This window comes from Kribbella pittospori (genome assembly GCF_004331465.1).
In the GTDB taxonomy this organism is placed as follows: Bacteria; Actinomycetota; Actinomycetes; order Propionibacteriales; family Kribbellaceae; genus Kribbella; species Kribbella pittospori.
The window spans coordinates 1-42,606 of sequence record NZ_SJKB01000033.1; the positions used below are offsets into that span (position 1 = coordinate 1).

The following is a 42,606-nucleotide window of genomic DNA, read 5'->3' on the forward strand; positions in this document are numbered from 1 at the left end:
CACCGGCTGAACACCCGCCCACGACAGACCCTGGGATGGAAGACTCCAGCCCAAGCCCTCGACGAGGCGCTGCGTGCAACAACTGGTTGAAACCGCCCGCCGTGCCGTACGGATCTGGTGCACAAAGTCGAACCAGGGTTGGGTCACGGTCCGGCCTCGGCGCCGCGTGGTTGCGGTGGGCAAGTGATCGGATGCCCTCGGCTACCAGTCGGGCCCGCAGCCCTGGATCTTAACGGTTTCTGCTCTTCCCTTGCCGAGCCGGCGGTGTTTACAGTCACGGCTGGGGGTGGTGGACTCGGCGTACGAGTGAGGATGATCATGAACTGGAGCAGGCCGATCGGAGTCATCGCGCTGGCCGTGATGGCACTTGTGGGTACGACGGTGACACAGGCCCAGGCGGCCGGTCCGGGGAACGAGTGGTTCGCGCCGTCCACTCCTGCCGCGTCGGCGGCCCGTAGCTAGCCGAGTACCTGACCACCGGCCACCTGAGTACCTGAGCTGGCCGAGTACCTGAGCCGCGGCTGCCTGACTACTTGACCGAGGGCTTTCGGCGACCTAGTGTCGGGCTTGTAAACGATTACAAGAACGATTACAGGAGGCGGGCGTGAGCCGTCCGACGATCGCTGCGGTGGCCCAGGCGGCCGGCGTCTCGGTGGCGTCGGTGTCGCGCGTGCTGAACGGTCTGCCGGCCACCGAGGAGATGGCCGAGCGGGTGCAGCGTGCCGTCGAGCAGTTGGGGTATGTGCCTGACTCCCGCGCGCGGTCGCTGAAGGTGGGGCGGACGTTCCAGCTGACCCTGGCGGTCGCGGACGTCGGCAACCCGGTCTATGTGACGATGATGCGCGCGGTCGAGGAGGTTGTGTCCGCGGCCGGGTATCGGTTGGTGGTGACCACGACCGGGGCTGATGTCGTGGACGAGGTCGCGCTGGTGCGGGGGATGGCGCGCGGGTACGCCGATGGGCTGTTGATCAGCCCGATCCGGGTCGACGAGGACCTGGTCAAGTCGATCCGCGAGTGCGAGGTCCCGGTGGTCGTCGCCGGTAACGTCCCCGCCAAGGCCGGGGTCGACACGGTACGGGCGAATTCCCCCAAAGGCATGCTGCTCGCCGTCGACCACCTGGTCGCCCGAGGCCGCCGCCGCATCGCCTTCCTGAACGGCCCAGCCGACACGGTCCCCGGCACAGCCCGAGCCAAGGGCTTCGCAGACGCTCTCCGCAAGCATGATCTCGAGCCCGTTGCTGTAGCAGAAGCCACGGACTTCACCTTCGCCGCCGGCCGCGCCGCCGCCCCCGACCTGTTGGCCGCCGCCGGGCTGGCTTCCAGCCAGTCCCAGCGGCGGCGCGGTGTTGCCAGCCCGACTCCCACCCCCTTCCGTCCGGAGGGCGGCACCGGCGCGTTGGACGGCACCGTCGTTGCGGGTCTGGAGTCAACCGACGCGGGTGGGCCGGAGGGTGGTGCCGCGGGGCTGGGTCGCACTGGTGTTGCGGGTCTGGAGTCAACCGACTCGCGCGGTCCGGACGGTGGCGGTGCGACGGCATCAACGTCCATCACCTCCCGTCCTGAGGGCGGCGGTGGGGGTGTTGGCGGGGTGGGGTCGGCGGGCTCCGGCGACGTGCGGGGGAGGGTCTCAGCGGCTCCGTTTGATGCGGTGATTGCGGCTAATGATCTGCTTGCGGTGGGGCTTATGCATGAGTTGGCGGCGGCGGGCTTGCGGGTGCCGGGGGACGTGGCCGTGGTGGGGATGGACGACAGTGAGCTGGCGGAGCAGTCGTTTCCGCCGTTGACGAGTGTGAATCTGGGGTCGGCGGAGCGGGGGCGGCGAGCGGCTGAGTTGCTGTTGGCAAGGATCGAGGACAACGACCGGAGGCCGCGGCGGATCGTCGTACAGCCGTCGTTGAGTGTGCGGAGGTCCACCCCATGACCGCGACCGTGACCGCGCCGGCGCCGACTCCGGTGCGCAAGACCGGGAAGCCGAAGCAGAACCGGGAGGCGATCTTCCTGTTCCTGCCGGCGCTGCTGCCGGTGTTGCTGCTCAGCGTCTACCCGCTGATCCGCGGCATCGCGCTCGGCTTCACCGACGCGCGCGCCGGGCTGAACGTCGACACGAGTTTCATCGGCTTCGAGAACTTCTCCAAGCTGCTGCACAACGGCCTGTTCTGGGACTCGTTCCGGATCGGAATCATCTGGACCTTGTCGGTGACGATCCTCCAGTTCGTCGCCGCACTCGGCCTCGCGCTGCTGCTGAACACGACCATCCGATTCCGCGGCGTGGCCCGCACCATCGCGCTGATTCCCTGGGCGATGCCACCGGTGGTGGTCGCGATCATGTGGCGCCTGTTGCTGCACCCGACCAATGGCCCGGTCAACGAGATCCTGCAGAAGCTGCACCTGACCGACCACCCGATCAACTTCCTCGGCGACTTCAGTACGGCGCTGCCGGCCGTGATCGTGGTCGGGATCTGGGTCGGCATGCCGATGACGACGATCACATTGCTTGCCGGCCTCCAAGGCATCGACCGGTCGCTGTACGAGGCGGCCGCGGTCGACGGCGCGAGCGCATGGAGCCAGTTCTGGAACATCACGCTGCCGCAGCTGCGCACCGTGATCGTCGCGATCACCAGCCTGGACATGATCTGGAACTTCAACTCGTTCGGCCTGGTCTACGTGCTGACCGCCGGCGGTCCGGGCGGCAAGACCATGCTGCCGATGCTGTTCGCCTACAACGAGGCGTTCCGGTACGGGAACTTCGGGATGGCCGCGGCGATGGGTGACGTGATGGTGGTCATCATCATCGTGTTCCTCGCCTTCTACCTGCGGAACCGGCTGAGGAGCGAGGCATGAGAACACGTCCGGCCGCCCGGTTTCTGCAGTACGTCGCTGTCGTCTGCTACCTGGTGTTCCTCGGCTTCCCGCTGTTGTGGCTGATCTCGAGCTCGCTGAAGTCGCCGCGCGAGTTCGCCAGCATCACGCCGAGCCTGCTGCCCGAGCACCTCGACTTCTCCAACTACAGCGACGCGATGAACGAGCAAGGCCTGGTCCGGGGCCTCGGCAACAGCCTGCAGATCTCGATCGCCACCACGATCCTGGTGCTGATCGTGTCGCTGCCGGTGGCGTACGCGCTGGCCCGGTTCCGCACCCGGCTGCGGCCGGTGACGAACGGCTGGATCCTGGTCAGCCAGGTGTTCCCGGTGATCCTGATCGTGATCCCGCTGTTCATGATCCTGCGGCCGCTGCACCTGACCAACACGATCCCGGGCGTGGTGATCGTCTACATGGTCTGGTCGCTGCCGTTCGCGTTGTGGATGCTGCAGGGGTACGTCGCCGCCGTACCGCGCGAGCTCGAGGAAGCGGCCTCGGTCGACGGGGCGTCCAGGTTGCGGACGATCGTGTCGATCGTGATGCCGCTGCTGCGGCCCGGGTTGATCGCGACCGCGATGTTCACGTTCATCTCGGCGTGGAACGAGTTCTTCTTCGCTCTGGTCCTGCTGCAGGACCCGGAGCTCAAGACACTGCCGCTGGTCCTCGCGCGCTTCGTCGGCGCCGAAGGTCAGGTCCAGTTCGGCCCACTGGCAGCAGCGTCCGTGCTCGCCACGGTCCCCAGTCTCATCTTTTTCGCCTTCCTCCAACGCCGGCTGACTTCCGGTTTGTTGAGCGGCGCAGTCAAGGGTTAGGAGATGCAATGAAGAAGGTCATGACCGCGTTGCTCGCGGCGGGTGCTCTGGTGGCGCTCGCGGCCTGTGGGAGCAACAGCGACGACGGCGGATCTGGGTCGTCCAACGAGAAAGTGACGCTGAAGTTCCAGAGTCTCGCCTTCCAGAAGACGACCGTCGCTGCGACCAAGAAGATCGTCGCGGACTGGAACGCCGCGAACCCGAACATCCAGGTCGAGTACGTCCAGGGCAGCTGGGACTCGGTGCACGACCAGTTGGTCACCCAGTTCCAGGGCGGGACCGCGCCGGACATCATCCACGACGAATCCGCCGACATCACCGGTTTCGCGAACCAGGGGTTCCTGGCCGACCTGTCGCCGTACCTGAGCCAGGAGACCAAGGACGCCGTACCGCAGGGGGTCTGGGACACCGTCTCCAGCGACGGCAAGACGTTCGCCGCGCCGACGCTGCTCCAGTCGTACGTCGTGTTCGGCAACGCCGCGCTGCTCAAGCAGGCCGGGATCACCGCGACCGGTGACTCGCTCAGCTGGGACGACCTGGCCGCCGACGCGAAGAAGCTGACGGCAGGCGGCAAGTACGGCCTGGGCTGGGGCCTGAAGAGCCCGACCGCGACCGTGCTGAACCTCGGCATGAACTTCGACGCGCAGTTCTTCGAGGGCTCCGGCCGGGACGCCAAGGCGAAGATCGGCGACCCCGAGCTCGAGGTCCCGAAGCGGATCAACGCGATGGCCTACACGGACAAGTCGATCGACCCGACCTCGCTGACCCAGAGCGGTTCCGATGTGCTGCCGGGCTTCTTCGCCGGCAAGTACGCGATGGTTGTCGCGGGCAACTACACCGCCCAGCAGATGGTCGAGCAGGCGCCGAAGGGCTTCCAGTGGGAGGTGCTGCCGCCGCTGAAGGGCACCAGCACCAAGCAGGCCGCGAACCCGCAGACGCTGTCGGCGCCGGCCGAGGGCAAGCACATCGAGCAGTCGGCGAAGTTCATCGACTACTTCATGAAGGCCGAGAACCTGGCCGCGGTCGGTCAGGGTGACTGGCTGATCCCGACCACGCAGGCGGCCCGGGACGCGATCCTGAAGACGACCGGCGGCAAGGACGGCTGGCAGCAGACGCTGGCCAGTGGCGCCGAGCTGACCAAGGCGCCGTTCCAGAGCGTGGAGAACTACCCGAAGTGGAAGGACCAGATCGCGACGCCGGCGCTGCAGGAGTTCCTGGCGAACAAGACCGACCTGGCGACGCTGGGCAAGAAACTGAATGACGGATGGGGTCAGGTCAACCAGTGATGTCCTTGCTGGAACAGAAATCTACGGGTGCCCTCGTCGGCTCCGCGGTCGGTGACGCGATCGGTGGAGCCGTCGAGGGATGGACCCCGGAGGCGATCCGGGAGCGGCACGGCGGCTGGGTGACCGGCATCGTCGGTCCGTGGTACGACGAATGGCGGACCGCCCGTCCGATCGCGCCGTACCACAAGGGCGACGGGCACATCACCGACGACACCTTGATGACGCACGCGCTGGTCGAGGTGTACGACGAACGCCGGACGCACCTGGACGCGTACGCGATCGCCGAGTCGCTGGTGCCGAAGATGCTGACGGGGACGCGCTGGGTGCCTGAGCTGGAGGCCGACGCGTTGCTGCTCCAGCGGGTCTTCCTGGCCGAGAAGTGGCTGGTCGCCCGGTTGCACTACGGCCACGTGGATCCGCGCGAGGCCGGCGTCGGCAACATCGTCAACTGCGGTGCGGCGATGTACATGGCGCCGGTCGGGATCGCCAACGCAGGTGATCCCGAGGGGGCGTACGCAGAGGCGATCGATCTCGCGGGTGCGCACCAGTCGAGCTACGGGCGGGAGGCGGCCGGCGTGTTCGCGGCCGCCGTCGCCGCGGCGATGACACCCGGCGCGACGGCCGCGTCGGCGGTGGAAGCGGCGATGGCGCTGGCTAAGGACGGCACTCGAGGGGCCGTCGAGGCAGTGGCTGCGGCCGCGGACGGCCTGACGGACTGGGAGCAGGCGATTCCCGTTCTGCGTAAGGCGATCGAGCCCTTTGACACGGTCGGTCCGGACTACCGCGACCAGTCTCTGGACGCCCGGCGGCCGAGCCGGACGAAGGCGATCGAGGAGTTGCCGGTGGCCCTCGGCTTCGTGCTCGTCTCCGAGGGAGATGTACGCCGGGCAGTCCTCGGCGGCACGAACTACGGCCGGGACGCGGACTCGATCGCGTCGATGGCCGGTGCGATCACGGGTGCACTCAGCGGACTGAGCGGCGTACCGGCGGACTGGGCGGCGGACATCGCCGCGGCGAGCAAGATCGACCTCGAGCAGCCGGGCCGGGTGATGGCCGCGGTGGCGGCGGACATCCGTGCGGCCGACGCCGAGCGGTGGGCCCGGCGGTCGGCTGCATTGGATGCCCTGGTCTGAATGTCAGTTGCCGTAGGCCTCGAGTTCGATGATCCGGGAGTAGCCGTGGTCGTTGGAGTCGTGGATGACGAGTTGGACGGCGTCGACCGCCACCGGGGCGAAGGTCACGGTGAGAAGACCCTGCACGTTGTCGCGGAACTCGCCGACGGTCGTCCAGGTGCTGCCGGTGCGGACCTGGACGTCGAAGTCGCGGATCCCCATCACAGCCGCCGGGTACTTGGCCGAGTCGAGGGTCTGTACGACGATGCGGCTGACCGTGGTCGGCTGGACGAAGTCGACGCCGTACGTGTCGGGGAAGACTCCCTTGGTGGCGTCGTGCCAGCCGCTGGCGCCCCACTGCGCGGAGTCGGTGTTGCCGTCGACTCCGCCACACAGCTTCATGTCGCCGTTGGTGGAGGACGCGACGGCCTGCTCACCGAGCAGCAGGTTGTCGCGCGCGGGGACGGGCTTGATCGTGACGGGCACGGACAGGTGTTCGCGGCCGACACTGAGGTCAACGTTGTGCGTCGCCGGAGCCGTGCCGCGCGGCACTGTGATCTCGAGCGGAGCCTTCACCAGTTGGTCGACGGGCAGATAGCTCGAGAACTGGTGCCGGGACAGTGTCAACGAGGAATCGCCGGTGATGCGCATGTCGGCGACGGTGGGCTTGCGGCCGGTGTTGGTCATACCAAGGGTCAGCTTGCCGGACGGGAAGCAGGGCAGCGGGACGACCTCGACCGGCTGCGGGGTGGCGCTGATCTCGACCTGGTTGTTGCTGCTGGCAACTGCGACGGTCGGGACCAGGAGGGCGAGCGGGACGGCGAGCAGAGCGGTGCGTGCGCGTTTCATATGCGGATCCGTTCAGACCAGGTGGGTTCCGGGACGGCCGTCCTCGACGACCAGGGTGGCGCGGGTGGACGCCGTACCACCGGGGGTGACGACCCGGTCGACGACGCGGTACTCCGACGTCCACTGGGAGCTGTCGAGGCGGCAGCTGAGGTAGCCGCGCTGGACGCTCTGGAACTTCACGTGCGGATTCTCGGCGAGCAGCGCCTTGCCGGTGGCGTCCGAGTCGACACCGTCCTTGCCGGACGAGATCGACGTGGTGACGAACTCGGTGCCGACGGCCGGCGTCGACGGGTCGGCGAAGTTGACCCGCAGGTCGGACGCGACGGCGCGGTGCAGGTCACCGGTGAGTACGACGAAGTTGCGCACGTGGCGATCGCGGACGCCGGACAGCACCCGGTCGCGCGAGCCGACGTACCCGTTCCAGGTGTCCATCGGGAGCTCGAGGTCGGGTCCGGTCTTGCGGTCGAGTTGGGCCATCGCGACCTGCTGGGCGACGACGTTCCAGCGGCTGCTGGAGCGGTGCAGGGTGTCGAGCAGCCAGCGTTCCTGCGCGTCGCCGGTGATGGTGCGGGCCGGGTCCTGCGACACCTCATCGGGCGGCAGCCAGCCGCCGGTGCTGGTCTGGTCGTCGCGGAACTGCCGCGTGTCGAGCACGCTGAGGCCGGCGGTGCGGCCGTAGCGGAGGTGCCGGTGCAGCCGGATCGACGGACCGTCGGGGGACTGGTCCAGGCGCAACGGCATGTGTTCCCAGTACGCCCGGAAGCCGTTGGCCCGACGTACGACGAAGTCGTCGTACGGGATGCCGTCCTCGGAGATGTACCCCGCCCAGTTCCCCTCGACCTCGTGGTCGTCGAGCGTGACGATCCACGGCGCGGCAGCGTGCGCGGCCTGCAGGTCGGGGTCGGTCTTGTGCAGCGCGTACCGCGCCCGGTACTCGTCCAGCGTGAAGATCTCGCCGGCGAAGTCGACCGGGACCGGCTGGTTGCGAACGCCGGCCGTCGGCCCGACGCCGACCTCGTAGATGTAGTCGCCGAGGAACAGCACGACGTCGTGGTCCCGGCGTACGACGTCCTGGTACGCCGTGTAGAAGCCGTCGTAGTAGGCCTGGCAGGACGCGACCGCGATCGACACCGCGGGCTGGTCGGCCGGCGCCGGCGCGGTCCGGGTGCGGCCGACCGGGCTGACCTGACCGTTCGCGCGGAAGCGGTAGAAGTAGTGCCGCCACGAGCGCAGACCGCGGACGTCGACGTGCACGGTGTGGGCGTACTCCGGGCGAGCGTGGGCCGTGCCCCGGCGTACGACGCGGCTGAAGTGCTCGTCCTCGGAGACCTCCCACTCGACGTTCACCGTGCGGTCGTCCATCCCACCGAACGGCTCGAGCGGACCGGGCGCGAGGCGGGTCCAGATGACCACGGCGTCGGGCAGCGGATCACCCGAGGCGACGCCGAGAGTGAACAGCGGGCGTTTGTCGGTGCGGTGCGGTATTCCTACTGCATCAAGTCCAGGGAGGGTGCCGGTGAGGGCAAGAGCGGCGGCGGCGCCGGTCGCGGAGAGAAAGCTGCGGCGGGTGGGCATGGGACGGAGTATCTGTCCGCGGTGACACAACGTTCCAGGCACACGTTTCGCGTGATGCAACAGGGGAAGGAAGAAGCCCGATGAGACTGACCTGGGTGCAGCCGGAGGATCTGCTGCCGCACCAACTGGTCCAATCGCGATCCGAGGGTGTCGACGTCGCCGACGTCGAATCGCGCTGGCTAGCAGCCGGCGGTACGACGGACGCGCCGGCGTCGGGTGCATCGGATGAGCCAGCCCCTCCTGAACTGCGGACGCTCGCGCGGGAACTGCTCGCGGAGCTGGACGCACGCGCGGAGGAGTGGCACGAGCCGGCGATCCCCGACCTGCCGTCGCTGGGGCAACCGGTCGACCTCGAGAAGCGGACTCTGAACGCCTGGCTCGGACGAGCCGCCGGGAACCTGCTCGGCAAACCGGTCGAGAAGATCCCGCGCGAGGGCATCCGGGAGATCTTGCAGTCGTCGGGTCAGTGGCCGTTGTCGCAGTACATCACTGCGGTCGGCGTACCGGACGAGGTGCAGAAGCGGTGGCCGTGGAACAAGCGGTCGAAGCCGACCAGCCTGCGCGAGGTCATCGACGGGATGCCGGAGGACGACGACCTCAACTTCGCCATCCTGGCGCTGCAACTGCTGGAGCGGCACGGCTCCGGGCTGACCACTGAGGACGTGGCGCAGGCGTGGCTGAACGACCTTCCGGCCGGTCGGGTGTTCACCGCCGAGCGTGTTGCTTACCGCAACCTTCTGGAAGGTGTGGAGCCGTCCAGAGCAGCCTTGGTCGGCAATCCGTTCCGGGAGTGGATCGGTGCTCAGATCCGGACCGACGCGTACGGCTGGGCCCATCCGGGCGACCGCACCGCGGCCGCCCGAGTCGCGCTGGTCGATGCCCGCCTGAGTCACACCGGCGCAGGTGTCGACGGCGCACTCTGGGTCGCGGCAATGTCCGCCGCCGCTCTGGTGATGGACTCGCCGAGTGAAGTGGCCCTCGCCGGACTCGACGTGATAGCTGCGGACGGGGCGATCGCGCGAGCAGTCCGCTTCGGGCTGGATCTCGCGGAGCGTCCGTTGGACGACGCGCTCGACGCCCTGCATGCGGAGTACGGCGACCTGCACTGGGTGCACGCGGTGAACAACAGCGCGCTGACGGCGTACGCGCTGACCGCTCCGGATTTCGCCACCGCGATCGGCCACTCGGTGATGGGCGGGTGGGACACCGACTCGGCCGGGGCGACGGTGGGTGCTGTGTTTGGTGCTGTGCGTGGGGTTCCGGCAGAGTGGTCCACACCACTGGACAACCGGGTGGCCACGAGCCTGCCGGGGATGAACCAGGTCGCGATCGGCGAGCTGGCACTGAGGACTGTGGAGGTGGCCCGGGGTGGAGTCTGAGGTTGTCCCAGAAGTTGTCCCTGAAGTTGTCGTCGTAGGCAGCGCGAACGTGGATCTGGTGCTGCCGGTCCAGCGGATCCCGCGCCCCGGCGAGACTGTGCTTGCGGGGGTGATGACCCGCGGTCCGGGCGGCAAGGGCGCCAACCAGGCTGTCGCGTCCGCGCGGGCGGGTGCACGGACGGCGATGGTCGCTTCGCTCGGTGACGACGACGGTGGTGCACTGATGCGCGACGCCCTCGGCAGCTCGGGCGTCGACCTCTCGCTGGTCTCGGCGACCTCCGCCCCGACCGGTACGGCGATCATCACGGTTGACGAGAGTGGTGAGAACTCGATCGTGGTCGCCCCCGGTGCGAACGGCGAGCTGACGTTGTCCGAGGCCGCGGCCGCTGCGGTCCGGGCAGCGAAGGTCGTTCTGGCCCAGCTGGAGATCCCGTTTCCGACCGTCCAGGACGCGGCGGCGGCGAGCTCTTACTTCATCCTGAACGCGGCGCCGGCGGCCGAGCTCCCGGACGAGTTGCTCGCCGAGGTCGACCTGCTGGTGGTCAACGAGACCGAGGCCGAGGCGATCGCCGGCACGGACCGGTCCGCGCTGCTGAAGAAGGTGCCGGCCGCCGTCGTCACGCTCGGTGCCGCTGGCGCGGTGATTCTGACTCGCGGCGACGACGAGATCGCGGTTCCCGGCCTGCCGGTCGACGTGGTCGACACCACGGCTGCGGGGGACACATTCTGTGGCGTGCTGGCGGCAGCATTGTCTGCCGTGTCAGATACCGACGCGATCACGTCGAGCGACCTGACGAATGCGGTCCGACGCGCTACGGTGGCAGCGTCATTGAGTGTTCAGGCGGCGGGGGCGATTCCCTCGGTGCCTCACGGGGATGCAATCGACGCGCGCTACGCGGAGGTATACCTGTGAATCCGCTCGAGCCGCGGCCCATCGATCTACCCGCCCGGGTGGATCTGGGGCTTCGGGCCGACCTGTCGTTCCTCGACGACGCCAAGATCCTCGGCGCCCCGGAGGACCCGGCCGACCTGCCGCGGTGGCGCGCCAAGCTGGCCGAGTGGCTGATCGGTGCCTACGACCGGACGCCGTACGACGGCTCCCACTACGAGGTCCCCGGTCGCGAGTGGACCCAGACGGCGTACTCGGTGGCGCTGGTCTGGCTCTGGGACGACCAGTTGTACGACGTCGAGACCGGCAGGTTCACGCCGGAGAAGTTCGTCCAGCACGGTGTCGCCGACTTCGGTGGGTACGACGCGGTCGTGCTCTGGCACGCCTATCCGGTGATCGGGATCGACTCGCGCAACCAGTTCGACTTCTACCGGGACGCGCCCGGTCTTCGGCAGCTGATCGACGACCTGCACCGGCTCGGGCTGAAGGTGTTCTTCGACTACAACCCGTGGGACGTCGGCACCCGCCGCGCGGCCCGTTCGGACGCCGAGGAGTTCGCGGCGCTGGTCACGGAGTACGACGTCGACGGCGTCTTCCTGGACACGTTGAAGGAAGGCGACCCGGCCTTCACTCGCGCGCTGCGCAAGGCGAATCCGGCGATCGCACTCGAGGGCGAGTCACGGTTGCCGATGGCAAGGATCGGCGACCACGCGCTGTCCTGGGCGCAGTGGTTCGCCGACACTCACGCGCCCGGCATCCTGCGTGCGCACCTGTTCGAGCGCCGGCACATGATGCACCACACCCGCCGGTGGAACCGCGACCACAGTGACGAGTTGCAGTCCGCGTGGATCAACGGCGTCGGCATGCTGGTCTGGGAGTCCGTGTTCTCCGCGTGGGTCGGCTGGAACGCGCGCGACCGCGCCACGCTGCGGCGGATGGTCGCGGCGCAGCGGGCGTTCGCGCCGGTGCTGCTGAACGGCGACTGGATCCAGTTGACCCCGGAGATCCCGGACAAGGCGCGCACGCACGGCGTCTACGGTTCGCGGTTCGACCTGGCCGACATCACCTTCTGGACGCTGATCAACCGCGACGAGGAGGACTTCGACGGCATCGTGCTGCGCTCGGAGGACCAGGTCGGCGACTGGTACGACGTGACCTCCGGCGTGCCGATCACCTCGGACGACGACGGTGTCCACCTGGTCGTGCCGGGTCGTGGCGTCGCCGGGATCATCCGGGTGGGCGCGACCGCCGGCTCGTCCTGCCGGACGACCGCTCGCAAGCTGGGCACGATGCCGCGTCCGCATCTGAAGGACTCCGCGTTCCCGATGGCGCCGGCCCGCCGGCTTCCCGTTCCCGAGGTTTCCGGTGCCGCGTCGCTCGGCCCGGTGGTCGACGTACCGGCGGGGGAGCAGGTGCTGAAGGTGCGGCACCGGCGACGCGAGACCGGGTTGTACGACCAAGCGCCGTACGTGGAGGAGTGGAAGCCGCTGCCGCCACGCCTGCACGACATGCGGACGGAGACGCGCGAGGTTTCGCTCACCGGTGTGTCGGTGGCGATCACCGAGGTGACCAACGCGCAGTACGCCGAGTTCCTCGCCACGACCAGGTATCGGCCGCTGGTGCCGAACCGTTTCCTCGCGCACTGGGTCGACGGCGCGCCGGCTCCGGGGACCGAGGACCAGCCGGTGACGTACGTCGACCTGCCGGACGCGCGGGCGTATGCGGCCTGGCGTGGTGGGCGGTTGCCGACCGAGGACGAGTGGCAGGTCGCCGCCGGGCTGGACGGGTTCACCCGCGCCGAGCCCCTGGTGTGGAACCTGACCGAGAGCGAGCACCGGGACGGACGCAGCCGGTTCTGCATCCTCAAGGGCGGTTCGCACTATGCGGCCGAGGGCTCCGACTGGTACGCCGACGGCGGTCCGCAGGAGCCGGACGTGAGCTTCAAGTTGGTGCTGACCGGTGGTGGTCTCGATCGCTCCGAGACCATCGGATTCAGGTGTGCGGGATGAGAGCAGCGCCACTTGACGGCGTGAAGGTGCTCGAGGCGGCGACGCTGTTCGCGGGACCGCTCGCAGCGACGTTCCTGGGTGACTTCGGGGCCGACGTCACCAAGATCGAGCACCCGGCGCGGCCCGATGCCGCCCGGACGCACGGCGCGTCGAAGGATGGCGTCGGACTGTGGTTCAAGACTCTGGGGCGGAACAAGCGGATCGCGACACTCGACCTGTCCCGCGGTCGTGACGTCTTCCTCGACCTGGTGCGCACGCAGGACGTCCTGGTCGAGAACTTCCGGCCGGGCACGCTGGAGCGGTGGGGACTCGGTCCCGACGTGTTGCTGGCGGCGAATCCGCGGCTGGTCATCGCCAGGGTGACTGCGTTCGGCCAGGTCGGGCCGTGGTCCAACCGGCCCGGGTTCGGGTCGCTGGCCGAGGCGATGAGCGGGTTCGCGGCCGTCACGGGTGAGCCGGACGGGCCGCCGACGCTGCCGCCGTTCGGGCTGGCGGACGGCATCACCGCTCTGGCCACGGCGTACGCCGTGATGGTCGCGCTGCGCGAGCGGGATCGGTCCGGGGCCGGTCAGGTGATCGACATGGCGATCATCGAGCCGATCCTGATGATGCTCGGTGGCGGGATCACGGCGTACCAGCAGACCGGGTACGTCCAGCCGCGGCTTGGGAACCGGTCGTCGAACAACGCTCCGCGCAATGTGTACAAGACCGCGGACGGACGCTGGGTTGCCGTGTCGACCAGCTCGCAGAGCATCGCCGAGCGGGTGGTGACGCTGGTCGGTCGTGCGGACCTCGTGGCGCAGCCGTGGTTCGCCACCGGGCGCGAGCGGGCGCAGCACGCCGACGAACTGGACGACGCCGTCGGGTCGTGGATCGCCGAGCGGCCGCTGGACGAGGTGATGGCGGAGTTCGAGAAGGCCGAGGCCGCCGTCGGTCCGGTGCACGACATCCGCGGCATCATGACCGACCCGCAGTACGCCGCGCTGAACACGATCGTCGCCGTGGACGACGACGAACTCGGCGGACCGGTGCAGATGCAGAACGTGCTGTTCCGGCTGTCCGAATCGCCGGGATCGATCCGCTGGGCAGGCCGGCCGCACGGCGCGAACACCGACGAGGTGCTCGCCGAGATCGGGGTCAGTCCGGAGCAACTCGCTGCGCTGCGCGCGGCCGGCGTGGTTTGACGCTGATGCCTGAGGGGGCTTGACGTGCTGACGGCACTGTACGTACCGGCCAACCGGCCGGATCGGTTCGCGAAGGCTGTTGCCGCAGGCCCCGATCTGGTCGTGTTCGACCTGGAGGACGCGGTCCCGGTCGACGACAAGGTGGACGCGCGCGGCTGGGCAGTCGCCTGGATCGCAGCGAACGCGGCCGGTTCGGTGGAGGTCAGGGTGAACGCGCCGGGTTCGCCGTGGATCGAGGACGACCTGGCCGCGGTGGCCGCCCTGCCGGTGATCCGGATCCGGGTGCCGAAGGTGGAGAGCGCGGGCGACGTCCACTCGATCCTGGAACAGGTGCCGACGGCAAGGATCACCGCGCTGATCGAGTCGCCGCTGGGTCTGGAGCGCGCGTTCGAGATCGCGTCCGCGGATCCGCGGGTGGTGGCGATCGCGCTCGGCGAGGCTGATCTGTCGAGTGCATTGGGTGTGGACGGATCGGCCGGATTGGCGTGGGCGCGCGGGCGGCTGGTGTCGGCGTCGCGGGCGGCCGGACTGGGCGCTCCGATGATGTCGGTGTATCCCCGGGTGAACGACCTCGACGGCTTGCGGCAGACCAGTCTGGAGGGCCGTGCCCTCGGATTCGTCGGACGTACGGCGATCCATCCGCGGCAGTTGGCCACGATCGTCGAGTCCTTCACGCCGACCGCCGTACAGCTCGCCGAAGCGGAGGCTTTGCTGGCCGCAGTCGACAAGGCTGGGGTCTCCGACGGCGGCGTCATCGTCCTTCCGGACGGCCGGATGGTCGATCCCGCCATGGTGGGGCGCGCCCGCGAGCTCAGCACCCTGATGCGGGAGATCGAGTCCAGGTCAAGTTAGGCTCGACCTATGCTGCCGCGCAGTGTTGATGCCGTGGTGATCGGCTCGGGGCCGAACGGCCTGGTGAGCGCGATCGCCCTTGCCGACGCGGGCTGGGACGTCCTGGTGCTGGAGGCCGCCGAAACCTTCGGGGGTGCGGTCCGGTCGACCGAGGACGACGGTTGGATCAGTGATCGTTTCAGTTCGAACTATCCGTTGGGCGTGGCGTCACCGGTCATGCGCGCACTGGAGTTGGAGAAGTTCGGCCTGAAGTGGGCGCACGCGCCGCTTCCGCTGGTGCATCTGCTCGATGCCGAGGAAGGCACCTCGGTCGCGATCCACCCCGATCCCGAGGACACCGCGAAGTCGATCGGCTCCGACCACCCGGGCGACGGCGAAGCCTGGCTTCGGCTCTACCAGCAGTACGTCGCGATCCGCGAGCCGCTGCTGAAGTCACTGCTCACCTCGTGGCCTCCGGTCGTGCCTGGCATCAAGCTGGCGCGCAAGCTCGGGTCGGCGGGGGAGTTGCTGCGGTTCGCGCGGTTCATGGCGATGCCGATGCACCGGATGGGCAAGGAACTGTTCGCCGGCCCGCGCGGAGCGGCGTTGCTGGCGGGCAACGCGCTGCACGCCGATTCGCCGCTGTCCGGCAGCGTCAGCGGCACGATGGGCTGGCTGCTCGCGATGTTGGCGCAGGACGTCGGCTATCCGGTGGCCACTGGCGGATCGAGCGCATTCTCGGGTGCTCTGGTGCGCCGTGCCGAGCGCGCGGGCGCTTTGCTCATCTCGGGTACGCCGGTCTCCGCGATCGACGTGTCATCCGGCCGAGTGACCGGCGTACGGACCGCGTCCGGGGAGACCGTCGCGGTGAGCCGGGCGGTGATCGCGGACACGTCTGCCCCGGTGCTCTACAACAACTTGTTGCCTGGTGCAACGATTCCGGCGGGGCTCCGGCGGGATCTGGACGAGCGGTTCGAGTGGGATTACCCGACGGTGAAGCTGAACTTCCGGCTGAGCGGGCCGATCCCGTGGAGGTCGGCCGAGGCACGGTCCGCCGGGGTGGTCCATCTCGGAGGTATGGCGGACGAGCTCGTGCACCTGTCCGCGGACCTCGACACCGGCCGGGTGCCGTCGCAGCCGTTCCTGCTGATCGGGCAGTCCACGAAGTCGGATCCGTCCCGGTCGCCGGACGGGACCGAGGCGGTCTGGGCGTACTCGCACCTGCCGCGCGGGATCGCGGACGACGAGTCCGCCGGCAAGCTGGCCGGCCGGATGGAACGCGCGATCGAACGCTTCGCACCGGGGTTCGGTGAGCTGATCATCTCGCGCGATCTGCAACGGCCGAGTGCCCTCGAGTCCGGCAACGCGGCCCTCGGCCTCGGCGCTGTCGGCGGCGGCACCATGCAGCTCCACCAGCAACTCGTGTTCCGCCCGACCATCGGTCTGGGCAGTCCGCGCACGTTCGTCGCCGGTCTCTACCTGGGCAGCTCCGCCATCCACCCCGGTGGCGGCGTCCACGGAGCCTGCGGCCACCTCGCCGCGCGCACCGCCCTCCGCGACGCCTCGATCATCGGGCCGCTCACCCGCACCCTCCCGACCGCAACCCTCCGCCACCTCCAGCGTTGACGTGAGACTCGACGAATCCACCTGCAGAGCCCGTGTGGCGGCGGCGCGGGTGGGGCGGTTGGCGACGACCGGCGGTGACCAGCGGCCGCACGTCGTACCGGTGACCTATGCGGTGCGCGGGGACGAGTTGTTCATCGGGATCGATCAGAAGCCGAAGACGACGACCGATCTGAAGCGGTTGCGGAACATCGCGGAGAACGACCGCGTGGCGGTCCTGGTCGACCAGTACGACGAGGACTGGACGCATCTGTGGTGGGTGCGCGTCGACGGCGTCGCGCGGGTGGTGGAGGCTCGGTCTGCCGCGCTGGAGTTGCTGGCGGCGAAGTATCCGCAGTACGAGGCGGATCCGCCGCGTGGACCGGTGATCGGGATCCGGGTCGACCGATGGTCCGGGTGGTCGTACTCCTGACGCGTAGGGTGCTGGGAGGGAGGTGCGGATGGCACAAGTGGAGGGGTTGCTGCGTGAGCTCGCGCCGCAGGTGCTGGGTTTTCTGGCCCGGCGGCACGGGCAGTTCGATCTGTGTGAGGACGCCGTCCAGGAGGCGTTGCTCGCGGCCGCGACGCAATGGCCGGCGGACGGCGTACCGGCGAACCCGCGCGGCTGGCTGATCACGGTCGCGACTCGGCGGCTGACCGACCAGTTCCGCAGCGAGGCTGCGCGCCGACGCCGTGAGGACAGCGTCGCGTCGATGGCCGGGCCGGAAGAGTTGGTTGCCCCCGGCGCCGATGTCGACTCGGCGCCGGACGAGGACGACACGTTGACGCTGCTGTTCCTGTGCTGCCATCCGGCCGTCACGCCGGCGTCGCAGGTCGCGCTCACGCTGCGTGCGGTCGGCGGTCTGACCACGGGCGAGATCGCCCGGGCGTTCATGGTGCCCGAGGCAACGATGGCCCCGCGGATCAGCCGGGCGAAGAAGAGCATCAAGGCGGCCGGCAGCAGGTTCGAGATGCCGCCGGAGGAGGAGCGCGCGGACCGGCTGCGGGTCGTCCTGCAGGTGCTGTACCTGATTTTCAACGAGGGTTACACCGCCAGTTCCGGCGAGGAACTGCAGCGGCTCGACCTGACCTCCGAGGCGATCCGGCTGACCCGGATGCTGCGTTCGGCCTTGCCCGACGACGGTGAGGCTGCGGGCCTGCTGGCGTTGATGCTGCTGACGGACTCCCGCCGTACGGCGCGGACGACCGCCGATGGCGGCCTGATCCCGATCGACGAGCAGGACCGCACGCTCTGGGATCGCGAGCAGATCGAGGAAGGAACCACGCTGATCCTGGCCACACTGGCCGAGAGCGCGGTCGGTCCGTATCAGGTGCAGGCCGCGATCGCCGCGGTGCATTCCGAGGCGCCGAGCGCCGACAAGACCGACTGGAACCAGATTCTCTCGCTGTATGTACTGCTGGAGCGGCTCACGCCGAACCCGATGGTCACGCTCAACCGCGCGGTCGCGCTCGCGCAGGTGGAGGGTCCGCAGGCCGGTCTCGACCTGCTCACCACGCTCGACGGCAACAAGAACATCACCGAGACCCACCGCCTGGACGCCGTACGGGCGCATCTGTACGAGCGGGCGGGGGAGCCGGCCAAGGCGCACGAGCATTACCTGGCCGCGGCCCGGCGTACGACCAGCCTGCCGGAGCAGCGGTACCTCCAGGCGAAGGCGGCGGCGATCTCCGTGTGACTGCGGTCACGTGACCCGGGTTGTAACTTCGGTTTACAGTGGCGGTATGAGCCTTGAGGAGCGGACACGCGCGCGCCGGGACGCCATCGGTGTCGGGGTTGCGCTGCTGAACCGGCTCGCTCGCTGGCGGACGATCGATCGGTTCGGGCTGCGGAAGCAGACCGAGCGGGTGGTGTTCGAGGCGACCAAGACCGGGTTCCGGACGGCCGGAGCGCTGTCGCGGAGTTTCTCAGCGGCGTCGAAGCTCGGCAAGCCGTCCCGGTTGCCGGCGGCGCGGGGGACCGGGCGGTTCGACCTGACGCCGACCGAGGACCAGCAGATGGTGGTCGAGGTCGTGAAGGAGTTCGCCGCCGAGGTGCTGCGCCCGGCGGCTTCAGCGGCGGACACCGCGTGTACGACGGATCCGAAGGTGCTGTCGTCATCGGCCGAGCTCGGGCTGAGTCTGATCGAGGTGCCGGAGGAGCTCGGTGGCATCGTCACCGAGCGGTCCGCAATGACCGGCGTACTGGTTGCCGAGGCGATGGCGCACGGAGACATGGGGCAGGCGGTCGCGTGCCTCGCGCCGGCGGCGGTGAGTACGGCGATCTCGCTGTGGGGTGACGAGACGCAGCAGGCGACGTACCTTCCTGCGTTCACCGGGCCGTCGGTCCCGGCGGCGGCGTTGGCGATCTTGGAGCCACGGGCGTTGTTCGATCCGTTCGACTTGCGGACCACGGCTGTTGGCGAGCGGTTGAACGGCGTGAAGTCTCTGGTGCCGCGTGGTGCGGAGGCTGAGTTGTTCGTGATCGCCGCTCAGTTGGAGGGCCAGGGGCCGGGGCTCTTCCTGGTCGAGTCCGATCATCCTGGCGTGACGATCGAGGCCGAGCCGTCGATGGGGTTGCGGGCGGCGTCGCTCAGCCGGGTGATCCTCGAGGATGTGCCGGCGGTGCAGCTGGGCACGCTCGACGACTACGCCGAGTGCGTGCGGTTGTCGCGGCTGGGGTGGTGTGCGTTGTCCGTGGGTACGGCGAAGGCGGTGCTGGACTACGTCACGCCGTACGTGAACGAGCGGACCGCGTTCGGTGAGCCGATCAGCCATCGGCAGTCGGTGGCGTTCATGGTCGCGAACATCGGGATCGAGCTGGAGGGCATGCGGCTCGTCACGTATCGGGCCGGATCGCGTGCGGAACAAGGGCTTCCGTTCGCCCGGGAGGTCGCGCTGGCGCGGCGGTTGTGCACTGACAAGGGCATGCAGATCGGGACGGACGGGGTGCAGTTGCTCGGCGGGCACGGGTACGTGAAGGAGCATCCGGTCGAGCGCTGGTACCGCGACCTGCGGGCGATCGGCGTGATGGAAGGTGCGGTACTGGTCTGATGATCAACCTCGAGACACCCCGGAAGTTCCGCGCCTTCGTGAACCAGGCGCACCAGGTCGCCGCGGAGATGCTGCGGCCCAACTCGCGGCGGTACGACCTGGCCGAGCACGAGTACCCGGTCGAGCTGGACATGCTCGCGGCGCTGGTCGACGGATTAGGTGCCTCGGGCACCAGTTCCGGAGCGGGTGCGGCCGGCGTACGACGTACTGCCGCCGGTGAAGGTGTTGTGAACGGGGCGAACCTGTCGTCGGTGCTGTCGATCATGGAGATGTGCTGGGGCGATGTCGGACTGCTGCTGTCGATGCCGCGGCAGGGGCTCGGGAACTCAGCGATCGCATCGGTTGCCTCAGACGAGCAGTTGCGGCGGTTCGACGGCGTGTGGGCCGGGATGGCGATCACCGAACCGGGGTGTGGGTCGGACTCGGCGAACATCCAGACGACGGCGCGCCGTGACGGTGACGACTACATCATCGACGGCGAGAAGATCTTCGTCACCGCTGGCGGTCGCTGTGACGCGGTGGTGGTGTGGGCGACGCTGGACAAGTCGCTGGGCCGGGCCGCGATCAAGTCGTTCGTCGTACCGAAGGACACGCCAGGTATGACGGTCGAACGGCTCGACCACAAGCTCGGCATCCGCGCCTCCGACACCGCCACCCTCCGCTTCGACAACTGCCGTGTGCCCGCCGCCAACCTGCTCGGCTCACCCGAGATCGACGCCGACAAAGGCTTTGCGGGCGTTATGCAGACCTTCGACAACACGCGTCCGTTGGTCGCGTCCATGGCCGTCGGGTGCGCCCGGGCGTCGCTCGAACTCACGCGTGAACTGCTGGCGGACGCTGGGGTCGAGGTCGACTACGACCGCTCCGTCCACCTCCAGCCCGCGGCCGCGGCGACGTACCTCCAACTCGAATCCGACTGGGAAGCCGCCTACCTCCTCACCCTGCAAGCCGCCTGGATGGCCGACAACGGCCAACCCAACTCCCTCCAGGCCTCCATGGCCAAAGCCAAAGCCGGCCGCAGCGCCAACGACATCACCCTGCGCTGCATAGAACTCACCAGCACCCTCGGCTACTCAGAACACGAACTCCTCGAAAAATGGGCCCGAGACTCGAAAATCCTCGACATCTTCGAAGGCACCCAACAAATCCAGCAACTCATCGTCGCGCGGAGACTCTTGGGGAAGAGCTCGGCCGAACTCAAATAGCCTTGTAGACAAGAGCTTCCTGCGTGCTGGGATTGGCCACTCAGAGCAGATCGGGACCTCTGTCGATGTTCTCGATATCCGGGCTCTGATCGGCCCTGCTCCGTGACTGCTCCGTCAGCCGCAGAGCAAGTCGCTCGAGTCGCCGGTCGACTGCCTGCCAGGCTCGGTCGTAGGACGACGGCAGCATGTGCGTGTACATCTGCAGTGTGAACCCGGGGTCGTGATGGCCCAGATACTTAGACAGTTCCTTGATGTTGACCCCGTCCGCGAGGGTGATGCTCGCGAAGTAGTGGCGCAGTGCGTGCAGACCGGTCGTACGGTCGGTCTTGAAGCGCCGACGACCGCGGTTGTCTTTAGTGGGGGTGGGATGATCCCGGCCGCTGCGAGCGCCGGCTTCCACACCATCTCGTCGTACAGGCGCGGCCGGAGCGGCTTGCCATCAGATCAAACGAAGATCAGCGCGTGGTCCTGGACCTCGCCGTCGAGCCGCTCCCACGGAAGCGAGATCGTGGTCGTGCCACCGCGGCCAGATCTCGTCCAACCGCACCTTGCCTGCGTCCGGATCGAGATAGTCTCCCCGATCCCGGTCGGTCTCCATCGCCGAGGCGTAGCGGGTCGCCTGGACCTTCGTCTCGAAAGCTTTCGACCGTTCCTCACCATGCAGGTCGGTCCAGACCCCGAGCCACCTCTTCCCCCGCCCCCACCTCTTCTCGTTCCGCACCCGATCCACAGACCCATCGGCCTGCTTGACCGCCTTCGTCCACTGATCCTTCGCGAACGCCACCTGCAATCTCCCTGCTCGTTGAGCCGCCAACCGTGCTCAACGCTTGGGCAGAGAAGACTTTCGATCAGCTGGCCTGTTGCCAACCCGGACAGCCTTCGTTCAAGTCGACCGCTCCAACCGCACAACCGCCTCGAACCCCGAACCCGCTAGTTCGGAGGCGAAGTGGGCGTACGCGACGAACAGCCCAAGCTCGACCGCCAGGAGTCCTCTGCGTGCGGCCAGAGCAGTCTGTCGCTGTCACGGCAATCCTTCGACTCGCGCGGCGGCCTGGTCGTGCGGCACCCGAATGTCCAAGTGAATGCGGTCTGGCCGGGAGTGGCGCATCGAGCTGTTCGAAGCAGACGACGGGCTTGCGCCGCTCTGGATCGTTCAGATCGTCATCGCGGTCGACGTATGCGAGCGCGGCGCTGTGACACCTGGTCCTGGTGACGAGGAAGCGGCGATGGGGTAAGGATCAGCGGCAAGCGAGAGCATGCAGCTGGTGCGGGTCCGCGGGGTTTAGGTACCGGTAGCTCTGTGGAGGCTGGAATGGGGCCTCCCTGCGGAGTGATCTGCACCTTGTTGCCACGCGGGCAGCCCGGGTCAGTGATGGATGGAGTGAGCACTGTCAATGGCAGGTGAGCAGTCGCGGGCACCTTCTGGCTCGCTCGCATGAGACGCTCCTCGCGTTCCACTTTGTCAGCCCTTATTTCTCGAGGCGGTCAGCAGGCGCGGTGAGGATCTAGGCTGGCACCTTGCTGCCCGCCCACCATGCCGACGATGGTTGCTCGCATTCGGCCGGGTGGGGTCAGGAGGTTCGAGACGTTGATCTGCTATTGGTCGCCGCCGCCCTGGTACGCCGGCCGGTACTGGCGGCGTGTCAGCCCATTCAGTCGAACAGTTCGCCGCAGGTGACGTTGGTGACTTCCGCCGTGATCGCGGTGGCATGGTCGGACGCAAGAAGGACAGCCGCGTTCGCCACGTCTGCCAGCATCGGCAATCGCCGCAGCGCGGTCTTGCCGGCCATCGTGGCCCACCATTCCTCTTTCCGCACACCTGCGTTCGCAGCGTGCCGGGCCCATGCTTCCTCGACCCCGGGCGTGTCGGGAGAGCCGCCGGATCGCAGGCAGGCGACTCGGACGCCGTGCGGGCCGAGCTCGGCGGCCAGCTGACGACACAACCCTTCGATCGCCGCATTGATCACGCCGAAGCTTCCAGTATTGACGTATGGGATCCGGCCGGCCTGGGCGGTGAGAGCCAGGATCACACCCGACCTGGCCGCAGCCATGTACCGCCCGGCGGCCGTCGCGGTGATGAAGTGCGCCTGCATCGCTGTGCTGATCGGCTCGACAAATCGTTCTCGGTTCATCTCCAGCAACGGTGCGCCCTGAGCGTCTCCGTAGCCGACCAGGGTGAACGACACGTCCAGCCGCCCCGCCTTCTCGACCACCCGCGCGGCGTGTCGAGCGACGGCATCTGCGTCCAGCGCATCGACCTGGGCCACGTCCACCGAACCGCCGGCCCCCGCCACATCACCGGCCACGGCCTCCAGGTGCATCAGCGTGCGCCCGGCAAGGAACAGTCGTGCACCTTCCCGAGCGAACGCGCGGGCTACGGCCCCGCCCACGGCTCCGCCTCCGCCGTAGATCACGGCCACCTTGTTCGCCAGCAGCATGTCAAGGTTCCTCTCACATCGGTACTATGAGGCTAATAGTGAATGCTATGATCGAGCAAGTACGAGAGGTAGGTGTTCGATGCCAGTCCAGCGGGGTTATCGGCAGGCCTGCGGCGTCGCCCGCGGGCTCGACATCGTGGGGGAGCGATGGGCGCTCCTCGTGGTGCGTGAGCTGCTGCTCGGGGCGAAACGGTTCACCGACCTCCAGGGGGCACTTCCGACCGCTAGCCCGAACGCGCTGTCCGATCGGCTCCGCGAGTTGACCGACGAGGGAGTCGTACGCCGTCGACAGCTTCTGCCGGCCGGCGTGCGGGTCTATGAGCTGACCGCGTGGGGTCGCGGCCTCGAGCCGATCGTGGTTGCCTTGGGCACCTGGGCGCTGGCCACCCCGCCTACCACGGAACAGCTCTTCGTCAGCGCCGACAGCGCCATGCTGAGCATCCGCACGTTCTTCGTGCCGACGCCTGAGCGGCCCGAGGTCACACTGCGGATCGAACTAGCTGACCACGGTTCTGCCGGGGTATTCGGTGTCCGCATCACCTCGGCCGGCGCCGAGGTCACACATGAGCCGCCCGAAGAGCCAGACGCCGTCCTGGTCACCCCGACCGACGCCCTTCTCGCGGCCTTCGGCAGCGAGGACCTGGCCGAGCTCGTAGCTGCCGGCGCTGTCATCGACGGCGACCCCGAGGCAGTACGCCGCCTCATCGCCGGCACGCGCGTCCCGGCTCCGACGGATCCGGCACCCGAACAGCGCCCCCGTGCAGGACGCTAGCTGCCCAAACACGAAGTGGAACCCCACCTGGGCGCAAGCCTTGAGCGGGTGGCGATGCGCGCCCGAATACGCCCTTCGCCGTCCGATGGTTCGTCGCCATGGCGCTGAACCGAACCGTCCTCAAACGCGTACATCATTCACAGGACAACGAACCACTACGGACACATCCCACCGCGCGGACCAGGTTGAGATCGCCGTTGTTGGGCCTCGCCCCCACCCCTTACACGCCCAGCAACGGTTCAACCACAGATTCATCGGGCGGTCAGTGAGGCCGGCGATTGCCTGCAGGCAAGGTGAGCTCCTCGTCGTCCTTGCTTGCGGGACAAGCCGAGTCTGGCGCTCGGGCGACGGAGCAGTGCTGGGCTACAGCAACGCATCTGTCATGTCTGCAATGTGAGATGTCGACGCTCCGTGATGAACCGATTCCGCGCTGTGCGCGTAGTCGTGGGAGCCCCGATCACGAACGAAGTGGATTTCGGATGTCGCAGAAGTCGACGTATTCGGACAACTCGGCTGTATCTGCCTCGGAGCGGACCCCGGTGTCCGTTCTTCTCGTCTGGCCTTTGGAAGGCCGTCCCCTCGAGTCACTGTGGCGCCTGGTCGCCGCGTGCGGTGCGATCGCGGAGGCGATCTCCCATCTCCCGCTACTGATGCAGGCGTTGGGAGAAACGCCATACATCGGTGTCGGATTCCTGCTGCTCTCCATCGCCGGTTTCTTGCTGGCAGTCTTGCTCGTCGTCAAAGACACGAAGGTGGTGTGGTTGGGCAGCGTCGTTGTAGCTGCGCTGGCGATTGTCGGCTATGTGCTCAGTCGCACGACCGGGCTGCCGCAATTCAGCGAACATGTCGGGCAGTGGATGTATCCCCTCGGCGTCGTCTCGCTGGTCGGTGAGGCCCTGATGCTCGGGCCTGGAGTTTTCATCGTGGCCAAGAGTCGGTAGGCCAGCGTTGTCGTGCCTCGGCAACCAAGGAAGCTGAGTGTTGGTCCCGATTTGGCGAGAGGGCCACCGGTCTATTGCTGGGCGCTGATCGGCCAGCCTCATCCGCCGGTCCCGAACTGTGCGGGCCGGCGTTGACCGCGACTGTGGTGGAGGTGTGTAACTCTTTCTGGAGGGTCGAGGCAGCAACCGGTGTCCCAATGCGTCCAGGGTTCACGGCTGTGCACCTCGAGCCACTAGCTGCCGGATGCTGTACAGACGAAGCCGTCGACGTTGCGGCGCGCGTGCAGTCATGGCGACGCTTCGGCGATGCTTCTCGGCTTGCCGGTCGCAATAGATGTGGTTGTACGGGTGTACGGGTGTGCGGGTATCGGCAGCACCACTGAGTGCGGAATGGGTTCGATGGGGAGTGTGACGTGACTGGCATACCGGAGATGAAGGGGATCGTGGCCACGGACGACTCACGCCGGGTGAGGCCTCGCATACGTTGGTGCGGCTGACAGATCCGGGGCTGGATGAGGTCGGCAAGGTCGAGAGGCTGGTCATCGACGAGGAGGGGGGCGGCGAGTCCGGTTCCTGGAAGTCGGCTCGGACGGTTTCTTCGGCCTCGGAGAGAGGATGCAGCTGGTACCGGTCGAGGCGATCAGCCGCGTTACGGAGGACGTCTCGCCGGAGCGAGCGCAGGTGGCTCATGGGCCAATGTCTCGTTGTGCAGAGCAACTACTACGAGGACGTGTACGGGCATTAGGACTGGGGTCCCTTCGGCCGGTGAGATCGGCCTTAGGCAGCTTGTTTGTATGGATGTCTGCGCGGGTGAACCGAATCCTGCCTGACTGCGTATGAGAACTAGTGCTCGTATCTCATGGATTTGCGCGATGGGAGAGAACCCGGCGAGCGCATCGTACGAGGAGGCGAATGCTGACGTGACTACTCAGACGCAACGTAAGGCGCTGTGGATCGCCGTCGTCGTGGCGATCGTGATTGTGGTGGTTGTCCTGCTGGCCCTGGCCGGGGGTGGCGGCAGTGGTGGCGGTGGGGGCTACTAAACGGCACCTCCTGCGACGATGGCCGATCAGGCCAAGGTCGTAACGACCTGTCGAGAAGCTTGAAGGGTCGTGGAGTCGGGTACCGGTTTGTCGTCATCGGCCCGTGGTTGCTCGCACAGTGCTGTCGGCCGGTGGCCGGGGTTCGCAGCCCGGGGAGCGTGAGCCATAGCGCCGTACGTGTCCCGCCGTCGCGTTGCCCGATACTGTTACTGTTCGAGGGACCGGAGTGTTAGTCGGCGGGCCGGCCAGTCGGGTGGTTCGATCGGGTGCGGTGATCTCCTTTGGTGACGTCCTGTTGGCTTGGTGGGTGTCGTACGTCGCCTTCTCGGCGAGGAGCCGCCTGCTGTGGTCGGCGTCCTGCGACATCCGCATGAAGCCGATGACCTGGAACAGTTCGTCGGATGGGTGCCGGTGTGAGCGCATGATCACCTCCAGCTCGACTGATGCTCAGTACTGAGGTGTGACGTCACGCGAGGTGGTAGGGCAGCGGCGTCGCTCCGGTTCGGTTCACGAGGAGGTTGGCCAGGACGTAGCTGCGGAAGCTGGGCTTGGTGAGCTGATGCAGCAGCAGTCGCGGTACGCCGTAGTCCCAGCGCGTGATTTACGAATACATAGTCGGACTTTGTCGAGCGGCTGCAGCAGCGTCGAGTTGTCCAGCCCGGTCTGCTTCTTGAATCAGCTGGCCATGTGCTCCCACAAAGCCAGCGCGACGTCGGTGTCCTCGGCGACGTAGTAGTGAACAAGAACGGCGCTGGACGTAACTTGTCCACGTCGCCCACCGATCTAGTACAGAGTGCCGGCATCACATGCAGGTGGGTCGAGGCGGCTATCAGGGCATCGTGCAGGACTCGGAACTCCTCGGACCCGTGAACCTGCCCGATCACCTCGGGCAGCGTTGTCTCAATCAGCACTACGAGGTCGTACCGCGCGTGATGCACACCGTGCCGTCTCGCGTACCCCCGTCGGGGGCGATACGACCGCTGCGTCGTACACCGTGACCTTGTCCACGTCCTGCCGCTCGCCGAGGTCGGTCGCCATCGCTTTCAGCTGCTTGAGCAAGCGCGCTTTGTCCTCGCTGGTGCGCGTGAACGGCGCCCGTCCAGGTGGCAGCTCGATGACCGCGGCGAGGTGGCTGTATCCGCTCGCGGGCGGGTTCACCAGAGTCGCCCGCGGGTACTTCTCGGTTGGGCCGATCAGTTCGAGGTCCATGGTGATTCGCCTCCTGAATCGCGGCGACCGATTGGTACCCGTTGGCGGTCGATCCATGCGCGAATCGGGCGGCCATGGTGGGTTGTTGTTTGACTGTCGTCCGCAGGGAACCCGGTGCAATGGATCGCCTCAAGGCGACCGGGGGCTACGAGGCAAGGCCGCGATTGCCAAATGCCCGGCTGGTGTTCGAGACGTACGAGGACGTGTTCGGATCGGGCTGGCGGGGGCAGCTCGCGGCGGCCTCGGCCAAGCGACAGCGCCGTCCTCGACCGGGTACCCGACGCTCCGGCGTATTCCGACACGGGTGTACGTCGACCAATTGGTGACCGCCAGAGTTGTCAATACGAGGCCTCAGGCAACCATCGAGGTAGGGTCGTGGACGGAGCTCTTCAAGACCGCGTCATCGCCACGGCCGTCGCTGACTCGGTTGCCTCGGAGCCCAGGCGCGGGAGCCTTGATCGTGGCGGCTCGGTGATGCGCTGGAAGAGTTGTGTGCTGGGTGCAGGCGACAGGCATTCAGGCGTCCCTGGCTGTCTGCTTTCCCTGCAGTTCCTCCAGGTCGGTCATCAGCGTTTCGAGGACGTTAAGGGCGCGCCAGGTCCGGGTCATCCCGTACGGCGCGGTGGCGCTGACGGCGGCGCGGGCCTCGTCGGGCGTCACTCCCGCCCTCAATGCGCGGCCGACGTGGGCATGGAAGCTCTCGTGGAGGGTCTGATAGAGGACGTCCACCGTCATTGTCGCGAAGGCCCGCTCGCGGACACTGATCCGGGACATGTCGGCGCGCATCCGCGACTGCAGGTCCATGTAGTCGGCGAAACCCGGGTCGAGGGCACGCACCTCAGCGCGCATCGCCGGGGGGATGGGGCTGCCGGTGCCGTCGGCGTTGAGTTGGTGGCCCTGGCCAGTCGGCCCGGGCAGGCCGTGTTTGTGCTCGACCTCAGCCAGCCGCTCCAGGGCGGCCAGCGCCGCCGGGTAACCGCTGTCGTAGGAGATGAAACGGAGCAACTCGCGTAGGTCGTCGGCATCGAGGCCGTTGGCCAGGGCAGCCCGCACATGCAGTTCGAACGGCATACCGAGGACCTGCTCGCACACGTCGGCAACCAGACTCAGCAGCGTGAGCTCGCGCGGCGTGAGCTGCGTTCCGGACTCGGTGAGTTGGAAGCTTGCGGCGGCCATTTCCGCGAACACCGGGTCCAGTTCCTTGACCGCTGTCTGGGTCGGCAACGTCATGATGACACTCCTTAAGTGAATGCTTGTAGGGCTACGACTGTAGCCTTATGTGCGTTCTAATACAATCGTTGATCATGGATGCGACCACTCCAGCCCGAGCCACCGCCAGCACTGCGCCGCGTGGCCGCAACCCGCGTGGCCAGGGCGAGCGGCTGCGGACCGAGATCGTTGACGCGACGCTGCGACTGCTGGACGAACTCGCCGACGACCAGGCGCTGTCGCTGCGAGCGGTCGCGCGCGAGGTAGGCATCGCCACGACGTCCATCTACATCCATTTCGCCGATCGCGACGCGTTGGTGCTGGCCGCGCTGGAGCATTGCTATGCGGACTTGCTTCGCGCGGTGGACGACGCGGAGTCGGGCGCCGCCGACCCGGTGGCCGCGCTGCGCGCGCGAACGGCGCTGCTCGGCGTGTGGTCCCGAGAGCACCCGGGGCTGTACAAGGTGCTGCATGAGAGCACGCTCAACCGGCGCAGGGATATGTCCTTCAAGGAAGAAATGGCCAAGCGCACGACCACTGCGATCCGTCGCTGCATGGACGCCGGGCTGGCGACGCGCGGCGACGCGGAGATCGTGTCCCTCGATCTGCGCACGGCCGTACACGGTGCGGTCTCGCTGCGCGTCAATGAACCCGAGCTTCCCTGGCCCCCGCTGGACGAACAGGTGGACCGGTTCCTGGTGAAACTGGTCGGCGTTCCGCGTGCAGAAGGGTGACGGCCGGTGCCGACGTGCGGCGAGACCGCTCAGTGTCGCGCCACGGCAGCCGATTCCGGACGGCTGGGCTCCATGCTCCGGACCCGGCGCAGGACTTGATCGCGTCCTGGGCGAGATGCCGGCCTAGACGGCCGGGACTCGCCGGGGTCGATACTGGGTCGTGCGGTCATCGCAGTGCTCTTCTCTTCGAGTGGGTTGTGAGAGATTCCTCGAAGAATCACGCGGTGACCGCACCCACGTCCACACCCAGGCCGGCCATCCCGCCGTACACCACTCTGATGGACGCAACTCCACGTTTTTACTCCACGTTGTGTTCGCCCGTCCGTGCGGTACCCGCGGGTGTGCTGCCACCGCCGTTGCGGCCCTGGGGCGCCGAGGTCGACACGCAGCAGCCTTCCTTCGAGCGGTACGACGATGCTTCCGCCAGGAGCCAGCGCAGCCACGGCCAGGCATGCCACCCTGATCGGTGGCTTGACTCGCGAGCGTGGATGAAGATCTCGGCTGGCGCGGTGATGTCCCGGAGGCTGTGATGCCAGACGTCCACCGCGCGGCGGCGGTCGACGTCGCCGCGGCGAATGTAGTGACCGAGCGTGTCGTACATCGCCAGGGACCTGTTGATCATCTGATAGCTCGTGGAGTCACGTTTTGGCACGTCGTCGTCCGATTGGATCTGGAACAGTAGCCTGCGTCCTTCTTGGATTTCAGGTTGGAGAAGAACCTCGTGGATCCGCATGAACGCGTCCCTGCGTTGCGCAGTTCGCGCGATGAGCACGGTGTAGGCGGTGACGACGAGGCCGAGCAATGCGAGGGCGATGCCGATGATGTCTTTGTTGTTAGTCAGCCATGCGCCCATCTCCCCCGGCTCCCCCTCGAGATTCGACATCGTGGAGTGCGACGCCCTCGCTGGGGCAATCGGCCAGCTCACACGCCCCGTTACACGACTGGATAGTGCCGCGCGTCGAGAAGGGCAGACTGTAGGAGTCCGTACTGGGCTAGCCGGCGAGGACAGATTTGAGGATATTCAAAAGCGACGCGCGGTTCAGGACACCGATGCGACCGACGAGCATGCTCTCCTTCAGGTGTACCGCACCATCGGGAGTTCGACCAGTTTGACTCCAGACGCCTCTGATTGACGTCCCTTCGTTCCCACAGTGTTCCCGAGCTGACTGGTGAGCGTGGCGGCCGACTGGACAAGCCTCGCGAGAGTCAAGTCTGAATGCGCGCGTGACTGGTCAGTGGGCCCGGCTCCGGTGGCATTGGGGCTGCTTAGCCCGCGTCGGCCAGGGGGGCTGCCCATCGGGTGTGTAGCAAAACGCCGATAAGCGCAGCGATCTCCGCGAACGGAGTCGTCCGGCGGCCCGCTCGATCGGATCCTCGCCGCTCTTCCACCGATCGTCGAGTGGCCGATGTTGGAGCAAGGCGACCAGTGCCGGCGCGTGCTGACCAGCCGCGACTACGAGGACGGCGCCCTTCCTCGGCGTGGGCCGCTGGTGGAGGCAGCGCGCAGGCTGCTCTAGGTGGGGCGGTCAGGATGAACAGCCGACCGCAGGTGGGAACTCTCCCCATGACGGCCATACAGGCTCAACACCTCGGCTGGTTCGTCGCCGGTGCTGCCGAACCAGTGTGGGATCTGGGTGTCGAAGTCGGCGACCTCGCCGGCGCCCAGGACCATGTCGCGGTCGCCGAGGATGAGCCGCATGCGTCCCGACAGCACGTAGAGCCACTCATACCCCTCGTGCGTTCGTAGCTCGGGGTCGACCTTGGAGGTGGGGATGACGATCTTCCACGCCTGCATGCCGCCGGGGCGGCGGGTCAGCGGGATGACGGTGCGGCCCTTGACGCGTCGGGGCTTGAGCCGCGTCCGTGGGTCGCCGAAGTCCGGCGCGCCCACGAGGTCATCGAGCGCCACGCGGTAGCTGTGGGCCAGGGGCAGCAGAAGCTCGAGGGTGGGACGGCGTTGGCCGCTCTCGAGCCTGGACAGGGTGCTTTTGGAGATGCCGGTCGCCTCGGCGACTGCCGTGAGGGTCGCCCCGCGCAGGCGCCGCAGCCGCCGAAGCCGCGGCCCGACTTCATCGAGCGCGGCCGCGATCAGGGCCGCAGTGTCATCCACACCTCTCATTGCAGCCGCTGATTCCCAGAAACGGCAACTTCGATTGGAATCGCCCGGTCGCGCGCGGAACGTTGCGGACATGAACACCTACGAGGTAGCAGTCATCGGCGGTAGCGCCGCCGGCCTCTCCGCGGCCCTGGTGCTGTCGCGAGCCCGACGCCGGGTCGTGGTGCTGGACTCCGGCTCACCACGTAATCAGCCGGCGCGGCACATGCACGGCTTCCTGTCCCGCGACGGGGTCCCGCCGGCCGACCTGGTCGCCGCCGGCCGCGACGAGGTCGCCCGGTACGGAAGCGAACTCGTCGATGCCGTTGTGACCGACGTGATCCCTAACGGCACGAACGGCTTCTGGGTCATCACTGTGGACGGGCGCCGATTCGCGGCGCGCCGGCTGCTCGTGGCCACCGGGCTGCGCGACGAGCTCCCCGCGATCGACGGTCTGGCCGACCGGTGGGCCCGCGATGTCCTGCACTGCCCCTACTGCCACGGGTGGGAGGTCCGTGACCAGCAGCTCGGAGTCATCGGCGGCACCCCGAATGCGGTCCGCTACGCCCAGATCGTGCGGCAGTGGAGTCACGACGTCGTCTACTTCACCCCGACAGGCTCGCTCACGGCCATCGAGCGGGCCGAATTGGTGGCGCGCGCCATCGGCATCGTCGAAGGCGACGTCCGCCGTGTTGTCATCGAGCACGACCGCCTTCATGGGCTGGAGATGACCGACGGCCGCGCTGTGCCACGAGACGCGCTGTTCGTGCCGCCGCGGTTCGTTCCGAACTCCGGCTTGCTGGCTCGGCTCGGGTGCGAGCTCGACGACGACGGCTGGCCGGCGGCCGACAGCACGGGGCTGACCAGCGTCGCGGGTGTGTGGGTGGCTGGCAACGTCGCCAATCCTCGCGCCCAGGTCATCACCGCCGCAGGCGAGGGATCCACCGCCGCCATCGCCATCAACGCCGACCTCGTCGCCGAAGACGTCCGCGACGCCCTCCACCACCGCGCCATCGCCCGGGCCAGTAACTGACCCCCAGACCACGACCCGGCATCCCTGCGTGGCGCGCCATAGAGCACGCCACGGTCCCGACGCACGCCTCCAGGAGAAACCGATGAACAACATCGACCCCACCAGCGACCGCATCTCACCCGTGAGACCGCCGACCAAGCATCAGCTTGCCCTGATGATCTGGGTCGCGGTCTTCCCGACGCTTACCGTCCTCAACCTGGTCCTCGGCGACTGGCTAAGCGGCCTAGGCCCGGTCCTGCGCACGTTCGTCCTCGCCACCGTCGCCGTACCGATCGTCATCTACGGCCTCATGCCGCAGCTGCACCGGCTCCGCGCCCGCCTTCTCACCCGGGCCCATTGAGCCTCGATCCCCGCGCCGGCCCAGATCCGGTGCCCGGCCTCCAGCCCTCAGCACCTGAATGCCTGAACACCATCGAGGGATTCCTCATACACCGACTCACCGAGGACGTGACCCATGATGCGCTCGCTCGGTTGTCCCCCGCTCGTCTCACTGCAGCTGGACGGCGTGGGCCTGACGGCCGCATACGTCAACAATCAGGCTGCCTCAGCCTTGATCGAGGGTTCTTTCCAGGCCGTCGAGGATCAGGTCGAGACCGAGTTCGAAGTCCTCCGCCCGGCCGTGTTGCATGACGTGGCTGATGACCTCGATGACGTGCGGGTAGTCGTCGATCGGGATCGCGTCGAGCACGTCGGCCGACATCTGCGGGGCCTCGTCCGCGCCGAACGGCAGATTGAGCTGCTGGAGGGTGAATCCGAAGAGGTGGCTGTCCAGGGTGTGCCACGCGTCGAGCGCGCCGGTGACCGAGAAGCCTCCGGCGCGCAGCCGCCCCAGTGTCGCGTCGAGGTAGCGGGTCATGCCTGGCCCGATGTTGAACCGCGACATGATCAGCATTGCCGCCCACGGATGTTCCAGCAGCACCTCGTGCGCGGAGATCGATCGTTGCCGCATGGCGGTCTTCCAGTGCGTTCCGGCCGGCGGAACGTCGATGTCGCCGAGGACGAGATCGACGATGCCGTCGAGGATGTCGTCCTTGTTCCGGACGTGGTTGTACAGCGCCATCGCCTTCACTCCGAGCGCCAGACCGAGTTTCCGCATCGTCAGCGACTCGATCCCGTCCCGGTCGGCCAGGGCGACGGCCGCACGAAGTACCAGCTCCCTGTTGAGCGGGACTCGGCGTTCGGTCTTCGATCCGGTCTCGGTCGACATCGGGCTCCTCTGGCGGTCCAGGCGTGATTCCTGGAGGTCGGATCTGGACGGACTCTTCGATCAAGCGTAGTTTACAAAGTAAACGTACAACATAAATACTTTTCGTGGTCGGTTGTAACCGGCATGTCGGTAGGGGGAAGCACAATGTTGGCCATCACTCAGGACAAGTACGGCTCGGCGGATGTTCTCGAGGTCCGCGACATCGACACACCCGCGATCACCGACAGCGAGGTGCTGGTCCGGGTCCGCGCGGCCGGCGTGGATCGCGGGGTGTGGCATCTCATGGCTGGGCTGCCCTATCCGATCCGGCTGGCTGGGTACGGCGTCCGGGCGCCGAAGAACCGCGTGCTTGGTATGGATGTCGCCGGTGTCGTGGAGGCGGTCGGCAGGAACGTGACCAGGTTCCAGCCCGGCGACGAGGTGTTCGGCGTCGGCCAGGGCACCTTCGCGGAGTACACCCGCGCCGCCGAGGCCAAGCTCGCCGCCAAGCCGGCGAACCTGACCTTCGACCAGGCCGCGGTGGTTCCCATCTAATCGACGGCCACGCCAGGGGAAAGCTCGTGATCACCATCCCAGAGCAACCCGCTGCCTCCGCGACGGATCCGACTCAGACGAGCGGTGTGTGAGACGCCACTGTCGATGAGCCACAGCACCAGCGATGTAGATGAGGGTGTCAAGCCGGTGGGTTCAGTGGGCCGGCGGTCTCGGTGAGCCCAGGCCATGAGGGCCGGGCCGACCGAGTGCAGGCCGCCTCCGAGAACGCCCGGTCGAGTACGGACAAAGGAGCACGATCGTGGAAAACGAAGTGGCAGGCGACTGGACGAGTACCGCGCGCCGGATGTGGCTGTGGCCGGTGGCGATTTTGGTCAGCTTCCCGATCGGGGGGTACATCGCAGACCTGGCGGTGGACGGCGTCGATTCCGTGGGTGCAGCGCTCGCTGGGGGCCTCATCGTGGGCGCAGTTATCGGAACGGCGGAGTGGTTCGCTTTGCGGCAGCGGATCTCGTGGCTGTGGATTTTGGCGACGATGGTGGGGATGGCCGCCGGCCTGGTCGCGGGAGCTGCCTTGGTCGACTACGGGATCGGCCGGGCAGATGTCGCGCTGTTGGGTGCGGTGACCGGTGCCGGGGTGGGTGTGATGCAGGCGCTGGTGCTCGCACGACATCGGGTCCCGGGAGCGTTTTGGTGGGCCGTTGCGAACCCGCCGGCCTGGGCGCTGGGCTGGTTCGTCACCTCGTACGTGATCACGAGGAACATCGATGAGAGGTTCCCCATCTTCGGTGCAAGCGGAGCGCTGGTCTTCGGGCTGCTGACCTGGCTCCTTCTCGCAGTCCTGTTCCGGGAGGGTCCCGAAGTCCGCGGGCCGGCAGCCGGGCCTACTCCGTGAACGTAGTTCGCACCGCGGGCATCGTTCTCATCATCGCGCCGCTCTGGTTCAACGCCAACTTCGCCCTGCTCGGCAAGCGGTTCGACTACCCCGACATCCTGCGCCGACCCACAGCCGAAATCCTCCACCGCTTCCGAGCCGGTGGCTCGTCGCTGATCCTTCTGTGGTGGACGTTCATGCTGTCGGGACTGCTGCTGATCGCCGGGGCGGTGCTGCTGGGACAGGTCCTCGGCTTCGGCGGCATCATGCCACTGGCCACGACCATCGGAGTCCTGGCCGGCCTCGTCCAGATGCTCGGCCTCCTGCGGTGGGTCTACCTCGTCCCCGCACTCGCCCGCGCCTACGCAGACCCCACCCTTGAGCCCGCGCAGCGCGACGTCCATGCCGCAATCTTCCGGGCCCTGCACCAGTACCTCGGAGTCGGTGTCGGCGAACACCTCGGCTACCTGTTCACCGGCATCTGGTCCGCGCTGCTCGGCGTCGGCGTAATCCAAGGAACCGCGCTGCCCACCTGGCTTGGCTGGCCGGGCGTCGTCATCGGCGCCGGACTGGCGGTCGGCTCGGCGGAGTTCCTCGGTCCCAACGAAGAAGGGGGATGGGGCCTCGCCGGGCCGGCGATCCCAGTCCTCTACATCGCATGGTCGGTCTGGCTGCTTGCGATGGGTATCGCGTTGATCACCTGATCAACGTCTACGACATATCGGGTGTCTCGGAATTCGTCTTCATGCCGCTCTGGCTGATCGTCAAGGGGTTCGGGCCACCACTACCGGTACGCGAGGCCGAGTCGCCGACGATGGCGACAACCGGCTGAACCCACCCGCGTCATCATCGGGCCGTTCCTCTGCGGTTGTCGGACCAGCGGTCTTCAGCGGTGACCGGCGAATGCCGCTGAGGATTCATCAGCCGCTCCGGACGCGCGGTAGGCCCAGCTCCACTCGGCCGGCCGGCACGAGTTTGGCCGCTGCGGATTTCTTCTCCACCAGCTGCTGACGCCGATCGAACGCCACACCAAGTCCCTTCCCCCGGAAACGGCACCCCTGGAGAGGAGTACATAGTGCAGTTAACTGGTAACGCGAAGGGCTGTTTGAGGGGCTTCTTGGTCTTGTCGCTGATCTGGTCGGTCTCGAACCACTCGTAGAAGGCATCGACCGGGATCAGGCACCGCCGCGACTTGAACGCGGCCCGGAACGCAGGCTTGTCGTGCACGGTCTCGCTCCTGGCGTTGACCAGCCGGTTCCCGATCTTGACGTCCTTGGCCCAAAACGGCACCAGCCCCCACTTGAACAGCCGCAGTTGCCGGACGGCGTCGGGGTCCTTGGCGCCGTCGGCCGGCGGGCGCGCGATCACGATCGGGGCGAGCTTGGTCGGGGCCACGTTGTAGTCCGGTTCCTTCAGCATGTCGGCGCGGTCGTCGTCGACCTGGAACTGTTCGCGCAGGTCTGTCCGGCGGGCTGTTGACGCGTAGCGACCACACATGTGTCCCAGACTGCCACTGCAGTGCCATCTGCACAGCTGACCCGGGTTGTTCGGTGCGCGCTGGCTGGGTACCGGGGCTTGAGGCAACAACCACTCGGAGAGGAGCAGGCCATGGCGGACACCAGTGCCAACAGCGGCCGGGAATGGACCGACGACCAGGTGCAACAACTGCGGGACCTGGCACAGGGGAACGCACCGGTTGGTGTCATGACGATGAAGCTGGGCCGCACCGAGGACGCGATCCGGTCGAAGGCCAAGGCCGAGGGGATCGCTCTGGCGCCGCCGAATCGGTCGCCGTACGGCGACATGAGCTGAGATTTACCGCATTCTGGCTTCATGGCCAGGGTCTGGCGGTGCGGGAAATGCGACGGGGCGAACGTCTCGGAGCATCACCGGTTCTGCCCGCACCGCGACCCCAGGCTCACGGTCCGGCAGGTAACGATCATCGTGTGGCCGCCGCTCCGTCCACCTGAGGACGGGAGCGGGAATGACTTCGGCCAGGCGACGCACTGAGCCGAGCGACATCCGAGTTCCGGCCGATCTGGCCGGACCGGTCGACCTGGCACTGGCCAAGTCGGTCGACCAGATCCCCGCACCGCACGCTTTGCCGGGCGGCTCGCGCTACGAGGTGAAGTGGGACGGCTACCTTCACTGAACTCTTCAGAGAGTGGCCTGTGCTGCTGGTCGTTATGATTCACCCGATGGACGTCAAGGGCTGGTACGAGGTCGCGGATCAGGTCTGGTTTCGCCGGTATGACTACGGCGACGAGAACGTAGGACTCATCGGTAGTGACGCTGGTTTGCTCGTGGTCGATACCCGGGCTACCGAGATACACGCCGAGGAATTGGTCGCCGACATCCGCCACCTCTCGAACAAGCCGATTGTCGGCGTGGTCAACACCCACGGTCATTGGGATCATGTCTTCGGCAACGCCGTGTTCGACGATGTGCCTATCTGGGGCCATCGCTCGTGCCCCGGTTTCATGGCGGCGACGGCCGAGGTGATGAGACAACGATTGATGACGACCGATCCGTTCAAGGCCATGGCGGCAGCACTTGGCGCGGTGCGGATAACGCCACCCACTCGCCTGGTTGACACGGAGGAAGTGGTGTCGGTCGGTGGTCGAGATGTCCGCCTTCACCACCTGGGCAGGGGCCATACCGGTGGCGACCTGATCGTCGAGATTCCCGATTGTTCGGTCGCGTTCGTGGGCGATCTGGTGAAGGAGAACGGGCCGCCAGGGTACCGCGACAGCTACCCAATGGAGTGGCCGCAGACCATGCAGCGGGTCATCGGCCTAGTCGATGGCCCGATCGTTCCAGGCCACGGTGACGTCATCGATCGATCGTTCGTCGAGTCATTCACCGACCGGCTCGGGGCGGTAGCCCAACTCGTTCTCGCGGTTATCAGCGGGGCACTGTCACCCGACCAAGCCGCGGCGCAGTCCCCGGTCCACCCCCGGGCGTTCCATCAGGCGCTGGACCGCGCGGCTGCCGCTGATTAGCCACGTCCCAGCCGGCCCGGGCAGGCCTTCGATGAGACCAACCAATGCTCGGCCGTCAGCCAGAGCCGCGCGAACTCACGCACCGGTATCCGCAGGTTCCCCTGCGGTATCCGCTCGAAATCCCGGGCAGTCAGCTCCATGCCACACCACGATCCCAGCCGACCCCGACAATTTCCACAGCCGCACTCGAGACTGACCTACCTGCAGAAGTTTTGCTGTAGCCGCAGAACGGCGGCGTTCGGTTGTGGAGCGCCTGCGTCGCCCGTTGACTGCAGGAGTTGGCGTGATAAAGCGGGCCCCGGCGCACAGGTCGGGGCCGCTTGTGGGATCTGACCGCGTTGGCTCAGGCTTTGAGGTCATCCAGGGTTCGGGCGTGTGGTGTGGCCTCGAGTGCTGCGGCTGTGGCTGCGATTCGGCGGGCTCGGATGACGAGCCAGAGTGCCAGCAGGAATTCGCCGAGGAATGTGAATGCGCTGATGTCGGCCCAGGGGCTCTGGGACAGCACGGCTCCGAGGCTGTCAGTTGCGTAGCCGAGACCGGCGATCACGAGAAGGACGCCCAACAGCCTGGGGATGTAGCCAGATCGGTAGGCCAGGAAGCCGATGAGAAGCAGGTGGGCACCAAAGAGGAACTGGCCTAGGTACCAGATGTCCTTGAAGGCAGCAACGCCCATCATGGCTTGGGTTTGTACCTGGTCGGCACCGAGCGCCGCACGGCTGCCGTCGTCTCCGAGCAGGCGGATCACGCCGAGGAGCTGGCCGATCGCGACCATGAAGACTCCTGAATACACGAGCCGCATCGCGGCCGCGAGCATCGACAGGCTCGCGTTCACGGGACTGAAGACGCGGTAGAGGGCCCAGGCCACCACGACATCGAGGAGGATCACGACGATGAGGCTGGTGATTCCGAGCCGGAATAGGCCCTGGTTGGCAAGGATGTCGGCGGTCGTTTGTCCCGCGTCCCCCTCCGTCACCAGTCCGTCGATGACCACGATGTTGCCGAAGATGGCGACGACAGACATGAGCAGCAGTGCGACACCTGCGGTCAGGCTCGCCCGACGGATCGACCACTGAGCCGGCAGGGCCGGGTCCGGCGGCGCCGAGTGCGGACGTTGGAGGTGCGGGTTCTGGATGCGACTGGTCATGGTGGTTCCCTCCCAGGAAAGTGCTGGGTGCGAGAGCCGATTGCCACTCGTCCAGTCACTACGTACGATGTACGCGTACGGTGTACGTTACACGTACGGTGTACGTGTGTCCAGGGATCCACATCATGCAAACGTCGCGAAGGAGAGCCGTATGGCCGAGCAGCAGGAGTCCAGCACCGAAGCGCGGGCCCCGTGGACCAGGACGCAGTTGCTGCGCGCCGCAATCGACCTCGCTGACAGGCGCGGGATCGAATCACTCAGCATGCGAAAGCTCAGCCAAGAACTCGGCGGCGGAACGATGTCGCTGTACAACCACGTGTCCAACAAGGACGACCTGCTCGACGGCATGATCGACGAGGTGTTCAGCGAAATCGAAATGCCCGCCCATGAACGCAGCTGGCAGGTCGCCATGCGAGGACGGGCGATGTCGATGCGCGCCGCCATGACGCGTCACCCCTGGGCGATCGGACTGATGGAGTCACGCCGAACCCCCGGGCCCGCCACACTCAGACACCACGACGCCGTCATCGGATGCCTCCTGGACGCCGGATTTCCCCTCTCAGTGACCGCACATGCGTTCGCGGCCCTCGACAGCTACATCTATGGATTCGCATTGCAGGAACGCAGTCTCGCGTTCGGCACTCCCGAGGAAACCGCAAAGCTCGCCCAGGCCTTCGTGGTCCAATTCCCGGCCAAGGAGTACCCGCACCTGGCCCGACTGACCATCGAGCACGTCCTCCAGCCCGGCTACGACTACGCCGACGAATACGAGATCGGACTCAATCTCATCCTCGACGGCCTCGCGAAGCTTGTTCCCCAGCGATGACCCACGAGGCTAGTGGCGGTCCGGCGCGCCGAAGCGAGATCGGGATCCGGCAGCCCCGGGACGACCGAGCCTCGCGGTCCGCCGCTGGTCAGGTCTGAGTCCTCTCGAGGCGGCGTCGTTCGCTCCAGAAGCACACCTCTGTGGGACCGGTTGAACAGGAGCCCGACTGAGATCGCCGAGGGCAGGCACCGTCTCACGATCCGCGACGCAGCTGGATCGGGACGAGTATGTGACCCGCCGGCCGCGGTCCGACGACGGCCGACAGCCAGCGGGCAGGCCACCAGACGCGCAGCGGCGCACCTGGCCCAGGGGCCTGCATGTCATTCGAAAAGGTGTTCTAGTTTGATGGCATGGGGACCAATAGGCGCTACCCGCGGAAGCCGCCCCCGAGGGCCAGCGCCGGCGCTGCTGGGTTCTGCGAACAACTCGCGCAGAGGGCCCGTGGCCTGGCTTGATCCTTGAATGGCGCCGTTTCCCGTCGGGAGACTGGCAGGCGCGCGTCGTGTACGTACCGGACCCGCGTCGACCGGAGTCCGTCGAAGCGTGGTTCGCCGCGGTGAACCTGCGACCCCTCGACACCACGACGTAGCAGTGCCGACCCACCGAGACCTTGCGTCGCGGGCGTGCGCTTGCAGCAGGGCCGCGGCGATCCGGGCTCTGCGCTAGCCCACAGTGTCTGCCTGGCTCGTGACTCCGGTCCAAGGCGCCGGCCGAAGGCACCAGCGTGGCGCCGCCGAATCGATCGCCGTACGGCGACATGAGCTGAGATCTGGGCGCATGCTGGTTGCATGGCCAGGGTCTGGCGGTGCGGGAAACGCGACGGGGCGAACGTCTCGGAGCATCACCGGTTCTGCCCGCACCGTGACCCTCGCCTCCAGGTTCGACGGGTGAAAGTCATCGTGTGGCCGCCATTCCGCCGATCATGGAACAGGAGTGGTGATGACTCCGGCCAGGCGAGGGATTGAACCGAGCGAGGTGCGAGTCCCGGCCGATCTGGCCGGCCCGGTCGACGTCGCGCTGGCCAAGTCGGTAGACCAGATCCCCTCGCCGATTGCTCGGCCGGGCGGATCGCGCTCTGAGGTGAAGTGGGACGGCTATCTTCACGAACCCGTCAAGCGGAGTGTTTGGGGACTGCCAGGTGCGCAACGGTTCGGCGTCGATCAAGTTCCGGGCGGTGAGCTGGGCGGCGTGAGCGGCTACAGCTAGACCTTGGGGGCAGTGGGTGGCGCGGCCGCGCATCTCAGTGTTGCCGCCGAACTCCCGGATGTGGGGCTCTCCGCGCTAGGTCTGCTTGTCTCGCTCTTCGTTGATTCGCAGGGCTTCGGCTAGCTGGTCTTCCAAGATGATGATTCGGCAGGCGGCTTCGAGCGCGGTGCCCTGGTCGACGAGTTCGCGGGCTCGGGCTGCCAGCCGAAGCTGGTAGCGGGAGTAGCGGCGGTGGCCGCCTTCGGAGCGCTGTGGGGTGATCAGTTTCGCCTCGTCGAGGCTGCGCAGGAATCCCGGTGTCGTGCCGAGCATCTCCGCGGCCCGGCCCATGGTGAACGCGGGGTAGTCATCATCGTCGAAGCTGGCCGGCCCGGCGGGTGGTGTTGAGTTCAACAGGGTCTCCGTGTGCGTGTCTGGGTCATCGAACCTCCATGTCGAAGGGCCCCGGTGCCGAAAGCACCGGGGCCCAGAGGGGTTGGTTGGATTGTCACCATCTACCGGCCGTGAGGCCGGTCTTGCTCTGCCGCGGCGCGCCACGTGAAGGCCGTCGCCGCGAGGATCGCTGAATGCGTAACCGAAGACCACCTTCCCATCTGATGGAACTACGGCACCCGCCCGGCAAATGCTGACACTGGCGGGCGATCCGACGGTGTAATCCTTCCCTTCTCTCTCGACAACTACTTGCTGGTACTGCGACTACGAACAGCTACTGCAACTGCGGCTTGCATCCGTCAAATCTGGAACCCTTTTCGACCGCTGGCTCCAGAGGCTCTGACCGGATCCTGGCGTGAAACCCGGGCCCCTTCACCGATCGGCCCGGCGGAGTCCGCCGTCGTACGTACCTCAAATCACACTCTTGGACAGAACGTTAGCTGTCCACCTCAGCTTCGCTGTTCTTCTCTGTCAACACGAGGAACCTTACACACGGCAGCTCCGAATGTCTAATCCCGTCAGCACAGATTTTCAGCTTTCTTCGGGTGAGCTATGAACCGGCTACGCAGCTGGCGCGCTGACCTCGCCTGACCTCGGTTCAAGCATCAACTGGCGTCCCAGGTCGGGCGCCGCCCCCGAACGCGACTCCTACCGGCTACCGCTGAGAAGCCCACACCCCCGCCGATCTGGACGACATCGCGGACGGGTCCGCGCAGCGGGATGCGCTCACCGGTGAGACGTCCGCCGGGGCACGGTCGCGTCGCTGGTTCGGCACTTGGGCCGGAATGCGTCCGGCGGTTGGGCGTAACCGGGTTGAGTCCGGACTGAACGCCCGGGGTGGGTGCAGGGTGCTGGGCGGCGACGCTGGCCTGATGACGGTCTTGGCGCCGGATCTGGCGGGTCGGTCGGGCGGGAGCTCGCGAAGCCGGTGGAGCAGTTGCCCGATCCAAAAGGCATGTCGGTGGTTCGCGGTTCGAGTTGAAGTGGGACGGGTTTCTTCACTGAACATGTCAAACGACTGGCTCTGGTGCCAGCAGGCGATTGGTAGAGCTGTTCTGGTTAGCGGGCAGCTTGCGGGTGTCGATGAGTTGTTGGGCGACGTCGCGCAGTTTGCGGTTGTTGTCTTGGGAGTAGCGCTTGAGGATTGTGAAGGCGCGATCGCCGTCGAGGTCGAAGCGCTCCATGAGGATGCCCATTGCTTGTCCGACTAGACGGTATGAAGTGACCGCTCGGGGTTGCTGGGTGGTTGCGGGCCGGGGCCTCACTCGCACAGATTCGTGGGTTGCCGAGTAGGGGCTGCCTGCTC

45 protein-coding genes are annotated in these 42,606 nt (G+C 67.1%); 31 read left to right on the forward strand and 14 right to left on the reverse strand.

The window, feature by feature from the left end:
• The first annotated feature begins 318 nt into the window (after positions 1–318).
• From E0H73_RS46365 to E0H73_RS43910, 6 genes are all read left to right on the forward strand, one after another.
• Positions 319–462, forward strand: a complete 144-nt coding sequence (locus E0H73_RS46365) for a hypothetical protein (RefSeq protein ID WP_165556148.1) — start codon at positions 319–321, stop codon at positions 460–462.
• A 142-nt stretch (positions 463–604) separates the two neighbouring features.
• Positions 605–1,921 (forward strand): LacI family DNA-binding transcriptional regulator, encoded by a 1,317-nt coding sequence (locus tag E0H73_RS43890; RefSeq protein ID WP_131366996.1) that lies wholly within the window; start codon positions 605–607, stop codon positions 1,919–1,921.
• Positions 1,918–2,841: a carbohydrate ABC transporter permease gene (locus E0H73_RS43895; protein ID WP_131366998.1), complete on the forward strand. Its 924-nt coding sequence runs from the start codon at positions 1,918–1,920 to the stop codon at positions 2,839–2,841. Before E0H73_RS43890 ends, E0H73_RS43895 begins: the two co-directional genes overlap by 4 nt.
• Complete coding sequence (locus tag E0H73_RS43900; protein ID WP_131367001.1) at positions 2,838–3,671, forward strand: carbohydrate ABC transporter permease; 834 nt, start codon at positions 2,838–2,840, stop codon at positions 3,669–3,671. Before E0H73_RS43895 ends, E0H73_RS43900 begins: the two co-directional genes overlap by 4 nt.
• 8 nt (positions 3,672–3,679) lie before the next feature.
• Positions 3,680–4,957: an ABC transporter substrate-binding protein gene (locus tag E0H73_RS43905; RefSeq protein ID WP_131367003.1), complete on the forward strand. Its 1,278-nt coding sequence runs from the start codon at positions 3,680–3,682 to the stop codon at positions 4,955–4,957.
• Complete coding sequence (locus E0H73_RS43910) at positions 4,957–6,090, forward strand: ADP-ribosylglycohydrolase family protein (protein WP_131367005.1); 1,134 nt, start codon at positions 4,957–4,959, stop codon at positions 6,088–6,090. Before E0H73_RS43905 ends, E0H73_RS43910 begins: the two co-directional genes overlap by 1 nt.
• 3 nt (positions 6,091–6,093) lie before the next feature.
• Here E0H73_RS43910 and E0H73_RS43915 read toward each other — a convergent pair whose 3' ends face one another.
• Both E0H73_RS43915 and E0H73_RS43920 read right to left on the reverse strand, forming a co-directional pair.
• On the reverse strand, positions 6,094–6,918 hold the full coding sequence (locus E0H73_RS43915; RefSeq protein WP_131367007.1) for a galactose-binding domain-containing protein: 825 nt from the start codon (positions 6,916–6,918) through the stop codon (positions 6,094–6,096).
• Positions 6,919–6,930: 12 nt separating this feature from the next.
• Entirely contained in the window at positions 6,931–8,493 is a 1,563-nt protein-coding gene (locus E0H73_RS43920; protein ID WP_131367008.1) for an alkaline phosphatase D family protein, read from the reverse strand.
• Positions 8,494–8,573: 80 nt separating this feature from the next.
• On the opposite strand from E0H73_RS43920, the gene E0H73_RS43925 reads away from it, so the two are divergent.
• From E0H73_RS43925 to E0H73_RS43970, 10 genes are read left to right on the forward strand one after another with little or no spacing between them, the layout of a single operon-like run.
• Positions 8,574–9,872, forward strand: coding sequence for an ADP-ribosylglycohydrolase family protein (locus E0H73_RS43925; RefSeq protein ID WP_131367010.1), 1,299 nt, complete (start codon positions 8,574–8,576; stop codon positions 9,870–9,872).
• Complete coding sequence (locus tag E0H73_RS43930) at positions 9,862–10,785, forward strand: ribokinase (protein ID WP_131367012.1); 924 nt, start codon at positions 9,862–9,864, stop codon at positions 10,783–10,785. Before E0H73_RS43925 ends, E0H73_RS43930 begins: the two co-directional genes overlap by 11 nt.
• Positions 10,782–12,770 (forward strand): SUMF1/EgtB/PvdO family nonheme iron enzyme, encoded by a 1,989-nt coding sequence (locus E0H73_RS43935; RefSeq protein WP_131367014.1) that lies wholly within the window; start codon positions 10,782–10,784, stop codon positions 12,768–12,770. Before E0H73_RS43930 ends, E0H73_RS43935 begins: the two co-directional genes overlap by 4 nt.
• Entirely contained in the window at positions 12,767–13,954 is a 1,188-nt protein-coding gene (locus E0H73_RS43940) for a CaiB/BaiF CoA transferase family protein (protein WP_131367016.1), read from the forward strand. Before E0H73_RS43935 ends, E0H73_RS43940 begins: the two co-directional genes overlap by 4 nt.
• 24 nt (positions 13,955–13,978) lie before the next feature.
• Entirely contained in the window at positions 13,979–14,806 is an 828-nt protein-coding gene (locus E0H73_RS43945; RefSeq protein WP_131367018.1) for an HpcH/HpaI aldolase/citrate lyase family protein, read from the forward strand.
• Positions 14,807–14,815: 9 nt separating this feature from the next.
• Positions 14,816–16,411, forward strand: coding sequence for a phytoene desaturase family protein (locus E0H73_RS43950; RefSeq protein ID WP_131367020.1), 1,596 nt, complete (start codon positions 14,816–14,818; stop codon positions 16,409–16,411).
• Between the two features lies 1 nt (position 16,412).
• Positions 16,413–16,820 carry a TIGR03668 family PPOX class F420-dependent oxidoreductase gene (locus tag E0H73_RS43955; protein WP_131367022.1) on the forward strand — a complete coding sequence of 136 codons (408 nt, stop codon included), beginning with the start codon at positions 16,413–16,415 and terminating at the stop codon, positions 16,818–16,820.
• 28 nt (positions 16,821–16,848) lie between these two features.
• The gene (locus E0H73_RS43960; RefSeq protein WP_131367024.1) at positions 16,849–18,084 is read left to right on the forward strand and encodes an RNA polymerase sigma factor; all 1,236 of its coding nucleotides are present in this window, start codon (positions 16,849–16,851) and stop codon (positions 18,082–18,084) included.
• Positions 18,085–18,130: 46 nt separating this feature from the next.
• Positions 18,131–19,438, forward strand: a complete 1,308-nt coding sequence (locus E0H73_RS43965; RefSeq protein ID WP_131367026.1) for an acyl-CoA dehydrogenase family protein — start codon at positions 18,131–18,133, stop codon at positions 19,436–19,438.
• Positions 19,438–20,643: an acyl-CoA dehydrogenase family protein gene (locus E0H73_RS43970; protein WP_131367028.1), complete on the forward strand. Its 1,206-nt coding sequence runs from the start codon at positions 19,438–19,440 to the stop codon at positions 20,641–20,643. The genes E0H73_RS43965 and E0H73_RS43970 overlap by 1 nt, the downstream gene beginning before the upstream one ends.
• Before the next feature lie 40 nt (positions 20,644–20,683).
• Here E0H73_RS43970 and E0H73_RS43975 read toward each other — a convergent pair whose 3' ends face one another.
• Both E0H73_RS43975 and E0H73_RS43980 read right to left on the reverse strand, forming a co-directional pair.
• The gene (locus tag E0H73_RS43975) at positions 20,684–21,043 is read right to left on the reverse strand and encodes a tyrosine-type recombinase/integrase (protein ID WP_238164666.1); all 360 of its coding nucleotides are present in this window, start codon (positions 21,041–21,043) and stop codon (positions 20,684–20,686) included.
• Between the two features lie 39 nt (positions 21,044–21,082).
• A complete protein-coding gene (locus tag E0H73_RS43980) occupies positions 21,083–21,427 on the reverse strand; it encodes a hypothetical protein (RefSeq protein WP_131367031.1) in 345 nt (114 codons plus the stop codon).
• A 298-nt stretch (positions 21,428–21,725) separates the two neighbouring features.
• On the opposite strand from E0H73_RS43980, the gene E0H73_RS46370 reads away from it, so the two are divergent.
• Positions 21,726–21,878, forward strand: coding sequence for a hypothetical protein (locus E0H73_RS46370; RefSeq protein WP_165556149.1), 153 nt, complete (start codon positions 21,726–21,728; stop codon positions 21,876–21,878).
• 417 nt (positions 21,879–22,295) lie between these two features.
• On the opposite strand, the gene E0H73_RS43985 is transcribed toward E0H73_RS46370, so the two are convergent.
• A complete protein-coding gene (locus tag E0H73_RS43985) occupies positions 22,296–23,081 on the reverse strand; it encodes an SDR family NAD(P)-dependent oxidoreductase (RefSeq protein WP_131367033.1) in 786 nt (261 codons plus the stop codon).
• A 79-nt stretch (positions 23,082–23,160) separates the two neighbouring features.
• Between E0H73_RS43985 and E0H73_RS43990 the strand changes: the two genes are divergently transcribed.
• The 3 genes from E0H73_RS43990 (at position 23,161) to E0H73_RS48195 (ending at position 25,837) form a co-directional block, all read left to right on the forward strand.
• Complete coding sequence (locus E0H73_RS43990; protein ID WP_131367035.1) at positions 23,161–23,853, forward strand: winged helix-turn-helix transcriptional regulator; 693 nt, start codon at positions 23,161–23,163, stop codon at positions 23,851–23,853.
• Positions 23,854–24,332: 479 nt separating this feature from the next.
• Positions 24,333–24,794 (forward strand): hypothetical protein, encoded by a 462-nt coding sequence (locus E0H73_RS43995; RefSeq protein ID WP_131367037.1) that lies wholly within the window; start codon positions 24,333–24,335, stop codon positions 24,792–24,794.
• A gap of 920 nt (positions 24,795–25,714) precedes the next feature.
• Positions 25,715–25,837 (forward strand): hypothetical protein, encoded by a 123-nt coding sequence (locus tag E0H73_RS48195; protein WP_272949203.1) that lies wholly within the window; start codon positions 25,715–25,717, stop codon positions 25,835–25,837.
• Positions 25,838–26,737: 900 nt separating this feature from the next.
• On the opposite strand, the gene E0H73_RS44000 is transcribed toward E0H73_RS48195, so the two are convergent.
• A complete protein-coding gene (locus E0H73_RS44000; protein ID WP_131367039.1) occupies positions 26,738–27,046 on the reverse strand; it encodes a hypothetical protein in 309 nt (102 codons plus the stop codon).
• A gap of 516 nt (positions 27,047–27,562) precedes the next feature.
• On the reverse strand, positions 27,563–28,276 hold the full coding sequence (locus tag E0H73_RS44005; protein ID WP_131367041.1) for a carboxymuconolactone decarboxylase family protein: 714 nt from the start codon (positions 28,274–28,276) through the stop codon (positions 27,563–27,565).
• 74 nt (positions 28,277–28,350) lie between these two features.
• Here E0H73_RS44005 and E0H73_RS44010 point away from each other — a divergent pair, with 74 nt between their 5' ends.
• A complete protein-coding gene (locus E0H73_RS44010) occupies positions 28,351–28,989 on the forward strand; it encodes a TetR/AcrR family transcriptional regulator (protein ID WP_131367043.1) in 639 nt (212 codons plus the stop codon).
• Positions 28,990–29,287: 298 nt separating this feature from the next.
• On the opposite strand, the gene E0H73_RS44015 is transcribed toward E0H73_RS44010, so the two are convergent.
• Positions 29,288–29,872, reverse strand: coding sequence for a DUF4760 domain-containing protein (locus tag E0H73_RS44015; protein ID WP_131367045.1), 585 nt, complete (start codon positions 29,870–29,872; stop codon positions 29,288–29,290).
• A 630-nt stretch (positions 29,873–30,502) separates the two neighbouring features.
• Complete coding sequence (locus E0H73_RS44020) at positions 30,503–31,108, reverse strand: helix-turn-helix domain-containing protein (protein ID WP_131367073.1); 606 nt, start codon at positions 31,106–31,108, stop codon at positions 30,503–30,505.
• 70 nt (positions 31,109–31,178) lie between these two features.
• On the opposite strand from E0H73_RS44020, the gene E0H73_RS44025 reads away from it, so the two are divergent.
• Positions 31,179–32,117: an NAD(P)/FAD-dependent oxidoreductase gene (locus tag E0H73_RS44025; protein WP_131367047.1), complete on the forward strand. Its 939-nt coding sequence runs from the start codon at positions 31,179–31,181 to the stop codon at positions 32,115–32,117.
• 82 nt (positions 32,118–32,199) lie between these two features.
• Entirely contained in the window at positions 32,200–32,457 is a 258-nt protein-coding gene (locus E0H73_RS44030; RefSeq protein ID WP_131367049.1) for a putative antibiotic biosynthesis monooxygenase, read from the forward strand.
• Positions 32,458–32,661: 204 nt separating this feature from the next.
• Here the strand turns inward: E0H73_RS44030 and E0H73_RS44035 are convergent, their stop codons facing one another.
• The gene (locus E0H73_RS44035; protein ID WP_131367051.1) at positions 32,662–33,324 is read right to left on the reverse strand and encodes a TetR/AcrR family transcriptional regulator; all 663 of its coding nucleotides are present in this window, start codon (positions 33,322–33,324) and stop codon (positions 32,662–32,664) included.
• Positions 33,325–33,468: 144 nt separating this feature from the next.
• Between E0H73_RS44035 and E0H73_RS44040 the strand changes: the two genes are divergently transcribed.
• The 3 genes from E0H73_RS44040 to E0H73_RS44050 all read left to right on the forward strand — a co-directional run bounded on the left by E0H73_RS44040 (position 33,469) and on the right by E0H73_RS44050 (position 35,394).
• Positions 33,469–33,858, forward strand: coding sequence for an alcohol dehydrogenase catalytic domain-containing protein (locus E0H73_RS44040; protein WP_131367053.1), 390 nt, complete (start codon positions 33,469–33,471; stop codon positions 33,856–33,858).
• 259 nt (positions 33,859–34,117) lie between these two features.
• Positions 34,118–34,711 (forward strand): hypothetical protein, encoded by a 594-nt coding sequence (locus tag E0H73_RS44045; RefSeq protein WP_131367055.1) that lies wholly within the window; start codon positions 34,118–34,120, stop codon positions 34,709–34,711.
• Positions 34,708–35,394 (forward strand): DUF4386 domain-containing protein, encoded by a 687-nt coding sequence (locus E0H73_RS44050; RefSeq protein WP_131367056.1) that lies wholly within the window; start codon positions 34,708–34,710, stop codon positions 35,392–35,394. The genes E0H73_RS44045 and E0H73_RS44050 overlap by 4 nt, the downstream gene beginning before the upstream one ends.
• A 142-nt stretch (positions 35,395–35,536) precedes the next feature.
• On the opposite strand, the gene E0H73_RS44055 is transcribed toward E0H73_RS44050, so the two are convergent.
• Entirely contained in the window at positions 35,537–36,187 is a 651-nt protein-coding gene (locus E0H73_RS44055; protein ID WP_131367058.1) for an SOS response-associated peptidase, read from the reverse strand.
• 111 nt (positions 36,188–36,298) lie between these two features.
• Between E0H73_RS44055 and E0H73_RS44060 the strand changes: the two genes are divergently transcribed.
• The 3 genes from E0H73_RS44060 (at position 36,299) to E0H73_RS44065 (ending at position 37,692) form a co-directional block, all read left to right on the forward strand.
• On the forward strand, positions 36,299–36,502 hold the full coding sequence (locus E0H73_RS44060) for a hypothetical protein (RefSeq protein WP_131367060.1): 204 nt from the start codon (positions 36,299–36,301) through the stop codon (positions 36,500–36,502).
• A 172-nt stretch (positions 36,503–36,674) separates the two neighbouring features.
• Positions 36,675–36,842, forward strand: a complete 168-nt coding sequence (locus tag E0H73_RS46375; protein ID WP_165556150.1) for a hypothetical protein — start codon at positions 36,675–36,677, stop codon at positions 36,840–36,842.
• Between the two features lie 46 nt (positions 36,843–36,888).
• The gene (locus tag E0H73_RS44065; RefSeq protein WP_165556151.1) at positions 36,889–37,692 is read left to right on the forward strand and encodes an MBL fold metallo-hydrolase; all 804 of its coding nucleotides are present in this window, start codon (positions 36,889–36,891) and stop codon (positions 37,690–37,692) included.
• A 343-nt stretch (positions 37,693–38,035) separates the two neighbouring features.
• Here the strand turns inward: E0H73_RS44065 and E0H73_RS44070 are convergent, their stop codons facing one another.
• A complete protein-coding gene (locus tag E0H73_RS44070; protein ID WP_131367064.1) occupies positions 38,036–38,836 on the reverse strand; it encodes a DUF4386 domain-containing protein in 801 nt (266 codons plus the stop codon).
• Between the two features lie 151 nt (positions 38,837–38,987).
• Here E0H73_RS44070 and E0H73_RS44075 point away from each other — a divergent pair, with 151 nt between their 5' ends.
• Both E0H73_RS44075 and E0H73_RS44080 read left to right on the forward strand, forming a co-directional pair.
• Positions 38,988–39,662 carry a TetR/AcrR family transcriptional regulator gene (locus tag E0H73_RS44075; RefSeq protein WP_131367066.1) on the forward strand — a complete coding sequence of 225 codons (675 nt, stop codon included), beginning with the start codon at positions 38,988–38,990 and terminating at the stop codon, positions 39,660–39,662.
• Positions 39,663–40,601: 939 nt separating this feature from the next.
• Positions 40,602–40,868, forward strand: a complete 267-nt coding sequence (locus tag E0H73_RS44080; RefSeq protein ID WP_131367067.1) for a hypothetical protein — start codon at positions 40,602–40,604, stop codon at positions 40,866–40,868.
• A 75-nt stretch (positions 40,869–40,943) separates the two neighbouring features.
• On the opposite strand, the gene E0H73_RS44085 is transcribed toward E0H73_RS44080, so the two are convergent.
• Complete coding sequence (locus E0H73_RS44085) at positions 40,944–41,261, reverse strand: MerR family transcriptional regulator (RefSeq protein ID WP_238164667.1); 318 nt, start codon at positions 41,259–41,261, stop codon at positions 40,944–40,946.
• A 1,049-nt stretch (positions 41,262–42,310) separates the two neighbouring features.
• The coding region (locus E0H73_RS44090) for an ANTAR domain-containing protein (RefSeq protein WP_131367069.1) at positions 42,311–42,606 on the reverse strand (296 nt) is incomplete at its 5' end.

Bases quoted from the DNA above. Each gene is read 5' to 3' on its own strand.
- E0H73_RS46365 (WP_165556148.1), top strand. From the start codon at position 319: ATGAACTGGAGCAGGCCGATCGGAGTCATCGCGCTGGCCGTGATGGCA.
- E0H73_RS43895 (WP_131366998.1), top strand. From the start codon at position 1,918: ATGACCGCGACCGTGACCGCGCCGGCGCCGACTCCGGTGCGCAAGACC.
- E0H73_RS43900 (WP_131367001.1), top strand. From the start codon at position 2,838: ATGAGAACACGTCCGGCCGCCCGGTTTCTGCAGTACGTCGCTGTCGTC.
- E0H73_RS43905 (WP_131367003.1), top strand. From the start codon at position 3,680: ATGAAGAAGGTCATGACCGCGTTGCTCGCGGCGGGTGCTCTGGTGGCG.
- E0H73_RS43910 (WP_131367005.1), top strand. From the start codon at position 4,957: ATGTCCTTGCTGGAACAGAAATCTACGGGTGCCCTCGTCGGCTCCGCG.
- E0H73_RS43915 (WP_131367007.1), bottom strand. From the start codon at position 6,918: ATGAAACGCGCACGCACCGCTCTGCTCGCCGTCCCGCTCGCCCTCCTG.
- E0H73_RS43920 (WP_131367008.1), bottom strand. From the start codon at position 8,493: ATGCCCACCCGCCGCAGCTTTCTCTCCGCGACCGGCGCCGCCGCCGCT.
- E0H73_RS43925 (WP_131367010.1), top strand. From the start codon at position 8,574: ATGAGACTGACCTGGGTGCAGCCGGAGGATCTGCTGCCGCACCAACTG.
- E0H73_RS43940 (WP_131367016.1), top strand. From the start codon at position 12,767: ATGAGAGCAGCGCCACTTGACGGCGTGAAGGTGCTCGAGGCGGCGACG.
- E0H73_RS43950 (WP_131367020.1), top strand. From the start codon at position 14,816: ATGCTGCCGCGCAGTGTTGATGCCGTGGTGATCGGCTCGGGGCCGAAC.
- E0H73_RS43960 (WP_131367024.1), top strand. From the start codon at position 16,849: ATGGCACAAGTGGAGGGGTTGCTGCGTGAGCTCGCGCCGCAGGTGCTG.
- E0H73_RS43965 (WP_131367026.1), top strand. From the start codon at position 18,131: ATGAGCCTTGAGGAGCGGACACGCGCGCGCCGGGACGCCATCGGTGTC.
- E0H73_RS43970 (WP_131367028.1), top strand. From the start codon at position 19,438: ATGATCAACCTCGAGACACCCCGGAAGTTCCGCGCCTTCGTGAACCAG.
- E0H73_RS46370 (WP_165556149.1), top strand. From the start codon at position 21,726: ATGCGGTCTGGCCGGGAGTGGCGCATCGAGCTGTTCGAAGCAGACGAC.
- E0H73_RS43985 (WP_131367033.1), bottom strand. From the start codon at position 23,081: ATGCTGCTGGCGAACAAGGTGGCCGTGATCTACGGCGGAGGCGGAGCC.
- E0H73_RS43990 (WP_131367035.1), top strand. From the start codon at position 23,161: ATGCCAGTCCAGCGGGGTTATCGGCAGGCCTGCGGCGTCGCCCGCGGG.
- E0H73_RS43995 (WP_131367037.1), top strand. From the start codon at position 24,333: ATGTCGCAGAAGTCGACGTATTCGGACAACTCGGCTGTATCTGCCTCG.
- E0H73_RS44000 (WP_131367039.1), bottom strand. From the start codon at position 27,046: ATGGACCTCGAACTGATCGGCCCAACCGAGAAGTACCCGCGGGCGACT.
- E0H73_RS44005 (WP_131367041.1), bottom strand. From the start codon at position 28,276: ATGACGTTGCCGACCCAGACAGCGGTCAAGGAACTGGACCCGGTGTTC.
- E0H73_RS44010 (WP_131367043.1), top strand. From the start codon at position 28,351: ATGGATGCGACCACTCCAGCCCGAGCCACCGCCAGCACTGCGCCGCGT.
- E0H73_RS44015 (WP_131367045.1), bottom strand. From the start codon at position 29,872: ATGTCGAATCTCGAGGGGGAGCCGGGGGAGATGGGCGCATGGCTGACT.
- E0H73_RS44020 (WP_131367073.1), bottom strand. From the start codon at position 31,108: ATGAGAGGTGTGGATGACACTGCGGCCCTGATCGCGGCCGCGCTCGAT.
- E0H73_RS44025 (WP_131367047.1), top strand. From the start codon at position 31,179: ATGAACACCTACGAGGTAGCAGTCATCGGCGGTAGCGCCGCCGGCCTC.
- E0H73_RS44030 (WP_131367049.1), top strand. From the start codon at position 32,200: ATGAACAACATCGACCCCACCAGCGACCGCATCTCACCCGTGAGACCG.
- E0H73_RS44035 (WP_131367051.1), bottom strand. From the start codon at position 33,324: ATGTCGACCGAGACCGGATCGAAGACCGAACGCCGAGTCCCGCTCAAC.
- E0H73_RS44040 (WP_131367053.1), top strand. From the start codon at position 33,469: ATGTTGGCCATCACTCAGGACAAGTACGGCTCGGCGGATGTTCTCGAG.
- E0H73_RS44055 (WP_131367058.1), bottom strand. From the start codon at position 36,187: ATGTGTGGTCGCTACGCGTCAACAGCCCGCCGGACAGACCTGCGCGAA.
- E0H73_RS44060 (WP_131367060.1), top strand. From the start codon at position 36,299: ATGGCGGACACCAGTGCCAACAGCGGCCGGGAATGGACCGACGACCAG.
- E0H73_RS46375 (WP_165556150.1), top strand. From the start codon at position 36,675: ATGACTTCGGCCAGGCGACGCACTGAGCCGAGCGACATCCGAGTTCCG.
- E0H73_RS44065 (WP_165556151.1), top strand. From the start codon at position 36,889: ATGGACGTCAAGGGCTGGTACGAGGTCGCGGATCAGGTCTGGTTTCGC.
- E0H73_RS44070 (WP_131367064.1), bottom strand. From the start codon at position 38,836: ATGACCAGTCGCATCCAGAACCCGCACCTCCAACGTCCGCACTCGGCG.
- E0H73_RS44075 (WP_131367066.1), top strand. From the start codon at position 38,988: ATGGCCGAGCAGCAGGAGTCCAGCACCGAAGCGCGGGCCCCGTGGACC.
- E0H73_RS44080 (WP_131367067.1), top strand. From the start codon at position 40,602: ATGACTCCGGCCAGGCGAGGGATTGAACCGAGCGAGGTGCGAGTCCCG.